At 40.7% G+C, this 57,671-nt stretch carries 52 protein-coding genes and 1 pseudogene (1 of these 53 running past the window's edge); 40 read left to right on the top strand and 13 right to left on the bottom strand.

Features of this window, described 5'->3' with window-relative positions; all coding sequences use genetic code 11:
- Window positions 1–194 precede the first annotated feature (194 nt).
- Both HCZ11_RS15905 and HCZ11_RS15910 read right to left on the bottom strand, forming a co-directional pair.
- Window positions 195–2,623: pseudogene (locus HCZ11_RS15905) on the bottom strand (TonB-dependent receptor).
- 196 nt (window positions 2,624–2,819) lie between these two features.
- The gene (locus HCZ11_RS15910; protein ID WP_167658876.1) at window positions 2,820–4,088 is read right to left on the bottom strand and encodes an amidohydrolase family protein; all 1,269 of its coding nucleotides are present in this window, start codon (window positions 4,086–4,088) and stop codon (window positions 2,820–2,822) included.
- A 147-nt stretch (window positions 4,089–4,235) separates the two neighbouring features.
- Between HCZ11_RS15910 and HCZ11_RS15915 the strand changes: the two genes are divergently transcribed.
- From HCZ11_RS15915 to HCZ11_RS15925, 3 genes are all read left to right on the top strand, one after another.
- The gene (locus tag HCZ11_RS15915; protein WP_167658877.1) at window positions 4,236–6,059 is read left to right on the top strand and encodes a DUF885 family protein; all 1,824 of its coding nucleotides are present in this window, start codon (window positions 4,236–4,238) and stop codon (window positions 6,057–6,059) included.
- Window positions 6,060–6,129: 70 nt separating this feature from the next.
- Window positions 6,130–6,627 (top strand): YcgN family cysteine cluster protein, encoded by a 498-nt coding sequence (locus tag HCZ11_RS15920; protein WP_054552059.1) that lies wholly within the window; start codon window positions 6,130–6,132, stop codon window positions 6,625–6,627.
- Complete coding sequence (locus HCZ11_RS15925; protein WP_054552060.1) at window positions 6,627–7,151, top strand: RNA methyltransferase; 525 nt, start codon at window positions 6,627–6,629, stop codon at window positions 7,149–7,151. Before HCZ11_RS15920 ends, HCZ11_RS15925 begins: the two co-directional genes overlap by 1 nt.
- 26 nt (window positions 7,152–7,177) lie before the next feature.
- Here the strand turns inward: HCZ11_RS15925 and HCZ11_RS15930 are convergent, their stop codons facing one another.
- The 3 genes from HCZ11_RS15930 to HCZ11_RS15940 all read right to left on the bottom strand — a co-directional run bounded on the left by HCZ11_RS15930 (window position 7,178) and on the right by HCZ11_RS15940 (window position 11,185).
- Window positions 7,178–8,914 carry a hypothetical protein gene (locus HCZ11_RS15930; RefSeq protein ID WP_167658878.1) on the bottom strand — a complete coding sequence of 579 codons (1,737 nt, stop codon included), beginning with the start codon at window positions 8,912–8,914 and terminating at the stop codon, window positions 7,178–7,180.
- A gap of 100 nt (window positions 8,915–9,014) precedes the next feature.
- Window positions 9,015–9,968: a carbohydrate kinase gene (locus HCZ11_RS15935; RefSeq protein ID WP_167658879.1), complete on the bottom strand. Its 954-nt coding sequence runs from the start codon at window positions 9,966–9,968 to the stop codon at window positions 9,015–9,017.
- The gene (locus HCZ11_RS15940; RefSeq protein WP_167658880.1) at window positions 9,968–11,185 is read right to left on the bottom strand and encodes an AGE family epimerase/isomerase; all 1,218 of its coding nucleotides are present in this window, start codon (window positions 11,183–11,185) and stop codon (window positions 9,968–9,970) included. Before HCZ11_RS15940 ends, HCZ11_RS15935 begins: the two co-directional genes overlap by 1 nt.
- Before the next feature lie 137 nt (window positions 11,186–11,322).
- Between HCZ11_RS15940 and HCZ11_RS15945 the strand changes: the two genes are divergently transcribed.
- The 20 genes from HCZ11_RS15945 (at window position 11,323) to HCZ11_RS16040 (ending at window position 38,256) form a co-directional block, all read left to right on the top strand.
- Complete coding sequence (locus HCZ11_RS15945) at window positions 11,323–12,594, top strand: sugar MFS transporter (RefSeq protein WP_167658881.1); 1,272 nt, start codon at window positions 11,323–11,325, stop codon at window positions 12,592–12,594.
- A 348-nt stretch (window positions 12,595–12,942) separates the two neighbouring features.
- Window positions 12,943–14,832 carry a methyl-accepting chemotaxis protein gene (locus HCZ11_RS15950; RefSeq protein ID WP_130052559.1) on the top strand — a complete coding sequence of 630 codons (1,890 nt, stop codon included), beginning with the start codon at window positions 12,943–12,945 and terminating at the stop codon, window positions 14,830–14,832.
- Between the two features lie 18 nt (window positions 14,833–14,850).
- Entirely contained in the window at window positions 14,851–15,930 is a 1,080-nt protein-coding gene (locus HCZ11_RS15955) for a diguanylate cyclase (RefSeq protein WP_254869169.1), read from the top strand.
- Window positions 15,931–16,536, top strand: a complete 606-nt coding sequence (locus HCZ11_RS15960) for a DsbA family protein (RefSeq protein WP_167658882.1) — start codon at window positions 15,931–15,933, stop codon at window positions 16,534–16,536.
- A 177-nt stretch (window positions 16,537–16,713) separates the two neighbouring features.
- Window positions 16,714–17,466, top strand: coding sequence for a DUF3450 domain-containing protein (locus HCZ11_RS15965; RefSeq protein WP_130052557.1), 753 nt, complete (start codon window positions 16,714–16,716; stop codon window positions 17,464–17,466).
- Window positions 17,467–17,476: 10 nt separating this feature from the next.
- On the top strand, window positions 17,477–18,844 hold the full coding sequence (locus HCZ11_RS15970) for a MotA/TolQ/ExbB proton channel family protein (protein ID WP_167658883.1): 1,368 nt from the start codon (window positions 17,477–17,479) through the stop codon (window positions 18,842–18,844).
- A gap of 3 nt (window positions 18,845–18,847) precedes the next feature.
- The gene (locus HCZ11_RS15975) at window positions 18,848–19,375 is read left to right on the top strand and encodes a MotA/TolQ/ExbB proton channel family protein (RefSeq protein WP_054552070.1); all 528 of its coding nucleotides are present in this window, start codon (window positions 18,848–18,850) and stop codon (window positions 19,373–19,375) included.
- A gap of 46 nt (window positions 19,376–19,421) precedes the next feature.
- On the top strand, window positions 19,422–19,835 hold the full coding sequence (locus tag HCZ11_RS15980) for a biopolymer transporter ExbD (RefSeq protein ID WP_063707380.1): 414 nt from the start codon (window positions 19,422–19,424) through the stop codon (window positions 19,833–19,835).
- 12 nt (window positions 19,836–19,847) lie between these two features.
- Window positions 19,848–20,453 (top strand): energy transducer TonB, encoded by a 606-nt coding sequence (locus tag HCZ11_RS15985; protein WP_054552071.1) that lies wholly within the window; start codon window positions 19,848–19,850, stop codon window positions 20,451–20,453.
- A 17-nt stretch (window positions 20,454–20,470) separates the two neighbouring features.
- Entirely contained in the window at window positions 20,471–21,778 is a 1,308-nt protein-coding gene (locus HCZ11_RS15990; RefSeq protein WP_167658884.1) for a lipopolysaccharide assembly protein LapB, read from the top strand.
- A gap of 290 nt (window positions 21,779–22,068) precedes the next feature.
- Window positions 22,069–26,169, top strand: a complete 4,101-nt coding sequence (locus HCZ11_RS15995; RefSeq protein WP_167658885.1) for a hypothetical protein — start codon at window positions 22,069–22,071, stop codon at window positions 26,167–26,169.
- A 65-nt stretch (window positions 26,170–26,234) separates the two neighbouring features.
- A complete protein-coding gene (locus tag HCZ11_RS16000; protein ID WP_130052549.1) occupies window positions 26,235–28,925 on the top strand; it encodes a TonB-dependent receptor in 2,691 nt (896 codons plus the stop codon).
- A gap of 403 nt (window positions 28,926–29,328) precedes the next feature.
- On the top strand, window positions 29,329–30,225 hold the full coding sequence (gene yegS / locus HCZ11_RS16005; RefSeq protein WP_167658886.1) for a lipid kinase YegS: 897 nt from the start codon (window positions 29,329–29,331) through the stop codon (window positions 30,223–30,225).
- A gap of 122 nt (window positions 30,226–30,347) precedes the next feature.
- Window positions 30,348–31,490 carry an aspartate-semialdehyde dehydrogenase gene (asd, locus tag HCZ11_RS16010; RefSeq protein WP_130052545.1) on the top strand — a complete coding sequence of 381 codons (1,143 nt, stop codon included), beginning with the start codon at window positions 30,348–30,350 and terminating at the stop codon, window positions 31,488–31,490.
- 61 nt (window positions 31,491–31,551) lie between these two features.
- Complete coding sequence (locus HCZ11_RS16015) at window positions 31,552–32,163, top strand: FMN-binding negative transcriptional regulator (protein WP_167658887.1); 612 nt, start codon at window positions 31,552–31,554, stop codon at window positions 32,161–32,163.
- A gap of 283 nt (window positions 32,164–32,446) precedes the next feature.
- Entirely contained in the window at window positions 32,447–34,405 is a 1,959-nt protein-coding gene (locus HCZ11_RS16020) for a methyl-accepting chemotaxis protein (protein WP_130052541.1), read from the top strand.
- Between the two features lie 105 nt (window positions 34,406–34,510).
- On the top strand, window positions 34,511–36,043 hold the full coding sequence (locus HCZ11_RS16025; protein ID WP_167658888.1) for an EAL domain-containing protein: 1,533 nt from the start codon (window positions 34,511–34,513) through the stop codon (window positions 36,041–36,043).
- A 2-nt stretch (window positions 36,044–36,045) separates the two neighbouring features.
- On the top strand, window positions 36,046–36,480 hold the full coding sequence (locus HCZ11_RS16030; protein ID WP_167658889.1) for a GNAT family N-acetyltransferase: 435 nt from the start codon (window positions 36,046–36,048) through the stop codon (window positions 36,478–36,480).
- 327 nt (window positions 36,481–36,807) lie between these two features.
- Window positions 36,808–37,491 carry a hypothetical protein gene (locus HCZ11_RS16035; protein WP_167658890.1) on the top strand — a complete coding sequence of 228 codons (684 nt, stop codon included), beginning with the start codon at window positions 36,808–36,810 and terminating at the stop codon, window positions 37,489–37,491.
- A gap of 384 nt (window positions 37,492–37,875) precedes the next feature.
- Window positions 37,876–38,256 carry a VOC family protein gene (locus HCZ11_RS16040; protein WP_167658891.1) on the top strand — a complete coding sequence of 127 codons (381 nt, stop codon included), beginning with the start codon at window positions 37,876–37,878 and terminating at the stop codon, window positions 38,254–38,256.
- A 54-nt stretch (window positions 38,257–38,310) separates the two neighbouring features.
- Here the strand turns inward: HCZ11_RS16040 and HCZ11_RS16045 are convergent, their stop codons facing one another.
- Window positions 38,311–39,117, bottom strand: coding sequence for an ion transporter (locus HCZ11_RS16045; RefSeq protein WP_175580486.1), 807 nt, complete (start codon window positions 39,115–39,117; stop codon window positions 38,311–38,313).
- 88 nt (window positions 39,118–39,205) lie between these two features.
- Here HCZ11_RS16045 and HCZ11_RS16050 point away from each other — a divergent pair, with 88 nt between their 5' ends.
- The 8 genes from HCZ11_RS16050 to HCZ11_RS16085 all read left to right on the top strand — a co-directional run bounded on the left by HCZ11_RS16050 (window position 39,206) and on the right by HCZ11_RS16085 (window position 42,252).
- On the top strand, window positions 39,206–39,412 hold the full coding sequence (locus tag HCZ11_RS16050) for a hypothetical protein (RefSeq protein ID WP_063707355.1): 207 nt from the start codon (window positions 39,206–39,208) through the stop codon (window positions 39,410–39,412).
- Window positions 39,405–39,677: a hypothetical protein gene (locus tag HCZ11_RS16055; protein ID WP_167658892.1), complete on the top strand. Its 273-nt coding sequence runs from the start codon at window positions 39,405–39,407 to the stop codon at window positions 39,675–39,677. The genes HCZ11_RS16050 and HCZ11_RS16055 overlap by 8 nt, the downstream gene beginning before the upstream one ends.
- Window positions 39,678–39,679: 2 nt before the next feature.
- Entirely contained in the window at window positions 39,680–40,126 is a 447-nt protein-coding gene (locus HCZ11_RS16060; protein ID WP_167658893.1) for a hypothetical protein, read from the top strand.
- A gap of 59 nt (window positions 40,127–40,185) precedes the next feature.
- A complete protein-coding gene (locus HCZ11_RS16065; protein WP_130052523.1) occupies window positions 40,186–40,380 on the top strand; it encodes a YwbE family protein in 195 nt (64 codons plus the stop codon).
- The gene (locus HCZ11_RS16070; RefSeq protein ID WP_054563820.1) at window positions 40,377–40,904 is read left to right on the top strand and encodes a DUF4240 domain-containing protein; all 528 of its coding nucleotides are present in this window, start codon (window positions 40,377–40,379) and stop codon (window positions 40,902–40,904) included. The genes HCZ11_RS16065 and HCZ11_RS16070 overlap by 4 nt, the downstream gene beginning before the upstream one ends.
- Window positions 40,905–41,005: 101 nt before the next feature.
- Window positions 41,006–41,248, top strand: a complete 243-nt coding sequence (locus HCZ11_RS16075) for a hypothetical protein (protein WP_167658894.1) — start codon at window positions 41,006–41,008, stop codon at window positions 41,246–41,248.
- 154 nt (window positions 41,249–41,402) lie between these two features.
- Entirely contained in the window at window positions 41,403–41,819 is a 417-nt protein-coding gene (locus tag HCZ11_RS16080) for a DUF805 domain-containing protein (RefSeq protein ID WP_205987947.1), read from the top strand.
- Window positions 41,820–41,868: 49 nt separating this feature from the next.
- Entirely contained in the window at window positions 41,869–42,252 is a 384-nt protein-coding gene (locus tag HCZ11_RS16085) for a DoxX-like family protein (protein WP_130052521.1), read from the top strand.
- Window positions 42,253–42,258: 6 nt separating this feature from the next.
- Here HCZ11_RS16085 and HCZ11_RS16090 read toward each other — a convergent pair whose 3' ends face one another.
- The gene (locus HCZ11_RS16090) at window positions 42,259–43,155 is read right to left on the bottom strand and encodes a LysR family transcriptional regulator (RefSeq protein ID WP_130052519.1); all 897 of its coding nucleotides are present in this window, start codon (window positions 43,153–43,155) and stop codon (window positions 42,259–42,261) included.
- 119 nt (window positions 43,156–43,274) lie between these two features.
- On the opposite strand from HCZ11_RS16090, the gene hutH reads away from it, so the two are divergent.
- The 4 genes from hutH (at window position 43,275) to HCZ11_RS16110 (ending at window position 47,789) form a co-directional block, all read left to right on the top strand.
- Window positions 43,275–44,768, top strand: a complete 1,494-nt coding sequence (gene hutH, locus HCZ11_RS16095; RefSeq protein ID WP_130052518.1) for a histidine ammonia-lyase — start codon at window positions 43,275–43,277, stop codon at window positions 44,766–44,768.
- An 11-nt stretch (window positions 44,769–44,779) separates the two neighbouring features.
- Complete coding sequence (locus HCZ11_RS16100; RefSeq protein WP_167658895.1) at window positions 44,780–46,780, top strand: urocanate hydratase; 2,001 nt, start codon at window positions 44,780–44,782, stop codon at window positions 46,778–46,780.
- A 121-nt stretch (window positions 46,781–46,901) separates the two neighbouring features.
- A complete protein-coding gene (locus HCZ11_RS16105) occupies window positions 46,902–47,312 on the top strand; it encodes a GFA family protein (protein WP_167658896.1) in 411 nt (136 codons plus the stop codon).
- A gap of 90 nt (window positions 47,313–47,402) precedes the next feature.
- Window positions 47,403–47,789 (top strand): hypothetical protein, encoded by a 387-nt coding sequence (locus HCZ11_RS16110; protein ID WP_167658897.1) that lies wholly within the window; start codon window positions 47,403–47,405, stop codon window positions 47,787–47,789.
- Between the two features lie 276 nt (window positions 47,790–48,065).
- Here the strand turns inward: HCZ11_RS16110 and HCZ11_RS16115 are convergent, their stop codons facing one another.
- Window positions 48,066–48,497, bottom strand: a complete 432-nt coding sequence (locus HCZ11_RS16115; RefSeq protein WP_130052512.1) for a hypothetical protein — start codon at window positions 48,495–48,497, stop codon at window positions 48,066–48,068.
- A 184-nt stretch (window positions 48,498–48,681) separates the two neighbouring features.
- Here HCZ11_RS16115 and HCZ11_RS16120 point away from each other — a divergent pair, with 184 nt between their 5' ends.
- On the top strand, window positions 48,682–49,137 hold the full coding sequence (locus HCZ11_RS16120; protein WP_130052511.1) for a hypothetical protein: 456 nt from the start codon (window positions 48,682–48,684) through the stop codon (window positions 49,135–49,137).
- A 59-nt stretch (window positions 49,138–49,196) separates the two neighbouring features.
- Window positions 49,197–49,670, top strand: coding sequence for a mechanosensitive ion channel family protein (locus tag HCZ11_RS16125; protein ID WP_167658898.1), 474 nt, complete (start codon window positions 49,197–49,199; stop codon window positions 49,668–49,670).
- A 57-nt stretch (window positions 49,671–49,727) separates the two neighbouring features.
- On the opposite strand, the gene bfr (HCZ11_RS16130) is transcribed toward HCZ11_RS16125, so the two are convergent.
- The 5 genes from bfr (HCZ11_RS16130) to HCZ11_RS16150 all read right to left on the bottom strand — a co-directional run bounded on the left by bfr (HCZ11_RS16130) (window position 49,728) and on the right by HCZ11_RS16150 (window position 55,456).
- Window positions 49,728–50,192 (bottom strand): bacterioferritin, encoded by a 465-nt coding sequence (gene bfr, locus HCZ11_RS16130; protein ID WP_167658899.1) that lies wholly within the window; start codon window positions 50,190–50,192, stop codon window positions 49,728–49,730.
- Window positions 50,193–50,203: 11 nt separating this feature from the next.
- Window positions 50,204–50,677, bottom strand: coding sequence for a bacterioferritin (gene bfr / locus HCZ11_RS16135; RefSeq protein ID WP_167658900.1), 474 nt, complete (start codon window positions 50,675–50,677; stop codon window positions 50,204–50,206).
- 209 nt (window positions 50,678–50,886) lie between these two features.
- On the bottom strand, window positions 50,887–53,022 hold the full coding sequence (locus tag HCZ11_RS16140; RefSeq protein ID WP_167658901.1) for a TonB-dependent receptor: 2,136 nt from the start codon (window positions 53,020–53,022) through the stop codon (window positions 50,887–50,889).
- A 439-nt stretch (window positions 53,023–53,461) separates the two neighbouring features.
- The gene (locus HCZ11_RS16145) at window positions 53,462–54,532 is read right to left on the bottom strand and encodes a PepSY domain-containing protein (protein ID WP_130053016.1); all 1,071 of its coding nucleotides are present in this window, start codon (window positions 54,530–54,532) and stop codon (window positions 53,462–53,464) included.
- A gap of 63 nt (window positions 54,533–54,595) precedes the next feature.
- Window positions 54,596–55,456 carry a cation diffusion facilitator family transporter gene (locus HCZ11_RS16150; protein ID WP_167658902.1) on the bottom strand — a complete coding sequence of 287 codons (861 nt, stop codon included), beginning with the start codon at window positions 55,454–55,456 and terminating at the stop codon, window positions 54,596–54,598.
- A gap of 161 nt (window positions 55,457–55,617) precedes the next feature.
- On the opposite strand from HCZ11_RS16150, the gene HCZ11_RS16155 reads away from it, so the two are divergent.
- The 3 genes in view from HCZ11_RS16155 to HCZ11_RS16165 are tightly spaced (at most 58 nt apart) and all read left to right on the top strand, a layout consistent with a single transcriptional unit that may run on beyond the window.
- Window positions 55,618–56,004: a hypothetical protein gene (locus HCZ11_RS16155; protein WP_167658903.1), complete on the top strand. Its 387-nt coding sequence runs from the start codon at window positions 55,618–55,620 to the stop codon at window positions 56,002–56,004.
- A gap of 58 nt (window positions 56,005–56,062) precedes the next feature.
- On the top strand, window positions 56,063–57,190 hold the full coding sequence (locus HCZ11_RS16160) for an efflux RND transporter periplasmic adaptor subunit (RefSeq protein WP_167658904.1): 1,128 nt from the start codon (window positions 56,063–56,065) through the stop codon (window positions 57,188–57,190).
- Between the two features lie 9 nt (window positions 57,191–57,199).
- Window positions 57,200–57,671, top strand: the 5' end (the start) of a protein-coding gene (locus HCZ11_RS16165; protein WP_167658905.1) for an efflux RND transporter permease subunit. 2,639 nt of this gene lie beyond the right edge of the window; 472 of the gene's 3,111 nt are visible here — the first part of the coding sequence; it begins with the start codon at window positions 57,200–57,202; its stop codon lies beyond the right edge, outside the window.

The raw sequence follows: 57,671 nt of genomic DNA on the forward strand, positions 1-57,671 counted from the left end.
ACGCAAAATGCTTGGCTTGTGCTCCTTCGTCGCTAAGTTTAGCCAAGCTACATTTTGCGCCCATTAGTAAGGCGTTACTGATTAAATACTCTAACGTGTTTTTGTCCAAAAACAAGTTACTAATCAAAATCTCGCACTAAACAAACAAAAAAGCGCGGCTTAACTAAGCCGCGCTTTTTGCAATCAATTCACAATTAAAGTGTGTAGCTAAAGGTTAATTTAGCATTACGCTCTTCTCCTGGCATACCGCCTAAGAACATTGCTTTTGAGTAATAGGTTTTGTTAAACAAGTTGTTTAAGTTTAACTGTAGTTTCCAATCATCTGTTTGGTATTGAATTGCGGCGTCGTAAACCGTGTAGCTTGGTACGTAGCCATCTGGAATACCAAACGAGGTTGAGTTTGTGCTGCGGTCATCAACATATTGCACGCCTGCGCTAATTGTCAGTGGCTCGGCTAAATTAAACCATTTAGCGTCATAGCTTAACCAGCTGCTTGCTGTTACATAAGGCACACCTTTTTGGCGAGTATCGAAAGATGATGAGTTAGGGTTTTTCTTATCGCGAGCGTCTTGATACACCGCATTTACGTTAAGTTTCCACTGCTCGTTTAAATCGGCATTTAAATCAAGTTCAACACCTTTGGTTTGCTCTTCACCATCGTAAAAGCTTTTTGGTACTGAGGCATCAGATACACCGGCTTCATAATCTGGGTTGGCATACTCAAGGTTTGTACGAGCACTATCAAATACCACCAGTGAGGCCAGTAGTTGATCGTCAAAGGCTTTTACACGCATACCAATGTCGTTACTGACTGATTCTGCGTCATCGCGGTCTGCTTCGTTACCCGACACACTACCAAGCACACTGTAAGCTGTACGGCCTTTAGAATGGTTTACAAAGAACGAAATATCATCGCTAAGTTTGTAGGTTGCACCTAGGTTGTAGGTCATACCGCTGTCTGATGTATCTGCTTCTGGTGTTGGCTCGGCGGCACTTGCGCGGTAGCGCGCATCTACACCAAAGTGTTCGTAGCTTTGTTTAATGCGGTTAAATGCAACGCCTACACGGGTTGTGAAAGTGTCGTGAATATACGCAACATGTTGAATACCTACACCCCAAGCTTGAACCTTTTTGTTGTAATCGCTGGTTTTTAGCGGGTCGTAATCATAAAAGCTGCCTTCGCCCCAGTTCGGGTTACGAATATCAAAAATGTAAGGTAATTGACCTTGGTAAATAACCTCTCCATCTTTATTTTTAATGACTTTGTCGGCATCGTAAATTGAGTATTGTTTAAAACGAATATCGCGGTCTTCGTAGTTGGCGTTTACAAGTAGTTCGTTATCAATACCAGCAAAGCTAAAGTCATAACGCAAGTCAGCAAAGTATTGCCATGATTTTTCGTCAGCTTCTACTTGGCGGTATTCTTGGCGGCGCGCAGCAAATGGGTATAGTACGTCATCAACTACTAATGGAGCGCGCGGGTCAGCATTGATCACGCCATTACGGTTCCAATAAACATAGTTGTAAGCACCCGTTTGGCGGGCAAAGCTCGATTCGTAATTACGGTATTGTAGTTGCTGATTTAAAAATAAATTATCAGTAATGAAGTAGTTATGGGTTAACTTAAAGCGCAGCTCTTCGCCTTCGTTATCATTTGCCATTGGCGAGATAATACCGTTATGACCAAAGGTATAAGGTGTTAAGCCATCATTGGCTGCAAGTGAGTCTGCTAATTGCTGACGTTGCTGTTCGGTTAGTTGCAGGCCTTTTGCTGTTGCATCGTTTATTAAATCGGCAGCGGTTACTTCATCTGCGGTTTTGCCATTGACTGAGTCGCTGTTAAAAATACGAATAGGGTGGCCAATTGAATCAACAGCAATGGCATCTTTGATATAAGCGGCAGAAATCATGATGTCTTGTTTGTCGCTTAATACGTATTTTAACGCGCCATAAATTTCATCACGGTCGTCTTTTAAGTCGCGGTAGCCATCGCTGCGAGCGGTTTTTGCGTTAACGCGATAAGCAAGGTTGTCGGTTAATGCTGCTGTACTATCAAAGCCTAGTGAGTAGCAAAGCCTAGTGAGTAGCTATCCCATTGACCAAGCTCAGCATTAACGGTGTGCTGCTCAGTAAATTGTGGTTTCTTTTCAATCAGATTGATAACCCCACCTGCGCTACCCATACCATATAAGCCTGTTGCTGGGCCTTTAAGTACTTCTACAGATTCAACATTGGTCATTGAACGTGTAGGGTTAAAGGTGTTACCTAGGCCTGCACCACCGTACATGCCATCGTAAGTATAGTTAGCACCTAAACCGCGGATCACTAAGTTATCGCCAATGCCGTAGTTATTACCGGCTTGGGTTACACCACTAATGTTACGCACTAAGTCTTGTAAGTTTGTTGCGCCTTGCGAGTTGATAAGCTCTTGATCAACAACCACAACTGGCGCTGGCGTTTCCATTAGGGTCATATTTGATTTAGTGGCAAGGCCAGATTCAAGTACTACACGGTTTTGTTTGTCGTAAACGGTAATACGTTCAACAGAGTCTAAATCGTTGGCGGTTGCATTGAATGCGCTTAAGCAGGCTAGGGCTAAAATTGAATATTTGTGTGTCGTCATTATAGGTAATTAGTCGAAGTTTTTCGGTAATGATAATGCGAGCTATTTTCATTTCAAGTTTTATTTGACTGTTTTGGGTAATTTCTCAATCTAGACACAAGTTGTTAACAATTGGTTTTATGGTTGGTAATTTTGTTTACGATATGGATACAAAGGAAGGTTACTGACTTCACTCATGCAAAGCCAGCAAAATGGCTTATTTAAAAACCTTGCCGTCTTTCATAACAAATTGTACATCTTCAAGGACTGCAATGTTTTCAAGCGGGTTGCCTTTAACGGCAATAATATCGGCTAAGAAACCGCTTTTGATTTGCCCAAGTTGATCATCCATTTTTAGCAGTTTAGCGCTATTGATGGTTGCAGACTGTAAGGCTTGTAGGGGTGTCATACCAAATTCAACCATACGCGAAAACTGCTTTGCGTTATCGCCATGTGGGTAAATCGCCGCATCGGTACCAAATACCATGTTCACACCTGCTTTTACTGCACGGCTAAAGCTATCGCGTTGCTTTTTAGATACTTGGCGTTCTTTGTTGAGGTTTTCTTCTGCAACCCCATTTTGTTCACCAAAGGCTAGGGTGTACTCAGTGTTGTAAATATCCATTGAGAACCAAGTACCGTGTTTTTTCGCAAGTTTAATGGCTTCATCATCAACAAAACTAACGTGTTCAACACTGTCTACACCGGCAACAATAGCCGCTTTAATACCACTGGTACCGTGTGCATGGGCTGCCACGGTTAGGCCACGAAAATGAGCTTCGTCAACAATGGCGTTCATTTCGTCTTGGCTATATTGTTGAATACCGACTTTCGTGCCTTTTGAGAATACCCCGCCTGTTGCGCAAAACTTAATGGCATTGGCACCGTACTTAATGTTTTCACGTACTTTAGCGCGCACGGCCCATGGGCCATCAGCAACGCCTTCGGCGGTGTATTTCATTTCTGGTGGTAAACGGTTGTTATCGCAGTGACCGCCAGTAACACCTAACGACGGGCCTGCAGCCCAAATACGTGGGCCAACAATGTCGCCTGCGTTAATGCCATCGCGAACTGCAATAACGCTGTAGCCTTCTGCGCCTAAGTTACGCAGCGTTGTAAAACCTGCATACAGTGTTTTTTCGGCAAAGTGCGCCGCTTTGATTGCTTTACGCGGAATCGATTGACCAATTCGCTCACTGCGCGGCACGGTAGGATCGCTCGTTAAATGAACATGCATATCCATTAAACCTGGCACCAAAGTCAGCTCTGGTAATTGAACATGCTTATCGCCGTCTTTTAAATTCGGCTGTTTATTGCTTTGTACAGCTGTAATTTGACCATTATCTATACTGATGAGTGGTGATTTAATCAGTTTACCTGAATTTACATCTACCATGGCTTTTGCCGATAAGTAGGTTGTTGCATAGGTATTTAAAGAGGTTAGGCAAGTAAGGCCTAGGCTAATCGCAAGAACTGTCTTTTTCATTTTTATTCAAAATTGGTAAGTCGAGTCGCCACTCTAGCAATCAGCCTGCAAAGTGTAAATAAACTGCGATAAGTTACGGCTATACTTGCTAAATAGGGAACTAAACCCTCATAATTTACGCGTACTTAATATAAGGGCAGGGAAAGAATGAAAAACGTAAAACTAGCACTACTTAGTTCGGCTGTGATGTTTGCATTACTTGGTTGTAATGAATCAACGCCAACAAACGAAAAACCAACCACTTCGGTGAGCAAACAAGCACCAAGCGCAACGTCAGCCACAGAGCAACTTGATACATTACTAGCAGACTACTTTGAAGCAGGCCTAAAGTTTAATCCAATTGGTGGTACTTACATTGGCCGTAGCGAATATAACGACCAATTTATTGCACCTATTAGTAAAGCAAACCGCGACGAGCAGCTTAACTTTGTTAAAGAATACAAAAACAAACTAGCAAATATCGACAAAGCGCAATTAACGGGTCAGTCATTATTGAGCTACGAAATCCTAGCCCGCGATTTAGACCTTGCGATTGAAGGCGCTCAGTTTCCAAGTTACTTAATGCCAATTAACCAAATGGGTGGGGCGCATAATACCTTTGCTGCATTAGGTTCTGGGCAAAGTGCACAGCCTTTTAACACCGTTGAAGATTATCAAGCATTTGAAAAACGTGCTGATGGTTTCATCGCTTGGTTAGACAGTGTTGAGCAATCAATGCGCCAAGGCATGAAAGACAAAGTGGTTCTTCCTAAGCCGCTTGCTGAAAAACTATTACCACAATTTCAAACTCATATTGTAGAAAAACCAGAAGAGTCATTATTCTGGGGGCCAATTGCTCAGTTACCTGAGTCTTTCAGCGACGAACAAAAAGCACAGCTAACAAGCGCATACTCTGCGATGATCAGCGAGCGTTTAGTGCCGGCGTATCAAAAAATGGCTGACTTTTTAGCTAATGAATATATTCCAAATGCCCGTGAAAGCATTGGTTACAGCGACCTACCAAATGGTAAAGCATGGTATGAGTATCAAATCAAACAGCATACAACACTTAGCTTAAACGCCGATGAAATTCATGACATTGGCTTAAGCGAAGTATCGCGTATTTTATCTGAGATGAAAAAAGTCAAAGAGACTGTCGGTTTCGAAGGCGATTTAAAAGCGTTTTTTGAACACTTAAGAACTTCAGATGAGTTTTACTACGATACGCCAGAAGAGTTAATTGCTGCGTACGAAGCAGTAAAAGAAAAAATTGATGCTAAGCTGCCGCAAATGTTCGATATTGCGCCAAAAGCGCCATACGTTGTAAAAGCAGTTGAAGATTTCCGCGCTGAATCTGCTGCGGGTGCATCTTACCAGTCGCCAGCACCAGATGGTTCACGCCCAGGTATTTTTTATATCAATACCTTTAACTTAAAAGCACAGCCTAAGTTTTTACTTGAAACCTTGTCTATTCACGAAGCAGCGCCGGGTCACCACTTTCAAATTGCCTTGCAACAAGAAATTGAAGGATTACCGCTGTTCCGTAAATTCGGTGGCTACACGGTATTTGCAGAAGGTTGGGCATTGTATGCAGAAAGCTTAGGTAAAGAGCTTGGCTTATTCACTGACCCTTACATGTGGTACGGTCGTTTATCAGATGAGCAATTACGTGCAATGCGTTTAGTGCTTGATACTGGTTTCCACGCGAAAGGTTGGACACGTCAACAAGGTATTGATTACATGTTGGCTAACTCATCAATGGCCGAAAGTGACATTATCGCCGAAGTTGAGCGTTATATTGCATGGCCGGGCCAAGCGCTATCGTACAAGTTAGGTCAGTTCAAAATTCAAGAACTACGTGACTACGCGAGCAAAGAGCTTGGTGATAAGTTCGACATTAAAGCCTTCCATACGCAAGTTCTGATTGATGGCGCATTACCTATGCCAATTCTTGAAGAGAAAATTAAGCGCTGGGTTAACGAGCAAAAGTAACACGCTAAACTTTGCGCGCATGCTGGCTTTACGCTAGAATGCGCGCTGTTTAGGGGCTTTGAGTAATACCATGTTAGAAGATCAATTTTGGCTTAAGCGCTCGCTTGAGCAAATGTCACAACCCGAATGGGAAGCCATTTGTGATGGCTGTGGTAAATGTTGTTTAAACACATTTATCGACAGCGAAGACGAAGATGAATTTACCGCAACGGATCAACTCCGCGAGGGAGAAGAACTGATCTTCACTAATATCGTTTGCCAATACCTAGACAACGACACCTGTGGTTGCAGCGAATATGCGAATCGTCAAACCTTGGTGCCTTCATGTGTAAAGCTCACTAAAGAAAACCTCAAAGATATCTTTTTTATGCCGCAAAGCTGTAGCTACCGTCGCCTTTACGAAGGCCGTGGCCTTGCGTCTTGGCACCCGTTATTGAACGGTGGTAGTAAAGACATGATGCATGAGCTGGGTATTTCTGTGCGTGACAAAACAGTGAAAGACTGCGACGTAGACCTAGATGACTTTGATCTTTATGTGGCCGAATGGCCAACTAGAGACATTGATTAATGAGCGCCCTTAAAGCCAGCATTGGCCTGTTAAACCCAAAAAGCCCAACTAATGTGGGTGGCGTATTACGTGCCGCGGGTTGTTACAATGCCAAGCAGGTATTTTTTACTGGTAGCCGCTATTTACGCGCTAATAAGTATCACACCGATACCAAAAATGTGCTTGAGCATATTCCACTTACGCAAGTTGAAAGCCTAGAGCAAGCAAAGCCTGAAGGTGCCACAACGGTGGTGATTGAGCTTGTTGAAGGTGCAACGCCACTGCCTGAATTTAAGCACCCTGAAAACGCATTTTATGTGTTTGGCCCTGAAGATGGCTCGGTTAGTAAAGACGTGCTGAAATGGTGTGATGAAGTAGTGTATGTGCCAACCATAGGCTGTATGAACCTAGCCGCAACCTGCAATGTTGTGCTGTACGACCGACTTGCAAAGCTCGGTGGTATTGAGAGTTCAAACGACACCATTTGCAATAGTCGAGACACCAACAACTCACTTAAATGGCAACAAAAAAAGAGCGCTAAATAACGCTCTTTTTAGATTCAAACTCAAAACTACTTTTTAGTAATTTGTACGTTACTTTCAAGGCCAATACCGTTGTCGGTAATGTCTGTGGCAAAATAAACACCGACAGGTTGGTCGCGTAGGGCATCAAGCTCAGCCATTTCTTCATCAGATAATTGACCCGTTGCAGCAATCGTATCAAGCAAAGGTAATAAGATTTTTTGAACGTCGAATGCCATGTTCACAAAGCCATTTTTAGTGACACTTTGCGACTCTAAAGTCTCGGCAATTTGTGCTGACTTATCACCGGTGAAAATCACAATATGATTGCCTTTCAGCGCCATTTTAATATCAAAGTTAAGTGGCACAGGCGATGGAATGTATTCATTGATCAACACAGCATCACCATTAGCAGGTAGCTTTATATTAGCAAGTGGCGGTACAAAACCTTGCGCAATAGAATAAAGGCCATGAGCATCGGTTGCAGAAAGGGTCACGATGGCATCAAGCTTATCAATTTGTGGGCCGTTGTAGTCATCAATGGTAAATGCAGCATCTTGAACGCTGACACTCATGCCTTGTACGCCATTTGCAAAACCCGACACCATAGCAAGCCCCGCAGTACTCACATCTTGCATTTCATTTTGTAGTGCGACAATCGGGCCACAGTTAAACTCAGCTGATTTAATTGCACCGGTTAGCGTATTGGCCAGTGGCAGTACTTTTGCTACATCAATACCATAAGCAACGCTCATCATTTGGCCATCAAGCTGTGTGGTGTGTTTTGGTACAAAACCACGCACGGCTTGTAGAGTATTAAGTAAGTCTTGATCAGTGCTTTGCAGCACTGCTTTTACGTCAAAGTCGGCGTAGTCGGCTGTAATACGTGTTTTTGTTGTGCCTGATACTGTCGCGGGCCATTTAGCGGCAATAGCAGCAATATCATCCTGACACTGCGGTGTTGAAATCGCTGCTAAGGCATTTGATTGCTGCGCTTTATCAAGAAGCTCTTTTAGCATCTGGTGTAAACGAGAGTCTTCTTTGCCTGTTACAGCATTGGCGATGCGTTGATGATCGACAAAGCCAACCGAGTTACCATCAAGCGAGAAAGTTTTAATAAGCTCAGGTAGTTTTTTAGTCTCAGCCAGTGATTGAGCTGGTTTTTCTACGCCAAGGGCAATACGTAAGTCTTGATCGTTAGAAAGCGAGGTAGTCAGCGTTAAGGTAGCCCAATTGTTGTGAGCTGATGCTATTAGGTTGAAGTTATCTAGCCCTTCAAGTTCAATGGCAAAGCGCGTGTAGCTAACGCCTTCAAGGCTTTCTGTTGTATAAGCAATACCTGCTTCATCAGCAGCTTGTTTAATACTATTGATAATACTGCTTTGATCTGCGACCTGAAAGCGCACAATAGGCATTAAACCTTGCGCATACATCATCCCTTTGTAGTCGTCACCAAAGCCCCAAATCGATTTAAAGGCATCGTAAGAGCTCAGTGATTGCTGGTATTTTTCCATCAGTGATGCAAGGAAAAGGGCATTCTTATCATCAACTGTTTTAAGCTCAGCAATAACGGGCGTTAAATCGCTAGTACCTTTCATTGCATCTGGCATAAGCGCAAAATACTTGCTGTACGGAAACGGCTTAAGTTGACCATAAAAAACCGCCGTATCGGCTGGTACATAAGCAAGCTCAGGTAAATCTACATCAACACTGGCTTTGTTTTGTGAGTACAACAACGCACCTGCAACAATGGCAATCGCGCCCCCAGCTAGAAGCTTATTATTCATAGGATGAATTCCTTTTTCTTTAATTAGTTGAAAAACATACCATGAAATTTAAGCACTCTCCACTAGAGTGCTTAATAGATTTGTAAGCAATTATGAGTGGTTATAGAAGATCTTCGGCGCTAGGTAATGATGCAAAGGCACCATAACGGCTTACAGCAAAAGCGCCGGCTTTAGCAGCGTAAGCAATGGTTTGTTCAATATTAGCTTGGGTTTGGCAAAACTCTTTAAAGCTTTGTTTGTTTTCACAGTGCTGACCAATTCTAGACAGCATACCGCCAATAAAAGCGTCGCCTGCGGCAGTGGTATCAACCACTTTTGTAGCAGGTGGACTTACTTGGCCTTTAAAGTCAGCATGATAAAAGCTGATTGCTTCACCGCCATTGGTAACAAGCAAACAAGTTACACCTGCCTTTAAAATGGTATCAATGGTATGTTCCAGTGGCATTGCTTGATGGCTCTTTTGATTTAAAAACTCAAGTTCTTCAAATGATAGTTTGACGATATCTGCCAGTGAAATAACATGCCACATTCTATCTAGCGTATGGCGCATGCTTGGCCATAGGTTTTCGCGTAAATTCATATCAAAACTACAAATTGCACCGGCTTTTTTCGCCTGAGTTAAGCCATAAATAGTTGTTTGATAGATGTTGTGCTCAGTGAGACTGTTGCTGCATACATGCATAATAGCGTGACTTGAGAACATTGCATGGTCAAAGTCGTCTACGCGATACAGTAAGTCAGCTGCTGGTGGGCGATAAAAGCTAAACGAGCGCTCGCCACTTTCATCGAGTGATACAAACGCCAGCGCTGTTTTAGCAGCATCAGTGAATGTACAGTAATCAGTGTTTACCGCATGTTGGTCAAGCTCTTGTTTAATAAAGTGACCAAACATATCATCGCCTAACATGCCACAAAAGCTGGTGTTTAGGCCTAGTTTTGCAGCTGCAACAGCCACATTGGCAGGTGCGCCACCTGCGTATTTAGTAAATGATTCAGGTTGTTTACCATCTGATAAAAAGTCGATTAATGCTTCGCCAAAACACACTAAACTCATTATGCATTCCTCAAGGTTAAGGTTCTTAATACTTCGTAGCAGGCACCCATAGTATGATAGTCGGTTTTGCCTGCTGGCGATTTTTCGTCACTGTAAGGCAGATTTTCTGCTGATAAAATACGGTACCAAGCACCATATCGGTGATCTACCATATGTTGCCAACTGTACTGCCAAATTTTTTCGTACCATTGCCAATAGCTTTCATCATTTGTGGCATCAGCGAGTAGGGCTGCTGCGGCTAGTGATTCGGCCTGCACCCAAAAGTATTTATCGCTATCACAAATTTGTTTGTCTGGTGCAAAGCCATAAAAAATACCACCATGTTGATGATCCCACGCAATGCTTAGAGTTTCATCAAAAAGGCTTTTCGCCCTAGTCACCAGCCAAGGTTCATCAATGTGGCGGTTTAAAATAAGTAACAGTTTTGCCCACTCTGTTTGATGTCCAGGTTGAAAGCCCCATGGTCTAAATAAATGCTGCGGATCATCTTTATTGTAATCTAAATCAATTTGCCAGTTTTTAGAGTAGTGCTCCCACACAAACTGCTGGCTGTATGCTGCTAGTTTAACTGTGAAAGTTTTGGCAAGCTCTTTCGCGCGCTCTAAATAACGCTGTTCATATGTTGCTTCAAAACACATGAGAAGAGCTTCGCATAAATGCATATTGGCATTTTGCCCTCGATACTCATCTGCACAGCTAAAATCGGCATTTTGTTCATCTAAATAGGCATTATACTTTGGTTCAAAATAGTGTTGCTCTAATAAATCCCATACTTGTGAGATAGTATTTTTACAGTCGCTAACACCAGCTTTTAAAGCAACTGCATTGGCAAGCATTACAAAGGCAAGCCCATAACAATGGTTGGTATCGTCTAAAACACTCACTTTGCCGTTGTTATCTTGTTTTATAAGCCAAGCGTAACCACCGGATGCTTGCTTATGGGCATGTTCAAGGTGGGCTAAACCATGTTTAGTGAGGCTTAAATATTCAGGGTCTTTGAACTCGATGTACGCCATTGCGTAGTTAAAAACAAAGCGTGTACTCGATACTAAATGGCGAGTGTGTTTATCGTAAATCGCGCCATTATTTTTAAAAAATTGATAAAAACCAGCTAAGCCATGAGCTGAATAATCAACACAGTGTGGGTGATAAAAAGCAAGCGTATCTTGGATATGCTGCTTAAGAAAAGCAGAGCTTTTAAAGTTAACTGTGGCCATGGTCTATCAATAAATCTGTGTTCATCTTGCAACTATAGCAGGAAATAGAAATATTGGAACGTTCCTAGTAAATCTTTGTGCTATTTTTACTTCAATGTGTAGAATCAAAGGTAACTTGTTAACGGAGTGAAAACCACGTGAGTGAAATAAATACAAACCAATCGTTTGTCGCCGATGGTTCGCAGCAAAATAAAAATTACCTGCTACCACTGACGGCAATGACAACCCTATTCTTTTTGTGGGGTTTCATTACAGTTTTAAATGATGTGTTGATCCCGCGCTTAAAAGGGGTATTCGATTTAACCTATACAGAGGCAATGCTGGTTCAGTTTTGTTTCTTTGGTGCTTACTTTATTGTTTCGCTACCAGCGGGTATGTTGGTTAAAAAACTTGGCTATAAAAATGGCGTACTAACAGGCTTAGTAGTGGCATCAATTGGCTGTATGTTATTTTATCCTGCGGTTGTAGTGCATGAGTACTGGCTGTTCTTAGGTGCATTATTTGTACTAGCAGCGGGTGTTACCGTATTACAGGTGTCAGCTAATCCATATGTTGTGGCGTTAGGCCCTGAAAAAACAGCGTCGTCGCGTTTAAATCTTGCTCAAGCACTTAACTCCCTAGGTACAACGGTTGGACCATATGTAGGTGGTATTTTATTCTTCGGTACAGCGGGTACTTTAGCTGCAAATGCGGCAACTGCTGAATCAGTAAAAGTGCCTTACCTTATGTTAGCAGCAGCGCTATTAACTATTGCTGTTGTATTTGCATTCTTTAAACTACCAGTGATTGCAGAGCACACAGAAGAGCAAGACTGTAAAGCGAAAGGCCACAGCCTGAAAGAAGCACCACATTTAATGATGGGTGTGGTAGGTATTTTTTGTTACGTAGGTGCTGAGGTTTCTATTGGTAGTTTCTTGGTAAACTACTTCGGAGAAGAGCATATTGCTGGCCTTGAAGAGCATGCAGCTGCAAGCTTAATTGCTTACTACTGGGGCGGTGCAATGGTTGGTCGCTTTATTGGTTCTGCAGCTCTTCAGAAGATTGCACCATCAAAAGCGTTATTCTTTAATGCCATGATGGTTATTGCACTGCTGTTAGTGACTATTTTCACTGAAGGTGACTTAGCACTTTACTCAGTACTTGCGATTGGTTTATTTAACTCAATTATGTTCCCAACTATTTTCTCTGTAGCTATTGAAGGTTTAGGTTCACTCACCAGTAAAGGTTCGGGTTGGTTATGCTTAGCTATTGTAGGTGGTGCATTAGTACCATTAGTACAAGGTGTGGTTGCAGATACAGTTAACATACAACAAAGCTTCTTCGTACCAGTGATTTGTTATGCATTTATCGCTTGGTATGGCTTAAACGTTGTGCGTTTAGCTGATAGCTGGAAACAGCGCATCGGTTAAAAGTACTTTCTAATAAAAGCCCCGCACAGATTTGCGGGGTTTTTTTATGCCATTTATTTGCTACCAGGAACAAATTTAGATGACAAAATGATTTAATGAATACGTATTCAAGGGCGATTAAATCAAATCTATTTAGGAACGTTCCAAAATGGGTTTTGTTGTTTTTTATCGTGACGACTTTAGAAGTTAAATTTGCTGCCGTTAACAAAGTAATTGATTTCTATATAAAGCGTACTTTAATTAAAAGGAACGTTTTTCTAGTTTTAGCCTAAATTTATAAGACAAAGAGCTTGAAATTTGTTAAATATAAAAGCGCTAACAACGAAAAAAATAACAAACAGGTTTGTCATGCAAAGCACTCTTAAATTTACCACCAAGGTAACTGTGGCTGCATCACTGGTTTTAGTGATTGTGCTCGGTTTATTCACGATTAATAACTTCATCTCTATGCGCAGCCAAACGCAAGAGCAGCTTTCGCTTGTGTTGCAAGAGATTTCTCAGTCAGTGTCGCAAAATATAGCGAACTGGTTAAATGCCAAGTTAGCGATTGTTTCGTCAGTTGCAGACACCTATCAACTTGGTGACAGCAAAGAGCTAACACTTACACAGCTCAACACAGCTGACAAAGCTGGTAACTTTAAAAACACATATATAGGTATCACTGATGGCACATTTGTATTGAATGACCAATCGGTTGTGTTACCGCCTGACTACGATGCTACGACACGCCCGTGGTACAAACTTGTTGAAAACAAAACTAACACTGCTTTTACTGCCCCTTATATTGATGTAACAACCAATGAGCTGACTATTTCGGCTGTAGCCCCTATGCAAGCAAATGGTGTGTTTAGCGGTGTTGCAGGTGCTGATATTGATATGAAAACCATTACTAAGATAGTTAACGAAATTGACTTTTTAGGTTTTGGTTATGGTTTCTTACTTGATAGTGAAGGCCGCATTTTAAGTCACCCAGAAACTAAGTTTAACGACAAAAACATGCGCGATTTATTCGGTAAAAGCCTATCGTTACAATCTGAGTTTGTAGAAGTACAAGTTGGTGGCTTAGATAAATTAGTGTCGTTTACCAAAATTAAAGGAATTCAAAACGTTGATTGGTATCTTGGTGTGGTGATCAACGAAGAAATTGCCTATTCATCGGTCGCGTCATTTAGAAATATGGCTGCCATATATATGCTGATGGGTATAGCCGCTATTGTATTAATGATGCAGTTCTTACTTCGTTATTTAATGCGGCCAATGCAGCGCCTAAACGATGCAATTAAAGATATCGCACAAGGTGAGGGTGATTTAACCCGTCGTCTTGAGGTTGAAAACAATGATGAATTTGGTGAATTAAGTCATTACTTCAATGCTTTTATCGAAAAAATTCATACATCAATTGAGCAAGTTAAAAATACCACTGTTGAGCTTGAGCGTTTAGTTGAGAGTTTAGTGAACCAAACTCAAGGTACGCTCGATATGTATGCAGACCAAACAAAACGTACTGACAACGTTGCAACCGCAATCAACGAGCTTACCTCTAGCGCGGTAGAAATCTCAAATAGTGCAAGTAATGCGTCTAGCCTTGCGACGAGTGCGAATAGCCAGTCACTACAAAGCCAATCTGCGTTAGCTGATAACTTAACTGCTATAAATGCCTTGTCTCGTAATATGGAGCAAGCACAAAAAACGATTAATAGTTTAGATGCGCACACTGTAAGCATTGGTCAAGTACTTGAAGTGATTAAAGGTGTAAGTGAGCAAACCAACTTATTAGCGCTTAATGCTGCTATTGAAGCGGCCCGCGCAGGTGAAGCTGGTCGAGGTTTTGCGGTTGTTGCTGACGAAGTTAGGCAACTAGCACACCGAACACAGCAATCAACGCAAGAAATAGAAGACACTATTTCTCAATTACAACAAGGCTCTGCGTCTGCGGTTGAAGTAATGACTGCAAGTATTCGTGACAGCGAAAAGAGTGTTGAACAAGCCCATGTAGCGGGTGATAAAATGGCTGAGGTGACGCGTGCTATCGAATCAATCGATGAAGTGAACCACAGTGTAGCGAATGCCACCACAGAGCAAAACCAAGTAATTCAAAGTTTAGATAGTGATATACACTCAATTAGTGAGCTTTCTAATCAAGGTAAGAGTAATCTTAATAACACCTTGAATGAGTGTACAAAATTAAAAGCCCAGTTCTATGAGCTTGAAAAATTGGTACTTAAATTTAAAGTTTAGTTTTAAGAGACTGCAATTTTGGATCAAAACTGGCTTAATGCCATTAATTTAAATAGTGTCGACACGGCGGATAAACAACGCCGTGCCTTCACGCTGTTTACAATGGCTTTTTTTGCCATTGTATTAATCACATCCTTAGTATTATCTAACTATCAAATTTATGCCTTACCGTTAACTATTATGTTAGTGGTCAGTGATGTGACTATTGTGCTGTGCATGTTTTATTACTTTCGCACTGGCGCTTTGGTGTCTGTTAGTTGCATTATATTGTCTATTATTCTGTTGCTCTGCGTGGCATTGGTGTATACCGGTGGCAAAGAGAATACCGCTTTATATTGGCTGATGTTTTACCCTATTGTGGCTTATGTCACCTTAGGTTTAAAAGTTGGCAGTGTATTGGTTATTATTATGTATAGCAGTGCGGTTGCTTTGTTATTTAGCCCTAATTTTGGTCAAGCGCATTATGGGCAAGTTGAAACCTCACGCTTTATAGCCTCTTTCACAATGGTGATATTGTTTTCTGCGATTAGCGAATACTTTAGACAAAAAAGCCATCAAAAAATTGCTGATATTACCTTAATAGAAAAGCGCGATGCATTGACAGATCCACTTACTGGCCTTGCGAATCGCCGTTATATTTATGAGCATATTCAGCCTCGTCTTGAAGCCGAAGCGGCTAACTATTTACCGATGTCGATATTATTAATTGATTTAGATAACTTTAAATCAATTAACGATAGTTATGGCCATGATTTTGGTGATCAGGCATTAATAGCGTTTACCTCTATGATGCATGATAAATTACGTGGCACAGATATTAAAGCGCGCTATGGTGGCGAAGAATTCATTATTTTACTGCCTAAAGCTGGACTCAATATAGCTCATGCCGTGGCCGAAAAGCTGCGTAGTTATGTCGCTCAAAAACAGATCCCCTTCGATGTTGGGGAGTCTGTGACAATCACATGTAGTATCGGAATTGCCAGCCTCGAAAGAGGAAGCCAATTTAGTAAAGCGATTAAACAAGCTGATGACAACCTTTATAAAGCTAAAGCAAAAGGGCGTAATGTCGTGGTTTCTGATTTAACCGAGATAAGCTAAATGGCAAGGTTAATTTATGTTTATGACCCTATGTGTAGTTGGTGTTGGGGCTATAGAGAAACTTGGTTAAAGCTTCAAGCAGCCCTTGGTGATAAACTTGCTATTGAATATAGAGTGGGCGGCCTTGCTCCTGATTCCGATGAGCCAATGCCTATAGATATGCAACAGTTTTTACAGCAAACATGGCTGCGAATTGAGCAGCAACTTGGTACACCATTTAATCATGAGTTTTGGCACACTGCTAAACCACGTCGCTCTACTTACCCAGCATGTAGAGCTGTGATTGTTGCAAGGCAGCACGAAAAAGAGCAGGAGATGCTTTATGCCATTCAAAAAGCCTATTACTTAAATGCACAAAACCCGTCAGACATAAGCACACTTGTGCTCCTTGCTGAGCAAATAGGTTTAGAAAAAAGCACATTTATAAAAGAAATTGAAAGTGAAAACATACATTCTTTATTAATGGCCGAAATAAACCAAGCTAGAAGCTTACCTATCCAAGGCTTTCCGTCTTTAGTTATTGAAAATAAAGGGAACTACCACGCTATCCCTGTTAACTATCTAGACTGGGAAAGCACTTATCAACAGATCGTTTCCCATATTTAGTTCCCAAAACCCTGCAAGTTTTGCCTTATCTTTGCGCAATATAAACTAATTGTTACAGCTGTCATAATTTTGTATTTTTTACGCAACACGCTTGTCATTTTTCATCGTTATCCTTTCGCACATTAAAACAACCCCCACTAGTAAATTAAGCTAACTTAACGAGTAAAGGTGTATGCGATGAAAGGCGTTAAACCACTGATTTTAGCAGGTATTGTAGCGGCATCTGCGGCGGTACATGCAAACGATCTAGATAAAGTAATTGATAAAAGCAGCGAGATAAACAAATCTGCAGCGCAATCACAAACTAAAATCGACAAGATTGCAGATTCAATGCAAGGTCGTTTACAACAATTCAAAGCTCTTAATAAAGAAATTGAAGGCTTAACTGTTTATAACGCGCAACTTACCAAGCAGTTAAACAACCAAATTGCTGAAATGGACGCGTTAAATGAGTCAATGGATCAGGTATCAGTTATCGAGCGTCAAATTACGCCGTTAATGATGCGCATGATCACGGGCCTGGAACAATTTGTTGCACTAGACGTACCTTTCTTAACTGAAGAACGAAGCAAACGTATCGCATCATTAAAAGAAATGATGGACCGCGCAGATATCACTTCAAGTGAAAAATTCCGCCGTTTACTTGAAGCTTACCAAGTAGAGGTTGATTACGGTCGCACTATCGAAGCGTATACATCATTACTTAATGTAGATGGTCAAGAGCGCGAAGTAGATTTCTTACGCATTGGTCGCTTAGAACTTATTTATTTAACACGCGACGGCAAAAAAGCAGGTAGCTGGGATAAAGAAACAAAATCGTTTGTTGAGTTACCAGATTCTGCAATCAGCCAAATCAACAAAGGTTTACGCATTGCTCGTAAGCAACTTGCCCCAGATATGTTAACACTGCCAGTCCACGCTGCTGAATAAGAGGTTTGAGATGAAATTATTAACGAAAATGACAAAAATGGCCGTATTTGCAGCTGGCCTTGGTTTTGCTGGTAGTAGCCTAGCGGCTGAGCCAATGGATTTAGATTCATTACTAAAAACATTAGAGCAAGGTAACGCACAGCAAAGCGCTGAGAATAAACAACGTGAACAAGAGTTCATGGCGCGTCAAAACGAACAAGTACAAATGCTTAAAGATACACAAGCAAAGCGTACTGCAATGTTAAATGAGTCAGAGCGTTTAGAAACTCAGTTTGAAGAAAATGAAGTAAAGCTAGCTAACTTAACTGACACGCTTTCAAACCGTATGGGTTCACTTAAGGAACTTTTCGGTGTGTTACAACAAGTTGCGGGTGATTCAAGTAACAAATTCATGACGTCAGTTGTTTCTGCAGAGCTACCTGGACGCAGTAACTTCATGGATGAGCTGGCACAAAAAATGGGTTCAACGTCAAAGCTTGCTTCAATCGATGATATCGAAAAAGTATGGTTTGAATTACAACGTGAAATGACCGAACAAGGTAAAGTATCACGCTTTACAACAGATGTTATCGTTGAAGGTGGCAGCAAAGCACAAAAAGAAGTGGTGCGTGTTGGTGCATTTAACTTAATCGCAGACGGTAAATACCTAGAGTACACACCTGCTACGAATACAATCAGCCAGCTTACACGTCAGCCAAGCAGCCGTTACACAGCAACTGCTACTGATCTGCAACAAGCAAATTCGGGTGTTGTTCAGTTCGCTCTTGACCCAACAGGTGGTTCTATCTTAGGTCTTTTAGTACAAGCTCCTGACACTGAAGAGCAAGTTCACCAAGGTGGTACTGTAGGTTATATCATCTTAGGTGTTGGTCTAATTGCTCTACTCATCGCACTTGAGCGCTTTGTATCACTGATGATTATGGGTAGCAAAATCCGTCGTCAGCTTAAAGACACAGTTGCACGTGATGACAACCCACTTGGCCGTGTAATGAAAGTGAAAGATCAGTACCCAGATGTAGCGTACGACACACTTGAGCTAAAATTAAGCGAAGCAATCATTCGTGAAATGCCGAAAATAACCCGTAACCTGACGCTAATTAAGATTATCTCTGTGGTGGCCCCGCTACTTGGTCTACTAGGTACGGTAACGGGTATGATTAACACTTTCCAAGCAATTACTTTGTTCGGTACAGGTGACCCTAAACTAATGGCGGGTGGTATTTCTCAGGCACTTGTAACAACTGTACTTGGTCTGGTTGTGGCTATCCCAACAGTATTCTTATACACACTTCTTAACACGCGCTCTAAAAACATGCTGTTAATTTTACAAGAGCAAAGCGCAGGTATCATTGCAGAGCGAAGCGAGAAAGGAGCATAAATCATGGTGCTATTGATTGATGCAATCAATGCTCTACGTGATTTCCTCGACACAGGTGGCCAAGTTCTCTTGGTCATCGGGGTCCTCATCTTCGCGATGTGGTTATTGATACTTGAGCGTTTTATGTATTTCTTTGGCGGCTTTAAACGCTACAAGAAAGACGTAAAGAGCACTTGGAGCAATAGAGCAGAGCGTAACAGCTGGAACGCAGAGCAAATTCGCCAAGCGATGATTTCACGCGCTGGCATGCAACTAAATAATAACCTTGCGCTAATTAACGTAATGGTTGCGTTATGTCCACTTTTAGGTCTGTTAGGTACCGTAACCGGCATGATCGAAGTATTTGATGTAATGGCAATCACAGGCACAGGCAGTGCTCGTTCGATGGCATCAGGGGTGTCTAAAGCCACTATTCCAACCATGGCCGGTATGGTGGGTGCACTTTCAGGGGTATTCGCATCAACGTTCTTACAACGTCGAGCAAAACGTGAAGTGCAATTACTTGAAGACAACATGGTCTTAGACCACTAAACGAATTTTAGGGTGATGTTACACATCACCCACTAGGAGACTAACAATGAGAGCGCCACTAGGTAACTTATTTCAAGAAGACGACGCAGAAGAAATCAATATGACGCCAATGCTAGACGTTGTTTTCATCATGCTTATCTTCTTCATCGTAACAGCATCATTCGTAAAAGAAGCCGGTATTGATGTAAACCGCCCTGAAGCTGCAACTGCAGTGAAAAAAGAGCGTGCCAACATCTTAGTTGCTATTTCTGACAAAGGTGAAATTTGGATCAACAAACGCCAAGTAGATATTCGTGCAGTACAAGCAAATATCGAGCGCTTAAAAGCTGAAAACCCACAAGGTAGCGTGGTTATTCAAGCTGATAAGAAAGCCACAACGGATGTACTTATCAAAGTAATGGATGCATCGCGAGCTGCAGGCGCATTTGATGTGTCGATTGCTGCGCAAGAAGCATCATAAGGAATGTGAGCGATGCGTTATATAGTTGCATTAATCATCGCTGGTATCGTGACTGTCATGCTGTTTTTAGGTATGCAGGCACTGATCACCGGTGGTGAAGGGGCCATGTCTGAGCCCGTAAAAGGAAACGTACTTGATTTTGTTCGTCTGAAAAAAGAAGAGACAGTGCAAAAGAAAGAACGCAAACCGCAAAAGCCACCAACGCCAAAAGAGCCACCTCCGCCAATGGAATCACCGCAAATGCAAAACAGTGATCCTAACGCGAGCAATGCCAACTTTGACTTTGGTGCTAGCGTTGAAGCAGACGTTAACTTAGCGGGTGGCTTAGCGCTTGAATCAAGCGACGGTGAATACCTACCGATTGTAAAAGTAGCGCCTGTTTATCCGCGCCGAGCTTTATCGCGTGGTATTGAAGGCTATGTGATTGTTGAGTTTACAGTAACCAAGCAAGGCACAGTACGTGACCCGAAAGTTATTAAAGCTGAGCCTGAATCACTGTTTGACCGCGCTGCGATGGATGCAGCACTTAAATTTAAATATAAACCGCGCGTTGTTAACGGTGAAGCTGTTGAAGTAGCGGGCGTACAGAACAAAATTTCTTTCCAAATTAACGGTTAGAAAAGAGGAATGCGATTATGAAACCTTTAAAAGTTGCCGTGATTTGCGCGGCTGCTTTCACAAGCAGCCTGGTAATCCCAAGCGTTGTTAGCATGTTACCAGGTGTAACAATTGCTACCGCCTATGCTGAAGAGCAAAAAACCAAACGAGTACCTGCACTGCGTGAAAAAGTCTATAGCCAATTAGCTCGTGCACAAAAGCTGGCTGATGATGGTGATGCAAAAGCAGGGCTGGAAGCACTTGATAGTATTCAAGAGCGCTCTTCAAGCATGAACTCGTATGAAATTGCCATGATGCATAATTTCTATGGTTTTATTTACTACAACGAAAATGACCTAGATAAAGCAATTGCGTCGTTTGAAAAAGTAGTAAACGAAGATGCGATCCCAGAAACATTACGTGTAAGCACCATGTTTAGTTTAGCGCAACTTGCGATGGCTAATAGCGATTACGAAAAGGTAATCAAATACTTAGCGCAGTGGGATGTGATTAACGACAAGCCTAAAACAGATGCTTATTACGTTTTGAAATCTCAAGCTTATTATCAGCTTAAAGATTACCAAAAAGGCATTGAAAGCATTAACCTTGCTATCGCAGAAGCCGACAGCAAGGGCGACATGCCAAAAGAAAACTGGCTAATCTTACAGCGTGCTATGTACTACTCACTTAATCAGTCTGACAAAGTAGTCGAGGTACTTGAGCGTTTAGTTAAGCTTTATAACAAGCCAGAGTACTGGGTTCAGTTAGGTGGCATGTACGGTGAAACGGGCGCAGAGAAAAAGCAATTAGCGATTTTAGAAGCGGCATACCAACAAGGTTTCATGAAATCTAAATCAGATTTACGTCAATTATCACAAGTGTATTTATACAACGGCCTGGCTTTTAAAGCCGCGAACGTGATGAGTAAAGCAATGCAAGACGGTATAGCTGAAAAATCAGCGAAAAACTATGCCTTTGTTGCAGAAGCGATGGTACAAGCAAAAGAAAGCGAAAAGTCACTTCCTTACTTTGCAAAAGCCGCGGATTTAGTAACGCATGGTCAATACGAACAACGTATTGCAGAGGTAAGCATTAACCTTGAAAAATACGAAGAAGCAGCGGATGCAGCACGTAAAGCCCTAGATAAAGGCGGCTTAGAGTTTGAATCGAATGTGTATGTTGCCTTAGGTATGGCGCAGTACAATTTACAAAATTTTGATGCCTCTATTTTAGCGTTTGAGCAAGCGGAAAAACACAAAAAGTCACAGCGTTTAGCTGAGCAATGGATCAAGTATGTGAAGCGTGAAAAAGTGCACGCCGAAACATTACGTACCGCCTTACTCTAAATGGTATTCAACAGGTAAGCGTACAAAAGAACTCATTTATAATCGCAACACCAAAGCTGCCTTCGGGCGGCTTTTTTCCGTTCCTAAAGTTTACTAACTTACTCTTTTTAAAATAATTAATATTGTCATTTTATGTTTATTAAAGTGTAACTAGTTTGTCATACAGCTCCCGTAAGGTAGTCGCAGTTTAAAACTCAAGTGACCCAAAAGCATTAAGTTTCAGTGCTTTTGGGTGACTTGAGTTTATGCGCTAACACAATAATTAAATATCTATCTTAACGGAGTGAACAATGAAATTATCTGACTTATTTAAAGTTAGTCTGGTAGCTGCTGCAGTTTCTTTAGCTGGTTGTGGTGGTGACTTAGTCGTTAAAGAAGGCGACACCACTGTAAATGAAGGCGATAACATCACTAATATCATCGATAATGGTGGTGACAATGGTGATAACGGCGGCGATCAGTCAGGTCGTGATGATTCTCAAAATGCGACAACTGGTTTCCCAACTGACATCGAAAATGCCTTAACACAAGGTTTAGCAACAGATGTTTCTTCAGAATTCCCAACGATTACAGATAAACCAGTTTACCGTTTAAAAGCAGATACAACATTCACTGCAGATGTAACGTTAACAAATGACGCTCATTGGATTTTAAATGGTCGCACAGCGGTTGGTAACGACCGTACAGATAATACTGTTCTTTATATCCAACAAGGTACTACATTAATTGGCGAATCAGGTGATGATTTCTTAGTTGTTCGTCGTGGTTCACAAATCGAATCGGTAGGTACTGTAAGCCAACCAATCACAATGACTTCTATTCAAGATGTGACTAATGTTGAAACATCTATCGGTCAGTGGGGTGGTTTAGTTCTTCTTGGCAATGCACCAGCAAACTCATGTGGTGACCAAGAAGGCGAAGCAACTGCAGACGAACTTGCAAACTGTGGTGTTGCAGCTGAAGGTGATGCAGGTCAATTCGGTGGTAACGTTGCAGATGATAACTCAGGTACATTGAAATACTTAGTTGTTAAACATGCTGGTAAAACACTGGGTAATGGTGACGAGTTAAACGGTATTTCATTTGCCGGTGTGGGTTCTGCTACAACTGTTGACTACATTCAAGTACACGAAAACTTAGATGATGGTATTGAGTTCTTTGGTGGTACAGTAAACGTAAGCAACGTGGTACTTACAAGTATTGGTGATGACTCACTAGATTGGTCTTTTGGTTGGACTGGTACGGCGAAAAACGTATACATTCAACAAGCTGCGAACTTAGGTGATAACGCGATTGAAGCTGACAACTCTGAGTTTGATTCAGACGCTACACCACTGACTAACCCTACCATTGAAAACGTAACAATCGTGGGTGCTGAAGGTAACAATGGTATTCGTCTACGTGCAGGTACTGCAGGTATGCTGAAAAACGTTTTCGTTACAGGCCCTGCAACGTACGAAAACTGTTTACGTGTTGGTTCTGATTCAGTTCCTCGTGCAGAAGACGGTTCACTAACTATCACTAACTCAATTGTTGCATGTCAAACAACTGCTAATAACTTCGGTAGCGAAACAATTAATGGCGGTACTGTACAAGCATGGTTTGAAGGCCAAGACGGTAACCAAACTCTTACACCTGCAGATTTAATGCTAGATGATAATGGTTATATGCCTTTAGCAGGCTCACCATTATTAGCGAATGGTCAAATCGGTGCATTTAGCGCAACAAATAACTGGATGGAAGGTTGGACTGTTGCTATCAATGGCGGTTTCCCAACTGATATCGAAAATGCAATGGCGCAAGGTCTTGCGACAGACGTTTCATCTGAATTTCCACAAATCACTGATAAGCCTGTTTATCGTTTAGCTGAAGATACAACTTTCACTGCAGATGTAACATTAACAAATGACGCTCACTGGATCTTAAACGGTCGTACAGCAGTCGGTGGTGACCGTACTGATAGCGCAACATTATATGTTCAAGCGGGTACGACATTAATCGGTGAAACAGGTGATGACTTCTTAGTTGTTCGCCGTGGTTCACAAATCAACGCTAATGGTAATGCAACAGCACCAATCACAATGACTTCTATCCAAGATATGACAGGTGCAGAAACAGGCATCGGTCAATGGGGTGGTTTAGTATTACTTGGTAATGCACCGGCTAACTCGTGTGGTGACCAACAAGGTGAAACAACACCTGAAGAGCTAGCAAACTGTGGTGTTGCAGCTGAAGGTGATGCAGGTCAATTTGGTGGTGACGATGCAGAAGATAACTCGGGTGTTGTTCGTTATGTTGTCGTTAAACACGCAGGTAAAACATTGGGGAATGGCGATGAGCTAAATGGCATTTCATTCGCTGGTGTTGGTTCTAAAACAAAAGTTGAATACATCCAGGTACACCAAAACCTTGATGATGGTATCGAGTTCTTCGGTGGTACTGTCAACGTTCGTAACGTTGTGCTAACTGATATTGGTGATGACGCGTTTGACTGGTCATTTGGTTGGACAGGTCGTGCACAAAACGTTTATATCCAACAATCATCTGTTGAAGGTGACAATGCAATCGAAGCAGATAACTCAGAATTCGATTCAAACGCTACACCATTAACTAAGCCACTACTTTCAAACGTAACGATTGTTGGTGCTGACGGTAAAAACGGTGTTCGTCTTCGTGCAGGTACGGCTGGTGTTATCCGTAACATGGTTGTGACAGGCCCTGAAGGTTACAAAAACTGTTTACGTGTAGGTTCTGACTCTGTAGCAAATGCTGAGTCTGGTGAGCTTTCTATCGAAAACTCAGTTGTAGCATGTAGTGCAGACAATAACTTCGGTTCTGAAGCAATTGGTTCTGGTAATGTTCAGTCTTGGTTCGAAGGTCAAACAGGTAACCAAACACTAACTGCAGCGACACTAAACCTTGCAACAGATGGCTTCACGCCTAAATCAAACTCTCCGCTATTAGGTGCAGGTGTTGATGCGTCAGACCTTGACCCATTCTTCACTAAAACAAGCTACATTGGTGCATTTGACGGTGACAATAACTGGATGGAAGGTTGGACAGTTGCTGTTAACCCAAGCTTCCCTGAAGATATCACTAACGCAATGGAACAAGGTCTAGCGACTGATGTTTCTGCTAGCTTCCCACAAATTACCGATAAGCCAGTGTATCAGTTAGCACAAGATGTTGTGTTCACATCTGACGTGACATTAACTAACGATGCTCACTGGATCTTAAAAGGTCGTACAGCAGTGGGTGGTGACCGAACTGATAGTGCAACTCTTTATGTTCAATTTGGTACAACACTAATCGGTGAAAACGGTGATGACTTCTTAGTTGTGCGTCGTGACTCTAAGATTGAGGCTGTAGGTACAGCAACTCAACCAATCGTTATGACATCAATCCAAGATATGACAGGTGCTGAAACAGGTATTGGTCAATGGGGTGGTGTAGTGCTTCTTGGTAACGCACCAGCTAACTCTTGTGGTGACCAAGTGGGTGAAACAACAGCAGATGAACTTGCAAACTGTGGTGTTGCAGCTGAAGGTGATGCAGGTCAATTCGGTGGTAACCAACCAGAAGATAACTCAGGTACGCTTAAGTATGTTGTTGTAAAGCAAGCGGGTAAAACACTAGGTAACGGTGATGAGCTTAATGGTATCTCACTAGCAGGTGTTGGTAGCCAAACTGAACTTGATTATATCCACGTTCACGAAAACCTTGACGACGGTGTTGAGTTCTTTGGTGGTACTGCAAGCATTAGCCACTTAGTACTGACAAACATTGGTGATGATTCTCTTGATTGGTCATTCGGTTGGACTGGTAATGCACAATACGTATTAATCAAACAGTCTTCTTCAGAAGGTGATAATGCAATTGAAGCTGATAACTCAGAGTTTGATTCAGATGCATCACCTTTAACAACACCTACTATCTCTAACGTAACTATCATCGGTGCAGATGGTGTAAACGGTATCCGTTTACGTGCAGGTACTGCGGGTATGCTTAAAAATGTAGTAGTGACAGGTGGTGAAGGTTATAAAAACTGCTTACGAGTTGGCGCAGATTCAGCTCCACGCGCTGAAGATGGCTCACTTACTATCAGTCACTCAGTGGTTGCATGTGCAGCAGATAACAACTTCTCAAGCCAAGCAATTGGTACTGGTAATGTTCAATCTTGGTTCGAAGGCCAAGAAGGTAACTCTATTATGGACGCAGCGATGTTAGGTCTTAGCGACAACGGTTATCAACCAAGTGCAGAATCAGCATTACTTGGTAGCGGTTTCGATGCTTCAAGCCTAAATAGCTTCTTCGACCAAGTAGATTACATCGGTGCAATGGATGCGCAAACAGACTGGACAGCAGGTTGGGTAAAAGTAGGTCTTAACTAAGCCCTTCTAATCCATGGTTGGGGGCAACCCCGGCCAGCTTCTAGTTTTGTTTTCGGAGTATAATAATGAAATCTTTTACCCCCTCTAAACTTGTGCGTTCAAAGATAAACCACGCAGTGCTTGCAGCATTAGTTGGCTTATCAGTGAATACTGCCTATGCAGCGGATGAAGCACAAGAAATTGAAGAAGTGGTTGCTGTAGGACAGCGTTTAAAAGGGAGTGCTGGCGCGGTTCTTCAAGAGCGTCAAAATCAAGCTTTCGTTGCTGATATCATGGGTGCAGAGCAAATCTCTCGTACTGGTGATGGCGATGCTGCATCGGCACTTCGTCGTGTAACAGGTTTGACACTTGTTGATGGCAAGTTCATTTATGTTCGTGGTTTAGGTGAGCGATATTCGAGTACTCAGCTTAACAGCATGTATGTACCAAGCCCTGATCCAACTCGCTCAGTTGTACCGCTTGACTTATTTCCATCAGATATTATTGAAAGTCTTAGTGTTCAAAAATCGTTTTCACCCGATATGCCAGCGCATTTTGGTGGTGGTAACGTAAATATTAGAACCAAATCAATTCCGACTGATTTTTTATTTAAAGTCGATATTGGTACTTCTTATAACACCAATAACAGTGATACAGGCTACTTCTATGAAGGTGGTGATGATGACTGGATGGGACGTGACGATGGAACTCGCGCGTTACCAAGTGAGTTCATCGATGCCTTTTATGGTGCTGGCCTTGAGGGTGATATCAATACAACATTGGCTGAGCGCCAAGCATTGATGTCGGCTCTTGACTGGAATATTTCAGCAACTGAAAAAGACGTTGATCCTGAAATGAGCTTTTCAGTTTCACTAGGCGATCGCTTTGAAAGTGAAATGGGCACATTTGGTGTACTTGCTGCTGTTTCTTATGAAAATGAGTGGGAAGTAGCACAAGAGAAAAGTGGTACCAACCTTGGCAGCTTAGGGTGTGAAGACAAGTGTTTTGCTCAGTATTACGATGGTACATCGACTGAACAAAATGTGCGTTGGAGTGGGACATTCAATATTGGTTATGAGTTTAATTCAAACCATAAAATTGAACTGACTAATATTGCCCTGCATGACATGCGTGACCGTGTTCGTAATCGTAATTTCTATGATGCCAACGAAACGGAAGAAGGTGTTCGTGATCTTCGCCGTGTTGATGTCGTGTATGAAGAGCGTGAAATGTTCTCTAGCCAATTAAAAGGCACCCACAACTTTATTGATTTTAACAACTTGTTTGTTGATTGGTATGCCGGTACAAGCCGTGCAAACCGTGATGCTCCAGGTGGTGTTGATGCTGTTTTCCAACGTAACTATGACGATGGGGCGTTTGTATCTGAGCAATTACAGGACGTTTCTGCAACTAACGTGACACGTGAATTCCAAGTTCTTCATGACGAAGTTGATACATGGGGTTGGAACATGGGTATGCCATTTTATGGTGAAGGCTATGAGCTTGAGCTAAAAGTAGGTGGCGACTTCTCTGAGAAAACACGTAACGCAAATAATACGACATTCGGTATTACACACCGTGGTATTTCAGATGATTATTCATTTGGCTCACGTTTAGATGAAATTTTCGCTTACGATAACATCAATAATGATGCTTTCTATGCAAGTTCAACGGGGTCAGGTATTTTCGACGACAGAACAACTGACGGTGATAAATACAGTGCGGCACATAAGCTAGATGCTTATTATTTTATGGCTGACTACTTTATCGACAACACTTGGCGTATTACTGGTGGTGTTCGTTGGGAAGATTTTGCGCAAGTATCAGTGCCATTTAAGGCGCATAGTAATTTGTTTGATGCGACAACTGATGAGTTAGCTGAAGTAGCTATCAAAGAAGATGACTTTTATCCATCTTTAGCTGTGACTTATATCATGGATGAAGAAATGCAATTTCGTTTAAATTTAAGCGAGACAACGATTCGTCCAGATATGCGTGATGTTAGCTCTACTTTCTTCGTTGACCCGTTAACGGAATTCCTTGTTCGTGGTTCACCGACATTACAAAGTTCAAAACTTAAAAATGCTGATTTCCGTTTTGAATGGTATATGGCATCAGGTAATAACCTATCAGTTGCATTGTTCTACAAAGACATTACTAACCCTATTGAAATGGTAGAGCTTGCGGGTGTTGGTGGTGCGGCACCACAGTTATTAACTGCTAATGCTGAATCAGGTGAGTTAACCGGTATTGAGGTTGATTTCTTAACTGATTTTAGCTTTATCAGTGCTGACTGGTCGAGTGTATTTTTGTCGGGTAACGTTACGCTATCTGATTCAAGTGTGAAACTAGGCATTGATGATTCTGACGGTGTTGATTCGTTGTTTGAGCAGCAATTAAAAGATGCACTTGATGCAGATACAGTGTCTAACATTGTTACTAACGATGAGCGCCGTTTAGTGGGTCACTCTGAGTGGGTAGCAAACTTGCAGATGGGTTATGACTCAGCTGATGGTTTCCATTCAACATCACTTGTATATAACGTGTTTGGTCCGCGTATTATTGTACCAGGTACTCGAGGTAACGAAGATGCAGAAGAGAAGCCATTCCATTCGCTTGATTTAGTTTATTCTTACTTCCCGAACTTCAATACAAAAGTTAAGTTCAAAATTGAAAACATCCTTGGTCAAGATAAAGAAATTGAACAAGAAGGTTTATCACTTTGGAAGAAAGAAGAAGGCACTAAGTTTAGCTTAGGCTTCAGCTACGAGTTTTAATGAAACTCCCCCAAGGAAGGATACAATAATAAATCCTAACGTTGATTTAGCCCTGCAATAGCAGGGCTTTTTTGTTTCTGTATTGTCTATACCCAAACCACCTCAAGATGCAGAATTCAGCGTTTCACAGGTGCTTAATATCAAGGCGTTACTTTGCAAGAATGGCAGTCCCTTTTAAGAAGTAACAACGATGAGAGTAAGTGCCTGTGAAGCGCCCAAAGGGTTGGTTTAAAAGCGATTTATACTGCGTTATTGATTTTAACAATAGAACCACTATTACTTGCAATCAATGCCTTGCCTAAATCGCTTTTAATTCCAACTGAAACTCGCATCTTGAGGTAGTTTGGGTATATTAAACCATTGCGTGTTATGGTAGTTCTAAGTGTTAAAACAGGGATTTAAAATGGACTTACGGTTAATTATAAATGGTAAAAAAGCGGCTGATGAGCAGCTTCGTGACGCCATCGGTAAATTTCGAACTAGTCAGCCACTGGCGGTGCGTGTTACCTATGAAGGCGGTGACATTAAGCGCTTTATTAATGAAGCCGTAGCAGAAGGCGTAAAACGTGTTGTTGTGGCTGGTGGCGATGGCACCGTTAATGAAGCAGTTAATGCATTAATGAAGTTAGAAAAATCACAGCGTTTAGAGCTTGCTATTTTACCCATGGGCACGGCGAATGACTTTGCCACAGCCGCCCACATTCCTCACGGGTACTTGCCAGCACTTAAACTTGCCGCCAATGGTCAGCCGCATGCAATTGATACGGTAGAGGTTGATGAGCGTTACTTTGTGAACGTAGCCAGTGCTGGTTTTGGGGCTAAAATTACCGCAACAACACCGCCTGCACTTAAGAACATACTAGGAGGTGGCGCATATACATTGGCAGGGCTTGTACAAGCGCTTAGTTTTGTACCTTACAGTGGCGAGTTAACACTGCCTGATGGTGAGCGTGCTTCGGGCGATATTATTGCTGCTGCCGTGTGTAATGGTCGCCAAGCGGGTGGTGGTCAGCTACTTGCGCCACATGCATACATAAATGATGGCTTGGTTGATTTAGTGGCGTTTACATCATTTGCATTTTCAGATGTGCCGGCGGTTATCGAAGAGCTAAGCAACTACCCTAATTCATCACAAAAGTGGGTAAAACGCTTTCAAGTGCCTTGGCTTGAATGGCAAACACAAACAGAAATGCCAATAAACTTAGATGGCGAGCCAATCACCTCAAAACAACAGCGTTTTGAAGTGCATGCTGGCGCGCTAAACATGGTGCTACCAGACGCTTGTCCGCTAATACGATGATGAAAAATTTTGATGTTACTCGGTTTGCGCTGGTTTTGCTTGGGCCGCAATGCTAGATTACTTCTGTAAAAATTAAATTCTCACGCAATGGACTTTAATTTTTAACAGTTTAGGTAATTTGAATGAATCAAACAGTGGAACAAACAATGAAAAAAGTAGGATTAGTCGGTTGGCGGGGCATGGTTGGCTCTGTGTTATTAGAACGTATGCAGCAAGAAAATGATTTTTCTAATATCGACACGACTTTTTTCACCACCTCTCAAACCGGTCAATTAGGTCCTGATCTTGCTGGCCCAGCTAAACCGCTTTTAGATGCCAATGATATTTCTGAGCTTGCAAAGATGGATATTATTGTCACTTGCCAAGGCGGTGATTATACCAAAGCCGTTTACCCGCAATTACGCGAATCAGGTTGGCAAGGTTACTGGATTGATGCTGCATCGGCACTGCGCATGAGTGACGATAGTATTATTGTGCTTGACCCGGTAAATAAAGATGTTATCACAGCGGGCCTAGAGCAAGGCGTTAAAACTTATGTTGGCGGTAACTGTACCGTATCACTTATGTTATTAGCACTTGGCGGTTTATTTGAGCAAGACTTGATTGAATGGGTTAGCCCAATGACATATCAAGCGGCTTCTGGTGCAGGTGCTCGCAACATGAAAGAATTAATTGCACAAATGGGTGCAATTCACGAAACCGTTGCTGATAAGCTTGCTGATCCTAACGCTGCTATTCTTGAAATTGACAAATTAGTCACCGAAAAAATTGCCTCAAGCGATTTACCGCAAGACCAGTTTGGTGTGCCTTTAGCAGGTAGCCTCATTCCTTGGATTGATGTACCAATGCCAAGTGGTCAAAGTAAAGAAGAGTGGAAAGCGCAAGTTGAAGCGAACAAAATTTTAGGCAGCAGCGAACAACCTATCCCTGTTGATGGCTTATGTGTTCGCATTGGTGCAATGCGTTGTCACTCACAAGCAATGACAATTAAGCTTCGCAAAGACATTAGCGTTGAGAAAATTGAAGAAATTCTTGCTTCTCACAATGAGTGGGTAAAAGTGATCCCTAATGACCGTGACATTTCTGCTACAGACTTAACACCTGTAAAAGTAACTGGCACACTGTCTATTCCTGTTGGTCGTATTCGTAAATTAGCGATGGGCCCTGAATATATCAGCGCGTTTACGGTTGGTGATCAACTGTTATGGGGTGCTGCAGAGCCACTTCGTCGCATGTTACGCATTATTGTTGATGGTCAACATTAATCACACAACTCAACATTAAGGCTAGCAGCTTGCTGGCCTTTTTTAGCACTAAAGGAAAGTAATGCACACGCCTAGTAAATGGAAAATGACACCCGAAAGAGTGTCGCAGTTTATTAAAACCTACAGCTTTGCATTAATGGTTGATAGTGAGTTTGAGGCAACTCATTTACCATTAGTTTATAAACCCGATGAGGGCGAGTTTGGGACCTTATATGGTCATGTTTCACGGGCAAATGGTCATGGTAAAAGCTTGCAAAATACTCGGGTATTAGTGGTTTTTAATGGGCCTCATAGTTATATATCTCCGACATGGTATGCAGAAAAGCCTGCTGTATCGACATGGAATTATGCTGTGGTTCATGCCAAGGGTAAGGTTGCATATCTTGATGATGAAAACACCTTAGCTTGCCTAGATGAGCTAATTAGGCAATACGAGCCAAGTATTTTAAACGATACCAGTTTGCTACCAGATGATTATCAAGCAAAGTTACTGCGGGGAATTGTAGGCATTAAAATTGAACTTGACTCAATTCAGGCAAAAGAAAAGTTAGGCCAGCATAAATCGGCGGCGGATCAGCAAGGTGTTGTAGCTGGGTTAAAGGCCGATAAACACCCTGATTGTCAGGCTTTACTTAGCTATATGCTAAAACACGAAGTAGGAATAGGCAGCTAATTTGCATCCAGCAAATGCTGCCAATTGGTTGGAAAGTACCTAGCATGGTTTTGTTAAAAGCATGTTAATTACTAAGGCTAAAGTTAGTACATTCCATGTTCATGTCAACTAAATGACATATATATGAAGGTAAGTTTTGGGTATAGACAATAAAAATAGCCATAAACTGCACATTGATTTTATTAGCCCAATCTATTTTGCCCCATAAAAATAAACACTTATTTATTTGCTGAACTTCCAAGGCCTCACTATATTTTCTTAAGTACCTAGTTGGAAGTATGCTATGAATATCTCAAAAAAATTAAAGCTCGCTTTTGCATCAGCCATCGCGCTGCCGCTGATCATCATTGCTGCGCTTGTAATTACACAAACAAGACAGCAAGCTCTCGACAATTTTGCCGAGCTTAGTGAAAGAGAAGCCAGACAAGTCGATAATGGTATCAGTATGTTTTTTGCAGAAATTGAGAAAAATGTCGATTACCTTGCTTCTCATACCGCTATCTTAGACGCCAAGCAAGGCGTTAAAACCCATATGCAATCACCTAGTGCAGAGATGCTTGATCATTTAAGTGGCAGTAGCACCGAAAAAAACGCTTTTAGTTTGTTTGATCACTTTGGCGTAACCCACCCGGGACTTGCTTATATCTACATGGGTAATGAACAAGGTGGTTATATTCAATGGCCAGAGGGTGAAGTAACAGCAAATTATGACCCAAGAGTTAGGCCATGGTACGAAACAGGTAAAGCTGCAAATGGTAAAACAGTAAGAACCAATGCCTATTATTGGGCAGTAGATGACATGGTAATTGTTTCTACTGTTAAGGCAATTAAAGAAGAGGGCGAGTTTATTGGTGTGCAAGGCATGGATGTATCCTTGCAGGGGCTTACCGATATTATTGCGAACATTAAACTTGGTGAAACTGGCTATTTAATGCTGATTGAAGACAGTGGCAATGTACTCGTTGACGTTAAAAATGCTGATTACAGGTTTAAGCAGCTAGCACAAGTCAATAACGGAAAATACAAGCAGCTCGCTGAGAATAATCATGGTCAATTTGAAATAGACATTAATGGTAAAGATTACTTAGCGAATATTTATACCTCACAAAAACTAGGCTGGAAATTTATAGGCTTAGTTGAAAAATCTGAAGTGATGAGTGCCGCAAATGCAATGACGATTACTATTTTAGTCATCAGTGCAATTCTGATTGCTGTATTCATTCTAGTTGCTAGCTACATTTCTAAATTAATTTCAGCACCTATTGTTGAAGTAAGTGATGGCCTGACAGAAATATCGCAAGGTGGTGGTGATTTAACGAAACGTTTGGTTATTAAAACACGTGATGAAACAGCCAAATTAGCAAACAGCTTTAATTTATTTTTGAACCTGATATCGGATTTAGTTACGCAAATTAATGATTGCGCTCAAAATGTGAGTGATACCTCCGCACAAACATCATCACAGGCCGCACAACTGTCAGGCTCAACATCGCAGCAACAACAAGCTCTTGAAATGGCGGCCACAGCGATTAATGAAATGGCCGCGACTGCTAATGAGGTCTCTGCCAGTTGTGCAAATGCAGCTGAGCTTGCATCGCAAACTCAACAAGCCTCAGAGCTTGGACAAAGTGTTATTTCTCAGACTGTTGATAGCGTTGTATCTTTGTCTGAAGTGATCACCAAAGCAACTCAAGATATAAACCAACTTGATGCTGAAAGTGAAAACATCATGTCGATATTGAGCGTAATAAGAGGGATTGCAGAACAAACCAATTTATTAGCATTAAATGCGGCAATTGAAGCGGCGAGGGCGGGCGACCATGGCCGAGGCTTTGCGGTTGTTGCAGATGAGGTTCGTGCATTATCACAAAGAACATCTGAATCAACAGAAGAAATTGCAAGCCAATTAGACTCCTTACGAAAGATGTCTGATCAAGTGTCAAAAGAAATGACAACCAGCTTAAACCGCACAAATAAAACAGTTGAGTTAGCCCATTCAGCACAGCAACAATTTAGTGAAATAACCGCGTCAATTGTTAATATTAGCGATTTGAATACACAAATCGCGACAGCAGCTGAAGAGCAACAGCATGTAGCTGAAGACATTAATCGTAATGTGGTAGAGATTAAAAACGCGGCGGATGATGTCAGCGAAATTGCTGAAAGTGCAAGAGGCAACGGAGAGAAACTAAACTTATTATCGAACACGCTTACTGATTTAGTAGGTAAGTTTAAAGTTTAGAGTAGTTAAAATTATGCTTGGATACTAACCTTGTCCCTTTTTTGTTGATTAAATAGAGATTAAAGGTTAGTTTTTATGTTGGTATTATCAAACCTAAAGTAGAACATGCAGGGAAAAATATTTAAGCTAAACAATAACAAACAAACTATTTATATAGTTTTTATCATGCTATTTTTTACGCTGAGTCTCCACCTCCTCATAAGCTACCTTCAAGTAAATCATCAAAAGCAGTTTGCTGAATCTCTATTAACTAAAGCAGAAAATATATCGAATGATATAGTGGCTTCTATCCAAGAAGTCGCAACGCTATCTCCTAATAGATGTGACTCTGATTCCATCAACACATTACGTATAATTCTTTCAAAATATGAATACACTCATGACTTAGGTCTAATTTTTGATGGTAAAGTCGGTTGTTCAGCAAACTGGGGACTATTTGAAACTCCAATTTTATTTGCAAGAGAGTTTTATAGTTCTTCCTCGGGGTATCAATTCGCTTCGAAGGTAGGGAATATTTTCCCAGTTCCAGCTAGATACGATATAACAAAAAAAGACAACGTGATTGCTTTTACAATTAATGAACCATTTAAGAGTTTTGATCATCTTGAAAAAGGGTTTTCTTATAAAATTATTTCAAAAAATGAGAGCCATACTTTCCATAACTACAAATCTGAGTATCAGTTCAAAAAAGATACGTTATTAAATTCTCAGGAATTAAAAATTTGCAGTTCAAAATTCGAATACTGCGTAGAGACGCTAAATAATCGTCCAGGCCTACTTTATTTACCAATTTTTATCTCGTCATCACTTATTTGTTTAATCGGGTTAATAAGTTTTTTAATTGCTTATTCTGTTATTTCATATTTTGATAAGAACTCTTCAATCGAGTTTAGGTTGCGTAAAGCTATAAAAAACGGTGAATTATATTTAGAGTACCAACCAATAATTGAGCTAAAAAATAATAAAATAATTGGTGTGGAGAGCCTAGTTAGGTGGAAAGACGCCGTTCATGGAAATGTATCACCTGAACTTTTCTTAAGTATCGCAGAACAGTTAGGCTTGTACTCAACCTTAGCATATGACTTAGTTAAAAGAGCATTTGCAGAGCTTTCAGCTATTTTACATAGGGATCCCGAGTTCACAGTTGCGATTAATGTTAATGCGTACGAAATTAAAACTTCAGAGTATTTAGATAACCTATACGAACTTTGTATGAGTTATAAAATAAAGCCGCAGCAAGTAAAAATAGAAATTACAGAGCGAATAGGTTTGCCACTTGAAGAGTTATCTAACTTTGCAACACGGGCAAAGCACTATGGCTTTATTATTGCCCTTGATGATTTTGGAACAGGAGTATCTAACCTTGTTTGGCTCACTGAAATTAACTTCGACATCATTAAAATTGATAAAATATTAACACAATCAATAACGGATGAATTTAAACAGGATATGGTATTAGCCATTATGTCTCTGGTTACAAATCTTAATCGCTTGGTCATTTTTGAAGGGGTTGAGGTGTTTGAAGAATATAACTTCATAAAAGCTTTTAATCCTAATCATCAAATTCAAGGTTGGTATTTTTATAAGTCTTTACCATTAACCGAGCTAAATAAAGCACTGGATGGCCAGCAAGGATGACAATGAAAATAGAAAGTGTGAACACTGAAGATTTCCCAGAACTACTTAGTGTATGGGAAAACTCAGTTCGAGCGACACATGATTTTATAACAGAAGACGACATAGCCTTTTTTAAGCCCATTATAATTGAGCAGGCTTTTCCAAATGTTACTTTGAAGTGCATAAAGGATGAACAGAAAGCAATTTTAGGTTTTGTTGGTGTTCACGATAGCAAAATTGAAATGTTGTTCATTTTAGATGCTGCCAGAGGTGAGGGGATTGGCAAAGCACTACTTAACTATGCAGTCGAACAATTAGATGCAAGCAAAGTTGATGTCAATGAGCAAAACCCACTTGCAGTTGGGTTTTATCAACATATGGGGTTTAAAGTTATCTCACGCTCACCTTTAGATGATATGGGCAAACCATTTCCAATATTACACATGGAACTCCCGTAGGAACGGATTTTGCCATGAACCATAAATGTTCGGCGTTAAAATACCTCCTACAAACTTTATCCTTGTGGCTTGCTAACTTCTCTTTTAACGCGCTAAAGCACGACCTACAACGCGCGAAACAAGTTTCACGCCTACGATTTAAAATATTGGGCTCTAGGATTTAGGCTCTAGGACGCGATGTAAAATCGCTGCTACTTGTTCGGCGTTGAAACGCCTCCTACAAACTTTACTCTCGTATCTTACAAACTAAAAAATCATTACTTGTCATACAAAATAATCTATTGTATTTTCAGGGGATTAAGGTTTAAAAATAAAAGGATTTTAGTAATGGTTAAACTAAATGGATTCACAGTTTTAATTTTGATTGCTATCAGTTCGCTAATAACTTATTTGGTTACTTCATCGAGCAACAATAGTGAGGTGACGGCTACCGTAATAGAGAGTCAAGTTAATAGTGATTCTAATAAAGAAGTGATCTCGGCAAATAACAAAGATATACATCAAAGCACTATTCAAGTTAAACAATTAGCCAGTTCAGAGCTTGAAGGTAATAAGGTGAGTGAAGAGCAAGGTCAACAAACGAATTTAGCCGATAGACATTTTTCATCATCAGAATCTGTTACCAATTCATTCATCACTGATAATGGGCAAATCAAAAACCAAAGCATTTCAAGCGTAATTACAACCCCTGCATTTCAAGATTTTTTGAATAATCTTCGAGTTGCTGAAGAAACGGATAATTCAATAGAAAGAGAAGTTAAGTTGCTCGAGATGTTGAGTCAAATTCGCACAAACGACGTTTATGCTGAAGACTTTGCTTGTAGAGGTAAAGTCTGTGCTATGTCATTTCACCATGAGGCTAACTCTGATTTTGATCTTGATAAGTTGAGTACTTTTGATGAAAACTACCTTTTCACAAACACATCAAAAGATGAATCAGGTTCAACAGTGACAAGAGTCTTGTTTATTCAAACAGACAACCCATCTCAATTAGTTTTAACCAATGGTTAGTCTTTGTAGGTTGTTATTTATGGTGATAAAACCTTGAGCATTTTCATGAAGGAACGGCTTCTGCCGTGAATTTAGATGTTCGGCGTTAAAACGCCTCTTATAAACAAACGCGCGAAACAAGTTTCACGCCTACGTTGGAAAACATTAGGCGCTAGGATTCAGGCTCTGGGACGCGATGTAAAATCGCTGCTACTTGCTCGGCGTTAAAACGCCTCCTACAACTTTCATCTTGTAGCTTGCTAACTTTCCCCTTGAAACTTGTAACTTGTAACTTGTAACTTGTAACTTGTAACTTGTAACTTGTAACTCGTCACTTATCTTTTGCTTAATTTGCTGTTCGCGATATGCTGACATAACGAATATTGAATTACATTGGAATTGAAAATGAAGCTCAATCAGGTGACGTTACCTGTAAAAGATATGGATGAAGCGGTGGCTTTTTACTTAACACTGGGGATGATTCAGATTGTAGATACCCCGCATTACGCACGCTTTCAATGCCCAGATGGTGATGCCACATTTTCGCTGTCATTAGAAACCGATAATTATAATAATCATGCGGTAATTTATTTTGAACATGAGCAGCTCGATGAGCTCTACGCAAGCCTTGTTGAAAAAGGCATTAGCTTTGAACAGCCACCAACCGCCCAGCGTTATTTATGGACAGAAGCAATTTTAAAAGACCCATCAGGGAATAAAATTAAATTGTATTGGGCCGGAGAGAACCGCTTAAACCCACCATGGAAAGTAGAAAAAAGAGGATAAATTAAAGGCGCTAGGTCCTAGCGCCTAATATCTAAAAACTAACCTCTTAAAATGTTACTGCTTTTCTTTCAGTAATTGTTTTAGTTCGGCCATTTCAGCTTGTAGCTGAGCAATTTGTCCTTTGGTTGCAGGCATGTCGGCATCAGATGTTTGCTCTTCTCGAGCGTTGCGATGCTCTTCAGACATGACTTCTAAAATTGCACCCACCATCATGTTTAAAAATATAAAGGCAGTTAAGAAGATAAACGTTAGGTAGAAAATCCAGCTGAGTTCATACACAGCCATGGTCTCATACATGACATCAGTCCAATCCTCGAACGTTGCAATCCTAAATAGGGTGAGCATAGAAATAGATACATCGCCCCATAATACAGGGTTTATATCAGCAAACAGCATGCTACCCATAGCGGCATAAATATAAAAAATCACAAACATAAGTAGGGCAATATAGCCCATTTGCGGAATAGCTTTTAAAAGCGAGTTAACCAGCAGTCTAAGCTCTGGGATCATAGAGACTAGTCGCAGCACGCGGAAAATACGCAGTAATCGAGCGATAAAAATTGTTGATCCAGCTGCAGGGTAAAGGCTACCGACCACGATTATGAAATCAAAAATATTCCAACCTTTGCTGAAAAAATCTTTAAAGCCACGGCTTGCGATAAAACGGATCACTAGTTCAACTAAAAAGAATACCGTGATACCTACGTCCATCCAATGTAAAGCAAGCTCAGCTGTAGGATGTAATGAATAGGTATGTGCACCCACTGTTAGTGCTGAAATAACAATGACAGCGATAACAAATGATTGAAAAATTTTACTTTTATCGATACGCTGAAACAGCTCTTGTAACTGCGACAACATCATATAGAACCCTTTGGTAATAATATTTAAACCCACGCAATATACAGGAAAACGCAGCACCAATGTATAACTACATAAAGGAAATTTAATGTTTTTTAATGCTTTAAAATTGGCCGTGATTGCAACGCTTGCTGTGGTTTTATCAGCGTGTAGCTCAGATGCCCGTTATCATGAAATTCAATCAGCGCGCTTAAGTGAATGCAATCATATGGCAGATAAAGAGTACCATGAGTGTGTAAAGCGCCAGCAAGATAGCTACGAAGAATTTAAAAAACAACAAGCAGAACATGACTAAAACTGAAAAGCGCCTAGATAAGGCTATTCGAGTTGCGTTAACGCAAGCGTGCGAACAAGCAAAAGAACAAGTACACGAATTTTCATGGTTAACTCATACTGCTGATCTAAAAAAACTACCGCAATCGCTGAGAGTAAGTTGTTACTGTAAAGAGCTGCCGATAACCGCTGAGCAAACCCAGTTAATTACCAGTTTAATTATCAAAGAATTGAGCGCTGTAGAATTAGCAGTCAATCCAAAAGCAATTGCGTTTTTAAAGGAATAATAATGTACTTAAATTTAACCCCTAAACAGATGGTTAGGTTAAATCTAGCTCTAGCTGTGTTGTTTTGTGGTATAGGTGTGTACAGCTTGCAATCAGACTCATTACCTATTTCAAGTTTTACTGGTTTTATATTTGCTATCGGTTTTTTGGCACAGGCCTATCGCTATACAGAAAAGTTTGTAGCCAAAACAGCCCTTAGTAAAACACTCACGGCAACAGACACAAGCCTCACGGTTAAGCAGGTTTATTATGGCGAGCAAGTAGAGACTCTTGAGTTGAGCCGTATTACACAATTGAAAGTTGCTGATAACTATTTAGCTGTCATTTTAGATGGCAACGGCCAAGGCTTCGATTTTCAAATTAAAGGCAAAGCTCAAGCCATTACTGAACGTTTAAATGAAATATTGCCAAAGGAGCTGCTTAAAAACAGCCCAATCAAACAGGTTTAATTTGGTAAGCCAGCTGCAAATGGCTATAATCGGCAAAAATTATTGAAAGAGATATAGCAATGGCAGTGCCTACGCGTTCACAAATTTCAATTGGCTGCGAAGTCAACATTGTATTAAAACAAGATCAACGAACTGGTCAGTTAACTCAAGGTATAGTGTCACGTATTTTAACTAAGTCACCGAATCACCCGCATGGTATTAAAGTTCAACTTGATGATGGTCAAGTAGGGCGCGTGAAAGAGATTTTATCATGAGTGTTTTAAGCGAAAGTGAATTTTGGCAACTCGTGACCGCCGAAGATAAAACTGCCGAGCCTGAGTCTGTTTGTAATGCATTAAAAGCAAAACTGACTGATTTATCTGACGAACAGCTGATGGAATTTGATAAGCAGTTTAACCTACGTATGCGTAAAGCCTATACCTGGGACTTATTTGGTGCAGCTTATGTAATGGCCGGTTGTAACGATGATTATGGCTTTTCTGAGTTTTTATGTTGGCTTATTTCACGTGGTGAACAGGCTTTTTTAAAGGCGCTTGAAAACCCAGACTCAATTGCTGAGTGTACGCCAGTTTATCATTTAAACGAACAACCTTACCCGTATTTAGATGAGTACGACTTGATTGCCGGTATGTTGTACGAAGAGCGTAATGATGACGAATTACCCTTTGTGCCATCAGGCCTTGAGCAACCAAAAGGTAAACGTTTTAAAGATAAAGCAAAGTTTTTAAAACAAACCTACCCAAATTTATACGCCAAGTATTGGCAACAACCGAGTTAAATAAAAGCACCTAAGGGTGCTTTTTTATACTTTTAGGTTACTTGCTGTTACTATGACAACTCAGTAAGTTATTAAATAATATTAATAAAGTGAATGCTAATATGCGTCAGGAGCTTATTGAGCTAAAGCAGTATTTATTAAAAAAAGGCATTAAAAGAGAGGCCTATGCGATTGATACTTTACCAAGAATTGAAGGGCATTGTATTTACGACGCAAAGTGTTATATTGAGGTCTTTTACTTCGAGCGAGGGGTAAAATTTCAGCAAAAAACATTCTCTGATGTTGAAGATGCGATAAGTTATTTTAAAGCAGAGTTACTTTCTGACCCCTTTTCTAAAATATAACGTTCATCGGTAAAAAGCTTATTAGCAATTTCTTAGTACCCAAATCTATTCACTTTGTGTTATCTTATTAATGCTGAATTCAGCACTATTTACAATATAAATCAGCAGACTAGATTAAATCGGTTTGCTACAACACATATCAAAGGAAATGACAGTGTCAGAAAATGTATATCAAGCCCCAGAAGCAAACCTCGCTACAGCATCAACAGAAACAACCACTTTAAGCATAAAAGAAATTTTGTTTTCTTTTAAAGGACGTATTCCTCGTAAGACTTATTGGTATTCAGCATTAGGTATGATTTTAGCTTCATTTGTTCTTATGTTTTTAGTAGCACTATTAACAGGTGGTAATGAGTCTGCTATTTCTGTAATCATGCTTATTCTCTATATTCCGCTAATATGGGTTTCGCTTGCGATTCAAGTGAAACGCTGGCATGACCGTAATAAATCAGGTTGGTGGGTACTAATTAGTTTTGTGCCATTAATTGGTCCTATCTGGGCTTTAATTGAAAATGGTTTTTTAGCTGGTGATGAAGCTGAGAACCGTTTCGGTCAACCTACTAGCTTATAAGCTATACTATGTGCTCTGAATAGCAGAGCACAGAAAGCCAACTTGTCTAATGAAGCATTTAAATACGATTCAAATAGCTCGATTTATTATTAGCTTTAGTTGGTTTTATCATGGGCTGATACCAAAGCTTATTCACATTGCCCCCCTAGAGCTAAAAATGACAGCCAGTTTTGGTTTTAATCCCGAAATCTCAACGCTCATCACCCGAGCAGCTGGCATAGGTGAAATTATATTTGCCGTGCTGTTTTTTATTTTCTACCGTTCCATCTTAATCAATATTCTCAATATAGCTGCTTTAGTTGGGCTAATGCTGTTTGTTGCTGTTTTACAACCCGCACTTTTAATCGAAGCGTTTAATCCTGTAACTACAAACCTTGCCATAATCGCGTTTAGTCTAGTGCTTATAAATGAGCAAAAAGCGCCAAAAAAGTAATAAAGCCTAAACCGCGTAACAGCGCTTAATTTCGTCAATCATAGCGTTTGCTAAAGGGGAGCTGGCGTTTGTTTTTGAGGTGATTAATACCACAGGAATATCGTAGTGATATTTGTTTGGCTGAACAGCCTTAAAAATGCCTTTATCGACCCAGAACTGTGCATAGTGATCAGGTAAATAACCAATAAACTCACCAGATAAAATTAAATGTGCAATCCCTTCATCATGGTAGGCAACGGCACTATTTTGATAGTTTAAACCGTCGTTTCGGCTTTCTTTATCACGCATGTAGTTACTGGTAATCACCTCCGCTTCTTTGAGCAGCTCATTTATTTTCTTGTCTTCACAATTAAATAACGGGTGACCGACTGCGCAATACAAAAAGTTAGTTTCGTTGTGTAGGGCGGTGTAATCTAATCCGCGAATATGATGGCGGCTAACACCAATCCCCACTAAAGAACGGCCATTGGCTACTGCGGTTTCTACCTCTCGTGCTTCACATACGTTAATATCGAACTGAATGTTTTTACCTTTTCCTTTTAACCTTGCAATAGCACGGGGAACGGCACAGCGTGGATCGCTAACCATGGTATCTATCATGGCGATACTTAAACGTCCCGATAACTCATTTTTAGAGCTTGCTACGGTATTAGCAAAGGCTTCGCATTGCTGAAGCAGTTCAATCGATGCCTGATAGGTGATAGCTCCTGCATCTGTAATTTCAAAGCCACTGCGGCCACGTTTACATAATTTAATGCCAAGCCTTACTTCTAAGTCTGATAAATGCGCACTGATGGTTGAGCGGCCAATATTCAAACGTGACTCTGCGGCTGAAAGCCCGCCACACTCAACAATTGCTACAAAAACGCGCAATAAGCGCAGGTCTACGTCATGAACTTGCATAGCTCTTCTTTTAGTTCGATAAATCTGGAATGAATAACGATAATTATGCATTTGTAAAACAACTAGAGCAAGCTAGACTCCCTCTAAATAAAACTAATCCTGTTCTTTAGGAGTTATAAATGACATTTAAGTATGGTGTTGACCAATTAACGTTAGATAGCGTTAATGCTATTGCAGCCGGTACGTTACAGGCAGAGCTTTGCCAAGAAGCAATTGATAAAATTAATAAAAGCCGCCAAAACGTAGATAAAATGGCTGCCTCAGATAAAGCCATCTATGGTATCAATACGGGCTTTGGCCCATTATGTGATACACAAATTTCTCCAGAAGAAACCAACTTATTACAAAAGAACTTATTGATCACACACGCTGTAGGTGTGGGTGAGCCAATCGCTAAACCTATTTCAAAGCTGATGCTAATCACCAAAGTACATGCATTAAGCCAAGGTTTTTCAGGTATTCGTTTAACCGTTGTTGAGCGTATGCTTAAGTTTATTGAACTTGATATCATTCCTGTTGTACCAGAGCAAGGTTCAGTTGGCGCATCGGGCGACTTAGCACCGTTATCGCACTTATTTTTACCTCTTCTAGGTGAAGGTGAGTTTTGGGTAAACGACACAATCAAGCCAGCAGCAGAAGTATTAAAAGAGCACGGTTTAGCGCCTCTAGATTTACATGCTAAAGAAGGTTTAGCGTTAATTAATGGTACTCAGTTTATTTTATCTCATGCCATTACTGCGCTTACTAAAATGCGTTACCTATTAGACCTTGCAGACATCGCAGGTGCTATGAGTATTGAAGGTATGCAAGGTAGCGAATCACCATTCCGTGAAGAGTTACATGCTATCCGTGCTTTTAAAGGTAACATCGAAGTTGCAGCGCGTATGCGCAGCTTTTTTGCAGGCTCTGAAAACATGGCTTCACATACTGATTGTGACCGTGTTCAAGACCCTTACTCACTGCGTTGTATTCCTCAAGTTCATGGTGCATCACGTAATGCGTATTACCACTTAAAAGAACTTGCTGAAACAGAAATGAATTCAGTTACAGATAACCCAATTGTGATCAGCGAAGAAGAAGCAATTTCGGGTGGTGGTTTCCACGGTCAACCACTTGCTATGGTATTAGATTATGCTTCAATTGCAGCAGCAGAGCTTGGTAACATTGCTGATCGTCGTTGTTACTTGCTACTTGAGGGCTTACATGGTTTACCGCGTTTATTAACGTCATCGGGTGGCTTAAACTCTGGCATGATGATCCCACAATACGTGACTGCGGCATTGGTAACAGAAAACAAATCTTTGTGTTTCCCACCATCAGCGGACAGTGTACCAACATCAATGGGTCAAGAAGATCACGTATCTATGGGTAGTATTTCTGGTCGTAAGTTAAACCAGATTTTAGGTAATCTTGATAAAATCTTTGCAATTGAGCTTATGTATGCAGCACAAGCAATTGAATTTAGACGTCCTAATAAGTGTTCTGACATCATTGAAGAAAACTTTGCATTAATTCGCAGCAAAGTTGCCAAATTAGAAGAAGACCGCTTACTTAAGCCTGATATTGATGCCATGGTAGAACTTGTTAAATCGCAAGCGTTTAAAGTTAACTAAGGGAGCAAATAATGACTTTTCAAGAACAAATTAAGCAAGGTATCCCAAGCGTATTGCCAGAGCCAAAACCGTATCCAAGCGATGCAAACCGAGCTCCAAAACGTAAAGACATTTTATCGGCCGACGAAAAGCAATTGGCTATTCGTAACGCATTGCGCTATTTCCCTAAAGAATGGCATCAAGAATTAGCTGCTGAATTTGCTGCTGAGCTCAAACAATTTGGCCGTATTTACATGTATCGCTTTAAACCTAACTATGAGCTTAAAGCGCGCTCGATCAGTGATTACCCGGCTAAATGCGAACAAGCTGCCGCTATTATGTTGATGATCGACAACAACCTTGACCCTGCTGTAGCACAGCACCCAGAAGAGCTAATCACTTACGGTGGTAACGGTGCGGTATTCCAAAATTGGGCGCAGTACTTATTAACCATGAAGTACTTAAGCGAAATGGAAGAAGACCAAACGCTACACATGTATTCGGGTCACCCTATGGGGTTATTTCCATCATCAGTTGAAGCACCGCGAGTGGTTGTGACAAACGGTATGATGATCCCGAACTATTCAAAACCAGATGACTGGGAAAAATTCAATGCACTAGGTGTAACTCAATATGGTCAAATGACTGCAGGTTCATTTATGTACATTGGCCCGCAAGGTATTGTTCACGGTACAACCATTACGGTAATGAATGCGTTCCGTAAAGTACTTGCAAAAGGCGAATCACCAAAAGGTAAGATCTTCTTAACTGCTGGTTTAGGCGGTATGAGTGGTGCACAGCCTAAAGCGGGTAACATTGCTAACTGTATTACCGTGTGTGCCGAGGTTAACCCTAAGGCGGCTATTAAGCGTCATCAACAAGGTTGGGTAGATGAGCTAATCGATAACATGCCAGAGCTTGTTGAGCGTGTACGTACTGCTCAGCAAAATGAAGAAGTGGTTTCGATTGCCTTTATTGGTAACGTAGTTGATGTATGGGAAAGCTTCTTAGCTGAAGATATTTTCATTCACTTAGGTTCTGACCAAACTTCACTTCATAACCCATGGTCAGGCGGTTACTACCCGGTTGATATCAGCTATGAAGAGTCAAATCGTTTAATTCGTGAAGAGCCAGAAGTATTTAAAGAAAAAGTACAAGCGACGCTTAAGCGCCACGCCGATGCTGTTAACAAGCACACGGCAAAAGGCACTTACTTCTTTGATTACGGTAATGCGTTTTTGTTAGAAGCATCACGCGCTGGTGGCGATGTAATGGCTGATAATGGTATTGATTTTAAATACCCATCGTACGTACAAGATATTCTTGGCCCAATGTGTTTTGATTACGGCTTTGGCCCGTTCCGCTGGGTATGTACCTCAGGTAAGCCAGAAGATCTAGATAAAACAGATGCTATTGCTGCAGATGTTTTAAATAAAATCATGGCGGACTCGCCAGAAGAGATCCAACAGCAAATGCAAGACAACATCACTTGGATCAAAGATGCTAAACAGAACAAACTCGTTGTTGGTTCTCAAGCACGTATTCTTTATGCAGACGCACAAGGCCGCGCTGAAATCGCTAAAGCCTTTAATGATGCCATTAATCGTGGTGAAATTGGTCCAGTTGTACTTGGTCGTGACCACCATGACGTAAGTGGTACTGATTCACCTTTCCGTGAAACATCAAACATTTATGACGGTAGCCGCTTTACAGCAGATATGGCTATTCATAACGTAATTGGTGATGGTTTCCGTGGTGCAACATGGGTATCTATCCATAATGGTGGTGGTGTAGGCTGGGGCGAAGTGATCAACGGTGGTTTTGGTATGCTACTAGATGGTAGTGAAGCTGCCGAGCGTCGTCTGAAATCTATGCTATTATTTGATGTAAACAACGGTATTGCTCGTCGTAGTTGGGCTCGTAACGAAGAAGCTAATTTTGCAATTAAACGTGAAATGGCTCGTACGCCTAAACTTAAAGTGACCTTGTCTAATAACGTTGATGATGAAGTTTTATCAAACTTAGATTTCTAAGTTGTGTCAATGCAAAAAGGCTATGTTGTACACGCAACATGGCCTTTTTTATTGCCTAAAATTTTTAAATAGCGCATTGTTTAGGTAATAAATTTTTGGCTTAGCTAATGAGGAGATAGAGATGACTAAAACACTGACGGGTGAATGTTGCTGCGGTGCAGTGAGTTTTAAAGTTGCTGATAAATTTAGGCGTTTTTACTTCTGTCATTGTGAACAATGTCGAAAACTGAGCGGAACAGCTCACGCTGCAAATTTGTTTACCTCACCAGATGCTATCGAATGGGTAAAAGGTCAGCAGCATATAACGCGGTTTAATTATCCTGGTCGTGCATTATCTAGAGCGTTTTGTAAAACCTGTGGCTCTGCGCTGCCATTTGAATCACAAGACAGTAAATACCTACTCGTACCTGCAGGTAGTTTAAACGAAGAGCCAAGTAAAGAATTAGACGCGCAAATATTCTGTGAAGAACAAACAGAATGGCATAAAAAAGGTTTAAATGGCAAAAAGTTGATTGGCTTGGGTCGCGATTAAGCGCTTTGATAATTTGCTTTTATGAATAAAGTTTGACCAGCTAATCGAGTTTGATTAATCTTTAAGATACATTTTAAAAGGAGGTTTAATATGTTTAAAGTTTTAACCTTAGCTGCTTTAGTCTCGTTAGCAGTACCTACAAACGCAAATGAAATGACAGCCGAGTTTCTTAAAAATGAGCTAGAAATCGCTCATTCTCAGTACATCAAAGGTTCAAGCGATAGTGCGCTTTATGCGTTAAATGCACTCGCAAGAATTCTTGAGCTTGATAGCGCTAAAACGCTGCAAACAGAGTTAGGCCCTAATAATCTTGCTTTTACTTATCTTCGAATTGGACTCATTTATGAGCAAGCTGGTGAGCAGCAGCTTGCACATAGCTACTTTGCAAAAGCAATGAATGCTCACCAAGGCGAAAAAAGTCAGCTTGCAGAGCTTAAAGCTTATGTAACTAAATTAGACAAATCAGTAAAAAGTTAGCGAGATACTAGAGTAAAGTTTGTAGGAGGCGTTTCAACGCCGAACATCGAAGGTTCACGGCTGAAGCCGTTCCTACTTGAAAATTACCACGGTTTTTGTCGCCATAAATGGGCGATCTACAAGGTCACTATCGTAGGCGTGAAACTTGTTTCGCGCGTTTGTTTTTAAATAGTCGCGGCGGAAAGACGCCGCTGCTTGTGAAACTGTATAGGCTCTAACATCCTGACTCGCAACTCGCAACTCGCAACTCGCAACTCGCAACTCGCAACTCGCCCGCTAATCTTCTTTCTTTGCTTTTTTCGCGAGAATCTCAACTTCGGCTTTTTCGGTTACACCTGCCATACTAAGGGCTGTGCTGCCTACCGATTCATATTCAAGTTTGATTTTATCGAGTTTAGCGTCGTTTTTGTCTGGTAAGCTTAAACTACGTGACGACATCCCTTTGGTTAAAACCCCTAGGTTATCAAACACTTTTTCTTCACCGTTATTCATAACAACTTTAATTTTCTTAAGATTCACAGTGCCATGGGTACATTTAATTTTAATATGGCTGTAGTTACTGCTGGTGATAGGATTAACGGTATCGGTTTCGCTTTTGTAGCTGACTTTTTTCTCGGCGATGGACTTCCAGTCGTCATCACTGGCTAGGCTTTGTGTGCTAGCTAGGGCTAAAAATGTTGTTAAAGCGATGAGTTTGATTATTTTCATTTGATTCCCTCCAAAAATTTTCATCATTAAAATTTATAGCACATAAACAGATTGGTTGCTTATGCAAAGTTCATAAAATAGAACCAAAAGCATTTTTTTATCGTATTAACTAATGCGTTATAAATTCACCAACCTTAATCAGCATGCTATGCTAGTAAAGTGTCTATAAGTTTATGGATTTTCAATGAGATATTACTTTTGTTTAGTGGCTTTTTTACTATCAACCTCGTCAATTGCTAGTGCTCTACTTGATGTGAAGCCGAGCAATAAAACGCAGTTTTTGGCTCTGATTAAAGATAAACAAGGTGATTACAAAGTGAAAGCAGGCAGTGATGTGGTTTGTCAAAACGCCTCCTTTTCATTGATAAAAGAAACAACTCAAGGATTTAGCTTAGGAACATTAATCGACTTTAGTGACTTACATAACGGTACGCAGGTAAAGAAGATCCCAAATTTTTGTGTTGTCAGCTCGAAGTTAAAATACTTTGTAAATGGGATTGTCAGAACTAAGCGCTACTTTCGCTGTGAAAATGAAGACGATAACGGTTCAACAACTGAAGATCTGCGTTTTAAAGATAATGGCAATATCACTTACACACTGAATAAACCTGAAGTTTCATGTGTGTTTGAAAAGCAATAAATGTTTGTCTCACGCAATTTCAAGCCTATTATGGGCTTTTATTTTTAATTGAAAATTCTATGACTAGCCAATTTATTCAAGCACTTTTAGTTATCGCTGCCTTTTACATTGCAAGCCTGCTTATAGACCATGCTATTAAACAATTTCAACGACGCTTTGATTCAACCGCTCTTGAAACTTTTCGGCTTATTTCTAACTCGCAGCGTGCTATTTTATTATTCATTGGTATTGTGCTTGCGTTATCGAAACTGGGTTTTGACGTTGCCGCTTTAGTTGCCGGCTTAGGCCTAACAGGCTTTGCTTTGGGTTTTGCGTTGAAGGATGCTATTTCGAATCTAGTAGCAGGTGTCATGATTGTGCTTTATAAGCCCATTAAGCTTGGTAATTACATTGAAGTGAGCAATTCAAAGGGCACAGTGATTGACCTTAATTTGCGCTATATCACAATTAAAGGCGAGGGAGCGGTGCATTTAATTCCTAACTCTTTAATTTTAAGTAATAAAGTGTCAATCATTGATCGCGAAGACGATTAAGCACAAATTTTTGCCATAAAAAAAGCAGCCTAGGCTGCTTTTTTAAGTTTTAGCAAATTACATTTGAGATTGCAGGTAATTCTCAAGCCCTGCGGTTTTGATTAACTGTTGCTGTGTTTCAAGCCAATCAATCTGTTCTTCTTGCTCATTTAAGATGTTATCTAACGCTTCACGGCTGATGTAATCTTTTTTCTCTTCAGCAAGTTTAATTCCCGCTTTAAGATCGACTAATGAATCAAGTTCAAAGCTCATGTTAGCTTCGATCATTTCTTCTGAGTTTTCACCAATACGTAGGCGACCTAAATCTTGTAAGTTTGGTAAACCTTCTAAAAACAAAATACGCTCAATTAAACGGTCGGCGTTTTTCATTTTTTGAATAGATACTTTGTAATCAGCTTTGTCTAATTTTGAAAAACCAAAATCTTTAAACATACGAGCGTGTAAAAAGTATTGGTTAATACCCACTAATTCATTTGCTAATACTTTATTAAGTGCAGCAATGACGCTTTTATCGCCTTTCATACAATTAGCCTCTATTCGCCCATTTGAGATTGATGGTAGTTTTGGCTACCAATTTTGTCGATTAGACCCAGCTGTTGTTCTAACCAGTAAACATGATCTTCTTCTGTATCAAATAATAGCTTTTCAAGCACTTCGCGTGATTGATAGTCTTTTTCTTGTTCACAAACTGAAATAGCTTCTTTAACGCAGTCAACAACTTCTAGCTCAAGTGTTAAGTCATTTTGCATCATGCTTTTAACGTCTGAGCCAATTAATAAATCACGACGTTTAGTCATGTTTGGTACGCCTTCTAAAAATAGAATACGTTTTATCAACCAATCAGCGTGGTCTTTTTCTTCTTCCATTTCGTGGTTAAGACGCTCATACAGCTTATTTAGGCCCCAATCGTCATACATACGAGAATGAATAAAGTATTGATCTATAGCAGCTAATTCGTTTGCGAGTAGTTTATTAAAACTATCTATGACTTTTTGGTTACCTTTCATAATGCTGTCCTCGAATTCCAAGTTGCGATAATTGTAGTATATAAAAATAAGATTGCAAACATTTTCCTTTGTAAATCAGTTGTTTACTATTGAGTGTGATTCTCGTTTAAGTTTGCGTTAATGGTTGATAAATGAACAATTTATCGTTTCTATTCTTAAAGGTAAAAGCCCTTACTAAGAAGGGCTTGTTGCTCTAAACAAAAACTGCTTTAGAAGCTATAAGTTGCACCAAGTGTCATGGTCGTACCTAAACCTTTAATGTTATAGCCACCATAAGTATAAGACTGCGCACGGGCAGGGTAGTAATCATTATTAAATAGGTTTTCTACACCCATAAACGCTTGCCAGTTGTTGCTAAAGTTATAACGACCGCTTAGGTTAAATAGGTTGTAACTGCTAATTGGACCTTGATCACCAACAAACTCACCCTCTGCATTTGGCTCAAAGCGTTTGCGTGAACCCACATATAAATAACTCACAGTGAGTGATAATTCATCATTTGGTTGCCAGTTTAAATTAGCAGTACCTTTTGGTGGGCTTATTTGGCGAGAACCTAAGTAAATGTCGTCTTCGGTGTTCTTACCTTCAACATAGCTGTAGGTTGCAACAAGTTTGAGGGTTGGATTAATTTTATAATCGATTAGTGTTTCGTAACCCCAGATCTCTTGTGGCGCTCTTACTGGCTCATAGACACCCGTTACCTCATTAAAGCTATTAGTGGTGCCAAACTCAGATGTACTGCGGTAAGCTGCAAATTCAAAACGTAAGTCATCAAACTGTGATGTAAAGCCAATTTCATAGTTATCGATGATTGATGCTTCTGTTTGAATTAGGCCAATATCATTTACTGTTGCAGAACGTAATAAGCGGCCAATATCTGAGATATCAGAACCTTGTGAATAATTGGCAAACGGGCTGAAGGCATCAAGCAAATTGTATTTAACACCTACGTTATAGGTGGTTGCATCGTAATCAATAGTGTCACCCTTTACACTAAGTGGCACTGAGCACTGTGTTTCTGAGCGACAAAGCTTTAAGGTGTTGTAGTCATCAACGGTTAAATCAATACTCTCTTGGCGCACACCCGCTTTAATGATTAAATCATTATCGATAACCCACTTTGTTTGTAAAAAGCCAGCAAGGCTTTCCATATCCATCTCTGGTACCCAAACACGGCCATCAACAAGCGGTTGAGAAGTCACATCATTCAGTGCATCTAGGCCATAAATAAAGGTGGCTTCAACATTGTCAAAATCAACAAGGGTATTAAAGGTAGCGCGCGCCCCTTTCTTTTCTGAGCGAATAATTGATTGGCCGCCTTCGTAACCTTCGTCTGGGTTAGCTAAGTTTGTAGAAAAGAAAAACACATTCTCGATGTCTTGCATGTATAGATCGAGCGTCATTTGTGTATTAGTAAATAGGGCGTAGTCTGTATATTTTAAGGTTATGTTTTCGTTACCGTCTGGGCCTTGTGGTTTACCTTGCTTTTGAAGCTCTTTAGGTACATGAATCGCATAAGTTTTATCGCCATCGTTCAGGTTACCAACAACGTCACCTAAATCGGTTTTTTGTTGAGAGCTAAAGTAGTTATAGCTAAATTGCAGCTGCTTCTCATCATCAAAATCATAGCCGAGTTTGGTAAAGTAGTTTTCTGTTACTGCATCAGATAAACCATACTGCAAGCCAAGAATATCGCCTTCTGCGTCACGTTGAACACCATTTTCTTCGTAACTTGCGGTAAATAAATAGCTAATTTTATCAGCACGACCATTAATTGCTGCAGAGACTCGCGCGCCGGCGCTTTCTTCTAATTTAACTGCACTAAAACGTGACGATAGGCTGATCTCACCTTCTGGCTGACCATCACTTGTTGCCTGCTTTGTGATGTAGTTAATGATACCGCCCGATGCACCATTACCATAAACAGAGGTAGCGCCTTTGATCACTTCGATACGCGCAATGGCGCTTGGATCGAGAGTTTTAACTCCTAATGAGCCGTTTCTGAGTGGTGTCGATTGCGGCACTCCATCGATCATTACAAGTGGTGCACGACCACGTAAACTCTGACCTGTATTACTCGAACTGCCGGTATCTGGTGCAAGGCCTGGTACCATTTGCGCAAGTAAGCTTTGTAATTCTGGATTAACTTTTAAATGTTCTTCAATTTGCTGTTGGCTAATAATAGTGACAGAAGCTGGGACTTCATCAATGCTTTCAAATACACGGCTGCCTGATACAACAACGTGTTCCATTTCTTCTGCGGTAAGGTTTTTATTGATGGCATCATCAGCAATTGATTGGCTGCTAATTGCAATAGCGACCAGAGTCAGAGAAGTTTTTAACATGCTTGTCCTTAATTCTTGTTTGATTGTGCGGCAGTCTAAATGTAAAGAAGAGTAAAGGCAAGGTTAATGATAATGATTTGCAATAAGTTCTTTGGTTCTGTTATATAGCGATGAATTTAGCATCCACGAATGTTCAATGGATGCTTAATAGGTGAGTATTATATTTGAACCCTTACTAATTTTGCGTGTTCAGAGTATTGGTTTTAAAGCGCTAACATAGGTGTTACTGATATTTCTGATGTTAGCTAGCAGCCCCCAAATTTGTGAATAAACAGTTGATATAGCGATGTGGTTGATTGCCACTTTAGCATCAAGTGTTTTGACACCAATTTTACACATTCATGTGATTATATATACGCAGTAATATAGCTTTGGCTGAGAATATGAATTCGTTTAATGATGAAAGGCCGTTGTATAATTAATCTGTCAGATAAAGTGTCTATCTGTAATGCCGTTTGTACCAAAAGTAAACACCTGAGATCGTAAAAAATAACGGTGATAAAGCAAATATCAACCACAATAATTGCACAATTGGGCCTGCAAAATCGCCAATATGAAACTTATATTTGAAGTTCCAAGTTTGAGTGGTCAAAGAGCTTTCGCTGGCATCATAACTTGCTACAATATCGGCTGAATATGGGTTTGCCCATACCCAACTATAGGCATGGCTTTCACCTGGGTTCTCTATTCTAAATCCTATGTTGTCACTTGGTTTTTTCGGTAAATAAATTCTAAATAACTTACCCTCAGGAAATACAGTTTGTGCGTTATCAAACGCTTTTTGCACTTGAAAGGGCGTATCCGCTAAAGGGGGAATAACCGCTGGCGGTTTAGGTCTATCTTCAACTGTGCCTTGCATCACAAATTCTAATACGGCTTTGGTTTGTTCTTTCCAGTTAAACGCCATACCTGTGTAAGCAATTAAAATGAGTGGAATTAAAAAATACACACCCAAAACGGTATGTAGCTGATACATAAGTACTCTAAACTTTGCTTTACGCTTAATAGCCAAACGTTTCATACGATTTTTTGGCTTAACCCAAATATAAAAGCCGAGCAGAATTTCAATAATAAGAATGAGCGCACACACCGAGACCCAGTTTCTTAGAGGCCGGCTTTTATCGCCATCTTCATAAAGCAGCCAGCGGTGCAAAGCCATGGTAAAGCCATAAATCGTACTGTAATAATCGTATTCATGTAAAACCTGACCATTGTATGGATTAACACTCACATAGCGGTTATTTGCTAGTTGTAATTGCCACGCTAGATCACTGCGCTGCTCTGGCATTACCAGAGTAACAGGTTGTTTAGTTGACGCTGAAACGTGATTGATGAGGTTATCAAAATCAAGTGCTGAAGCCGCTGGCGTTACTGTCCATCTATCACTTTGAGTAAGGTATTGAATGTCTTTTGCGTAAATAAGTAAAGCACCGGTCAAACTTAAACAAATTAAAAATAAACCGCTTACTAAGGCAAGTAATAAATGCGTACGACGTAACCACAACTTCAACAAGATTTGTTCCTTCAGTTTGCTTTAACACAAAACTGAATAGTAAATGATAACGCGAAACATTTACACTAAAACTTGTTCAATGGTACAGCTTTCAATTGCAAAGTTGTTATGTAAAAAGTGACGTATATCATCGTTACTGATGCTTTGCTTGGCACGAAACTTTAGCTCGCAATGAACGTGATGATCATCTATCTGCCATGTTTTAAGGTAATCAACATCAGTGATTGCAAATTGGGCTTTAAGCCTATTGATAGCGTCTGTTACAGCAAAATTATCAGGGGCTGCTTGCATTAAAATTTTACTACTGGCAATTAACAGTAAAATGCCGTGATAAATGACATACATTGAAATCAGCATAGTGGCAATTAAATCAACAATATACCACTGGTAGAGAATGATTAAGGTACCCGCAATGATTACCACAACTGAGGCTAGTGCATCAGACACATTATGTATAAACGCAGCACGAATATTCATACTGTCTTTTGCACCTGCTTTGTAAGTTAATAGGGCGGTGACAAGATCAACAACCAGCGCAAGACCCGCAACCCAAATGATGATCCAGCCATCAATGGGGTCGGGGTTTAAATAGTTGGTGATCGCTTCAAAAATTAAGTAACCACCAATCACAATTAAACTTAAACTGTTAAATAGCGTGGCTAAAATTTCTGCACGTTTATAACCGTATTGATAACGATCATTAGCAGGTTTGGCACCAATTTTTCGGGCAATTAGGGCAATGAATAACGACGAGGCATCGCTTAAATTGTGCAGCGCATCAGCAATTAACGATAAGCTGCCAGAAACGAGGCCGCCAATCACCTGAGCGACAGCTAATAACACATTAATTGCAATTGCCAGTATGAGTTGGCGGGTGCTTTGGTTATTTGTATCGTGATGATGGTGGTGTCCGTGTCCCATATAAATACCTAGTTATTGATTTGCTTTATTTTTATACCATGCGTGCCTTTGTAATAAAATGTTTGTATTGGTTTGTTCGCTAACAGATTATAATTTTCTGTTCAAATGCGGGTGGATTTGTTAACTTAGCGCCGATGTACCAATTTTTAGTTCTAATTTTTATGCTCAATGTGAAAGCTGCATTTATTATTTTGATTAGCGTATTATTGCTCCAGCCACTGCTGGATAGCTTTGATGTGGCCGATCATAATGTTGCGTTTAATCACACCTCGGTACTGCTATCAGAAGAAATTGACCTTGAAGCTCATTGCGCTGCCAATGGCGATCATCAACTACATCAATCAGAGCATGACGAGCTTAGCAAACAGTTGTCTGACTCAGCCGAGAAAGGCCATTGTCATGTTTGTCACAGCCCTGCATTTTTAGATTCGCTGCAATTGTCTGAACCTACTGGTGTCTATTTCACTAAAATTGAATCACTTGATTTCAACTTCAAATCGCCTGACTTAGCACCGCTACATCGCCCACCTATTTTAGCTCTTACTTAATCCCAAACCCTTTTTAGATGTTATTTGGGCTTAGCCCATTTTAAGTAAGAGACAATATATGTATTTAAGAAATTTTATGCGTTATGCATTGCTGTGCGTATGCTACATGACTGTGACAAATATTTATGCGATAGAACAAGCGCATAATCACCAAGAAAATGAGCAAGCTGAACATGCTAATGAAGTCAGTTTAACTGAGCAGCAACAGCAACTAGCTAATATCAAGGTTGAGCGCCTTGTACTGAAAAAATACAAGCAAACCTTGTATGCACCGGGCGAAATTAAAGCCAATGGCTATGCCAGTTATTTAGTGTCACCGCGTGTTGATTCAATTGTTGTAAAGCGCCATGCCTTATTAGGGCAGCATGTGAATAAAGGAGACTCTTTAGTCACTTTATTTAGTGGCGAAGTGGCCAGCCAGCAAACTGAATTTAGGTTAGCTGAAGCCGAGTTAAAACGGCTAACTAAAATGACAGCTGGCACGGTAAGCAAAAAGCAAATTTTAACTGCTAAAGCTGAATATGAAGTCGCTTATAGCCGATTAGTTGCCTTTGGTTTATCAAAACAAGCTATTGCAAAAACACTCACCATAAACCCAGAAAAACTCGGTGAATACACCTTGTTTGCACAAACATCGGGGGCTGTTTTAACCGATAACTTTGCCCAAGGTCAGCGAGTCGATTCGGGGATTGAGTTGATGCTAATAGCCGATGAATCAGCGCTTTGGGTTGCTGCTCAGCTTTCAGCTAATCAAGACCGTACTATCAGTAATGGCTCTAAGGCGCTGTTAGAAGTTAACGGTAATCGCTATCCAGCAACAGTTATTCAAGAAGCACATACCATTGATGAACAAACACGCTCACGCACCGTTAGGCTCGAGGTAAAAAACACTCAGCATAGTTTGCATCCAGGCATGTTTGCCGATGTGTATTTTCATTTTGAAACGGATAAAGCAGTACTTGCTGTACCTGAAAATGCATTAACTCGCAGCGCAGATGGTGACTGGCAATTGTTTGTCGTTGATGACGATGGTGGCTTTGTCGCCCAAGAAGTGAACCTCGGCAGACGTTTTGGCGATTATCGTGAAGTGCTGGATATTCAAGCCGGGCTTGAAGTTGTCACCCAAGGTGCTTTTTTTATTGCATCACAGCTAGCTAAAGGCGGATTTGATCCGCATAACCACTAGAGGTGACGCATGTTTAATTTATTAATTGAGGCGGTGATAAAGAACCGTCTACTTGTGCTTTTGGCCTTACTTACGGCGATTGCGGTGAGTGCATTTATGATCCCAAAACTCAATTTAGATGCCTTTCCTGATGTTACGAATGTGCAAGTGGCGGTAAATACCGAAGCGCCAGGGCTTGCGGCTGAAGAAGTCGAGCAACTGATCACATACCCGATAGAAGCCGTTATGTATGCACTGCCTGATGTAGAGCAGGTTCGTTCTATTTCTAAAACGGGTTTATCGGGTGTTACTGTTGTGTTTAAAGAAGGGGTTGATATTTACTTTGCTAGGCAACTGGTTTTTGAACGTTTGCAGTCTGCTAAAGAGTTGATCCCATCTGGTGTGGGTATGCCAACCATGGGCCCTAATACATCAGGGCTTGGGCAAGTCTATCAGTATTTACTTGAAGCAAAGCCGGGTGCAAACATTGATAGTATGGCAC

Origin of the sequence: Pseudoalteromonas sp. HF66, assembly GCF_011806445.1 — a bacterium.
Taxonomy (GTDB): domain Bacteria; phylum Pseudomonadota; class Gammaproteobacteria; order Enterobacterales; family Alteromonadaceae; genus Pseudoalteromonas; species Pseudoalteromonas apostichopi.

Coding starts and splice junctions, on each gene's coding strand:
- HCZ11_RS16085 (WP_130052521.1), top strand. CDS start 41,869: ATGAAGCATTTAAATACGATTCAAATAGCTCGATTTATTATTAGCTTT.
- HCZ11_RS15910 (WP_167658876.1), bottom strand. CDS start 4,088: ATGAAAAAGACAGTTCTTGCGATTAGCCTAGGCCTTACTTGCCTAACC.
- hutH (WP_130052518.1), top strand. CDS start 43,275: ATGACATTTAAGTATGGTGTTGACCAATTAACGTTAGATAGCGTTAAT.
- HCZ11_RS16030 (WP_167658889.1), top strand. CDS start 36,046: ATGAAAATAGAAAGTGTGAACACTGAAGATTTCCCAGAACTACTTAGT.
- asd (WP_130052545.1), top strand. CDS start 30,348: ATGAATCAAACAGTGGAACAAACAATGAAAAAAGTAGGATTAGTCGGT.
- HCZ11_RS16040 (WP_167658891.1), top strand. CDS start 37,876: ATGAAGCTCAATCAGGTGACGTTACCTGTAAAAGATATGGATGAAGCG.
- HCZ11_RS15965 (WP_130052557.1), top strand. CDS start 16,714: ATGAAAGGCGTTAAACCACTGATTTTAGCAGGTATTGTAGCGGCATCT.
- yegS (WP_167658886.1), top strand. CDS start 29,329: ATGGACTTACGGTTAATTATAAATGGTAAAAAAGCGGCTGATGAGCAG.
- HCZ11_RS15950 (WP_130052559.1), top strand. CDS start 12,943: ATGCAAAGCACTCTTAAATTTACCACCAAGGTAACTGTGGCTGCATCA.
- HCZ11_RS16045 (WP_175580486.1), bottom strand. CDS start 39,117: ATGTTGTCGCAGTTACAAGAGCTGTTTCAGCGTATCGATAAAAGTAAA.
- HCZ11_RS16160 (WP_167658904.1), top strand. CDS start 56,063: ATGTATTTAAGAAATTTTATGCGTTATGCATTGCTGTGCGTATGCTAC.
- HCZ11_RS16110 (WP_167658897.1), top strand. CDS start 47,403: ATGTTTAAAGTTTTAACCTTAGCTGCTTTAGTCTCGTTAGCAGTACCT.
- HCZ11_RS16070 (WP_054563820.1), top strand. CDS start 40,377: ATGAGTGTTTTAAGCGAAAGTGAATTTTGGCAACTCGTGACCGCCGAA.
- HCZ11_RS15935 (WP_167658879.1), bottom strand. CDS start 9,968: ATGAGTTTAGTGTGTTTTGGCGAAGCATTAATCGACTTTTTATCAGAT.
- HCZ11_RS16140 (WP_167658901.1), bottom strand. CDS start 53,022: ATGTTAAAAACTTCTCTGACTCTGGTCGCTATTGCAATTAGCAGCCAA.
- HCZ11_RS16155 (WP_167658903.1), top strand. CDS start 55,618: ATGCTCAATGTGAAAGCTGCATTTATTATTTTGATTAGCGTATTATTG.
- HCZ11_RS16090 (WP_130052519.1), bottom strand. CDS start 43,155: ATGCAAGTTCATGACGTAGACCTGCGCTTATTGCGCGTTTTTGTAGCA.
- HCZ11_RS16120 (WP_130052511.1), top strand. CDS start 48,682: ATGAGATATTACTTTTGTTTAGTGGCTTTTTTACTATCAACCTCGTCA.
- HCZ11_RS15920 (WP_054552059.1), top strand. CDS start 6,130: ATGTTAGAAGATCAATTTTGGCTTAAGCGCTCGCTTGAGCAAATGTCA.
- HCZ11_RS16015 (WP_167658887.1), top strand. CDS start 31,552: ATGCACACGCCTAGTAAATGGAAAATGACACCCGAAAGAGTGTCGCAG.
- HCZ11_RS15960 (WP_167658882.1), top strand. CDS start 15,931: ATGGCAAGGTTAATTTATGTTTATGACCCTATGTGTAGTTGGTGTTGG.
- HCZ11_RS16050 (WP_063707355.1), top strand. CDS start 39,206: ATGTTTTTTAATGCTTTAAAATTGGCCGTGATTGCAACGCTTGCTGTG.
- HCZ11_RS16060 (WP_167658893.1), top strand. CDS start 39,680: ATGTACTTAAATTTAACCCCTAAACAGATGGTTAGGTTAAATCTAGCT.
- bfr (WP_167658900.1), bottom strand. CDS start 50,677: ATGAAAGGTAACCAAAAAGTCATAGATAGTTTTAATAAACTACTCGCA.
- HCZ11_RS15995 (WP_167658885.1), top strand. CDS start 22,069: ATGAAATTATCTGACTTATTTAAAGTTAGTCTGGTAGCTGCTGCAGTT.
- HCZ11_RS15970 (WP_167658883.1), top strand. CDS start 17,477: ATGAAATTATTAACGAAAATGACAAAAATGGCCGTATTTGCAGCTGGC.
- HCZ11_RS16100 (WP_167658895.1), top strand. CDS start 44,780: ATGACTTTTCAAGAACAAATTAAGCAAGGTATCCCAAGCGTATTGCCA.
- HCZ11_RS15940 (WP_167658880.1), bottom strand. CDS start 11,185: ATGGCCACAGTTAACTTTAAAAGCTCTGCTTTTCTTAAGCAGCATATC.
- HCZ11_RS16150 (WP_167658902.1), bottom strand. CDS start 55,456: ATGGGACACGGACACCACCATCATCACGATACAAATAACCAAAGCACC.
- HCZ11_RS15980 (WP_063707380.1), top strand. CDS start 19,422: ATGAGAGCGCCACTAGGTAACTTATTTCAAGAAGACGACGCAGAAGAA.
- HCZ11_RS15985 (WP_054552071.1), top strand. CDS start 19,848: ATGCGTTATATAGTTGCATTAATCATCGCTGGTATCGTGACTGTCATG.
- HCZ11_RS15925 (WP_054552060.1), top strand. CDS start 6,627: ATGAGCGCCCTTAAAGCCAGCATTGGCCTGTTAAACCCAAAAAGCCCA.
- HCZ11_RS15975 (WP_054552070.1), top strand. CDS start 18,848: ATGGTGCTATTGATTGATGCAATCAATGCTCTACGTGATTTCCTCGAC.
- HCZ11_RS16115 (WP_130052512.1), bottom strand. CDS start 48,497: ATGAAAATAATCAAACTCATCGCTTTAACAACATTTTTAGCCCTAGCT.
- HCZ11_RS15990 (WP_167658884.1), top strand. CDS start 20,471: ATGAAACCTTTAAAAGTTGCCGTGATTTGCGCGGCTGCTTTCACAAGC.
- HCZ11_RS16055 (WP_167658892.1), top strand. CDS start 39,405: ATGACTAAAACTGAAAAGCGCCTAGATAAGGCTATTCGAGTTGCGTTA.
- HCZ11_RS16035 (WP_167658890.1), top strand. CDS start 36,808: ATGGTTAAACTAAATGGATTCACAGTTTTAATTTTGATTGCTATCAGT.
- HCZ11_RS16065 (WP_130052523.1), top strand. CDS start 40,186: ATGGCAGTGCCTACGCGTTCACAAATTTCAATTGGCTGCGAAGTCAAC.
- HCZ11_RS16125 (WP_167658898.1), top strand. CDS start 49,197: ATGACTAGCCAATTTATTCAAGCACTTTTAGTTATCGCTGCCTTTTAC.
- HCZ11_RS16105 (WP_167658896.1), top strand. CDS start 46,902: ATGACTAAAACACTGACGGGTGAATGTTGCTGCGGTGCAGTGAGTTTT.
- HCZ11_RS15930 (WP_167658878.1), bottom strand. CDS start 8,914: ATGAATAATAAGCTTCTAGCTGGGGGCGCGATTGCCATTGTTGCAGGT.
- HCZ11_RS16000 (WP_130052549.1), top strand. CDS start 26,235: ATGAAATCTTTTACCCCCTCTAAACTTGTGCGTTCAAAGATAAACCAC.
- HCZ11_RS16025 (WP_167658888.1), top strand. CDS start 34,511: ATGCAGGGAAAAATATTTAAGCTAAACAATAACAAACAAACTATTTAT.
- HCZ11_RS15915 (WP_167658877.1), top strand. CDS start 4,236: ATGAAAAACGTAAAACTAGCACTACTTAGTTCGGCTGTGATGTTTGCA.
- HCZ11_RS16075 (WP_167658894.1), top strand. CDS start 41,006: ATGCGTCAGGAGCTTATTGAGCTAAAGCAGTATTTATTAAAAAAAGGC.
- HCZ11_RS16020 (WP_130052541.1), top strand. CDS start 32,447: ATGAATATCTCAAAAAAATTAAAGCTCGCTTTTGCATCAGCCATCGCG.
- bfr (WP_167658899.1), bottom strand. CDS start 50,192: ATGAAAGGCGATAAAAGCGTCATTGCTGCACTTAATAAAGTATTAGCA.